The sequence below is a fragment of the Streptomyces sp. NPDC091209 genome (genome assembly GCF_044757755.1).
In the GTDB taxonomy this organism is placed as follows: domain Bacteria; phylum Actinomycetota; class Actinomycetes; order Streptomycetales; family Streptomycetaceae; genus Streptomyces.
In genome coordinates, this window is record NZ_JBIVVR010000021.1 from 1 (window position 1) to 56,689 (window position 56,689).

Consider the following 56,689-nt stretch of genomic DNA (forward strand, 5'->3'; position numbering starts at 1 on the left):
TGGCGTAACCGAACCCGAAAGCCTTGTCGAGGAAGGCCCACAGGAAGACGAACCCGGTCAGCAGACGCAGACCGGCGAGGGCGTACGAGCCGACCACCGTCACCGACGTGGTCACGGCCTCACCCGGCGCCTGTGCCGAACGGGTCCTGCGCAGCGACGGGAAGCGGAACCCTGCGGGACGGTGAGAGTGCTCGTGGACTGACACGGGGTGATCCCTTCGGAAGAAGGACGATGCCGGGCTGGTACCCGACACGAATCACTCTCCCGAACCGGCGCACGCCGTGCCGGATGCCGAAGGGCCGCGACTCTTGGGCTGAACGGCCCTTTCCTGCAACCCGGTTGGTCCATCGACCTCAGCACTGAGCACGAACGGGCAGCATGGCAACAGCGGCCGGAAGTGGCTGTTCTCGTAGGCGCCGATGCCCCGTCCGGCGATGAGGTCGGCCAGGACGGCGCCGACCGCCGAACAGCCGACGAGCACCGCGACATGCCACGGAGCGACGGCCACGACCGGGCAGGCGAAGGCGACGCCGAGCGCTGTACGGGCCGGCGCCCGTCGGGGGCGCCGGCGCCGCCGGCAACCCGGCGGCGCCGATCACCACAACCACCACGAATGACAGCCCAGCCCCAGTGCTCCGGGGCGAGCCGCTCCGCCATGCGGAGTGCCCGGGAGGGATCTACCGTTGAGGGGAGGCCCGGCGCTCGCGGATGCTCGATGCTCCGCCACCGTTGCTCACCCTGCGTCGGAAGCACACGGGAAGGCACCCGAACATGGCCACTGCGTCGGAAACCCCTGTCCTCGACACGCTCGCCGCGATGACGGTCGACTCCATCGAACGATGCGGGCTGGCCCCGGACATGCTGCTGCTCACACGGATCGCGGCCCTCGCCGCCTCGGACGCTCCGCCGATCTCCTATGTCGCGCACATCGACCCCGCTGTCGAAACAGGCGTCACCGCCGGGCAGTTGCAGGACGTCCTGGTGGCCATCGCCCCCATCGTGGGCACGGCCCGCGTCATGACGGCGGCGGGAAACATCGCCGCGGCGCTCGGCATCGCCATCGCCGTGGCCGACGCGGAGATCGAAGCCCAGGGCTGAGGACAGACGCCACCAGGAACGGACGAGCGGCGCGACCCGCAGACAGGGGGACCACGGCAGCGCTCAGGCTGTCGTGTCCCCGGGCGTCCGGGGACACGGGCCAGGCAGGAGAGCCGACGATGCCCAAGCACGCGACCACCGCGATGCGTACGTCACCCCACGCGACACCCGCGGAGCGCGTGGCGCTCGGCAAGGAGGCGCGGCGCCGCTCTCCACGGTCGGACCACGCGGTGTACAGACCCGGCCCGAAGAGACCGGACCCGCTGGCGATCCTGGAAGAGCAGTCCGCGGCCCGGGTACAGGAGTTGGTGCCGATCCGGTACAGCCGGATGACCGAGTCCCCGTTCCGCTTCTACCGGGGCGCCGCGGCGATCATGGCGTCCGACCTGGCCGGCAGTCCCGTCTCGGGAATCACCGCCCAGCTGTGCGGGGACGCCCATCTGCTCAACTTCCGGCTGCTGGCCTCGCCTGAGCGGAAGTTGATGTTCGACATCAACGACTTCGACGAGACCTTGCCCGGCCCCTGGGAGTGGGACGTCAAACGTCTGTCGGCGAGCTTCGTCATCGCCGCCCGGGCGAACGGCCTCGACGACGCCGAGCGCGCCCGCATCGTGAGCGGCACCGTGCGCTCGTACCGCGAAGCGATGATCCGCTTCGCCGGCATGAGCAACCTCGACGTCTGGTACGCGAAGATCGACGCCGACCGCCTCAGGGACCTCACGACGGACCAGCTCCGCAAGAGTGGGCAGAAGAAGCTGGACCGCGCCCTGACGAAGGCCCGCTCGCGCGACACCGTGCAGGTCTTCGACAAACTCACGCGCCAGGTCGACGGCCGGCCGAGGATCGCGCCGGACCCCCCGCTGCTGGTCCCCCTCACCGACCTGATGCCGGACACCGAACGCACCGCGCTGGAGCGCCAGTTCCGCGGACTCATCGAGCGGTACGGGGTCACGCTGCCGTCCGACCGGCGCTTCCTCCTGGAGGACTACCAACTCGCGGACGTCGCCCGCAAGGTGGTCGGGGTCGGCAGCGTCGGCACCCGGTGCTGGATCGTCCTGCTCCTCGGACGGGACGGCCGCGACCCGCTGTTCCTGCAGGCCAAGGAAGCCGACACCTCCGTCCTCGCCGACCACGTCGGGGCCAGCCAGTACCGCAACCAGGGCGAACGGGTCGTCGCGGGACAGCGGTTGATGCAGGCGGCGAGCGACATCTTCCTCGGCTGGGAACGGGTGGACGGCATGGACGGCAAGCGTCGCGACTTCTACATCCGTCAGTTGCGTGACTGGAAGGGCATCGCGATGCCGGAGACGATGTCGCCCGGTCAGTTGGAGACCTTCGGCGGCGTATGCGGCCTCACGCTCGCCCGCGCGCACGCACGGTCCGGCGACCGGATCGCGATCGCCTCCTACCTGGGAAAGAAGGACTCCTTCGACCGGGCCCTCGTGACCTTCGCGGAGGCGTACGCCGACCAGAACGAGCGCGACCATCAGGCGCTCGTCGACGCGGTACGGGCGGGACGGCTGCCCGCGGAGGACGTCACGGCCGGCTGACCGGTCTTCGGACGCCCCGGACGAGGTGCGCCGGGTCCGGTGTGCCTGGTCCGGTGTGCCGGGTCGTCCGGGAGTGCGGGCTGTCGGCCGTCCGGGAACCGGTCCGTTCGTCCGGTCGCTCCGCCCCGGGGCCATGTTCTCCGGCGCGAACAGGCCCGACCCGACCCTGCACGACACCGCGTCCGGCGACCATGCGGTCAAGGTCATGACCGCGGTCGCCCTCATCCTGCCCGTCGTCCTCCGTCACCAGGGCTGGACCCACGTCTTCCGCGAGCGGAGTCCTCCGACCACTCCCCCGCCGGGCCCGCCTGACTCGGCGCACGCGGCCGGGCCGGACCGACGACACCGGCTTCGGCCGAGGGTGCGGCTCGGCGGCGAGCGAGGGGGAACCGGTCGGATCTCGTGCGGCCGGCTGGGGACCGGCACGGTCACACCGACCCCTCCGCGAGAGCGTCGAGCTGCTCCTTCGACCACGAGAGCCTGCCGGCCCGCAGGTCTTCGACCACCGCGCGCACCCACTCCAGCTCCGCGGCCGTCACGGCCCGCAGGTACTCGGTCTCCAGACCCGTGATGCGCGGCAGCCCCTGATCCGCCTCCGCGGCCATGGCCGATTCCAGTCCGGCGAGCTTCTCCGCGAGGGCGTCGGCCCGCCGCGCGAGTACGTCCCCCATGTCCTGCGAAGTGAGCAGCAGCAGGTTCGACAGAGCGGCCGGGAACTCCGGGAACTCCTGCTTGGGCACGGAGAGCATCTCCTCCAGCCAGGCACGCGCGGTCGCGCGCCCCGCGTCGGTGACCTCGTAGACGGTCCGCTCCGGGTACTGCTGGTCACGCCCGGTCTCGCGGACCGCGATCAGCCCGTCGCCGTTCAGTCGCTCGATCGTGCGGTAGAGGCTCGCCCGCTGCTTGACGTTGACGACCTGCTCCTTGCCCCAGTCCTTGACCAGCCGCTGGATGCCGTACGGATGCAGCGGCTTGTAGTGCAGCAGGGCGAGGACGGTCAGGGCGAGGGGGGAGCTGCGGGGAGCGGAGGGGGTCATGACCTCGATACTAGCCCCACCATCACTAGTTGACGAGATACTAGTTGCAGTGCAACTATCGAGTGGTCAGCGCGACACCGCCCCGAGAGGAATCACCGAGATGTCCCTCACCGAGCGCATCCACTCCGACCACGACCTCGTCAAGCATCTGGGCAACTGGACCGAGGCCGGCCGCTTCGAGGTCAGGGCCCGGCAGGGCGCCGCCGTCCTCGACCTGCGGTCCCCCGACCTCCCCGACGACGTCGAGATCCACCTCGACATGGACCGGGCCATGGTCAAACTGCTCGTCGACGACGACGCCACCGTCGACCACTGGGACCTGAGCTGGACCGCCCGGGGCAAGATCAAGGGCTCCCGGTCGCCGGCCACCGGCGCCGGGACGGCCGGCCGCCGTGTCCACCTGTCCGGATCGGCGGCGAACAGCGAGATCCGCATCCACCGCGGCGGCATCGCGATCCTGTCGGCGATGTTCTCCCGCGCGTACGTCCAGGATGTGCGCCACGCCCACAAGACCGGCGGCGTACCCACGATCGACGACCCGGCAAGGAGCACGCGTCATGACCGCGACTGAGCAGGTCCGCACCGCACTGGTCATCGGCGGCGGTGTCGCCGGCCCGATCGCCGCGATGGCCCTGCGCAAGGCAGGAATCGAGGCCTCCGTCCACGAGGCCCACGACTCCACGGCCGACGGGGTCGGAGGCGGCATGACCATCGCTCCGAACGGCCAGGACGCCCTGGACGCGATCGGCGCGGGCGACCTCGTCCGCGCGATCGGCACACCGGTCACCGCCATGGGCCTGCGGAGCTGGACGGGCAAACCCCTCGCCCGGTTCGCCCCGCCCTCGCGCCTGCCGTCCCTGCAGTTCGTCTGGCGCGCCGACCTCTACCGCGCGATCTACGACGAGGCCGAGCGCCGCTCGGTCCCCGTCCACCACGGCAAGCGGCTGACCGGCACGACGGACACCGGCTCCGGCGTCACCGCGCACTTCGCGGACGGTACGCGGGCGAGCGCCGACATCGTCGTCGGCGCCGACGGCATCCGCTCCACCGTGCGCTCCCTGATCGACCCGGCCGCACCACAGCCGAACTACGCGGGCCTGGTCTGCTTCGGAGCACGGATGCGGCGGTCGGGGATGCCCTCCACCGACGGCGTCATGTACTTGTGCTTCGGCAAGCGCGCGTTCTTCGGCTACCAGGTCTTCGACGACTCCTCGGCGGTGTGGTTCGTGAACCTGCCGCACCAGGTCCCCATGACGGTCGCCGAGGCCCAGGCGATCGGCGCGGAGGCCTGGCTGCGCACCCTGCGGAGCGCCTTCGCCGACGACCGCACCCCGGCCCTCGAGATGATCGGCCGTACCGACCCCGGCCAACTCCTCATCACCGGCCCGATGGAGAACATGCAGGGGGTCACGACCTGGACCCGCGGCCGCATGACCCTGATCGGGGACGCGGCCCACGCCGCCTCGTCCAGCTCCGGGCAGGGCGCCTCCATCGCCGCCGAGAGCGCCGTCCAACTCGCGCGCTGCCTGCGGGACCTGCCCTACGATCAGGCCTTCGCGGCGTACGAACGACTGCGCCGCCCCCGTGTCGAACGCATCATCAAGCTCGGCGCCCGCACGAACAGCAACAAGACCGCCGGCCCGGTCGGCCGGGTCCTGCGCGACCTCGTGATGCCGGCGGCCATGAAACTGATCAACCCGGAGAAGATGGCCTGGCAGTTCGACCACCACATCGACTGGGACGCGAAGACAGCCCCGCCCGGGTGAACACGGCACGGCACGGCGGAATCGAGAACCTGAGAGCGAGCCGCGAAGGGTCCGGCGGGGCAACCCCGGCCGGGCCCTTCGTGTGCCCGGAACGGACGCTGAGCCCTGGGGCCGACACCCGTCCCCGGGTCAGGGGCTGAGCCCTGGCCGGCACTGGTCCCGGGGTCGGCGCGAACCCTGGGGACGAGGGCGGGCATCGGCCCACGGACGGCGGTGTCAGCGCGGATGCCAGGTGAGTTTGTCCCCGCCCACCCAGCGGACCACGTCGGGGTCGTCGAGATCGTGGACCGTGATGCCGTACGCCGCCGCGTACTCCAGTACGTCCGTGATCGCCTTCGCCTCGCCGACCATCTCACCGTCGATCTCCATGATCCGGAACGGCGGCGTGCCCGGCTGCACCCCGAGCACCATGATCCGTGGTTGGGAGATGTGGGGGCTCGCGCTTTCGGTCATAGCTAGAGCGTAAAGCGGCACCCGCTGTTCCCGCTGGTCAGCGGCGGCACGCCGGGAGTCGGCCGCCCGCGTCGCCGGGCGCGCCGCGGAACAGCGGACATCCGGGCGTTCACCCAGCCGGGTGAGGGACCGGTCCCGCCCGCCCGGAGACCCCGTACCGCCGGCGCGCCGGCGCATCCGCCGTGCGGTCCGGCCGCGGCTGGGCAACGCTGGACGGAGCGCGCGGCGGCCGACGCGACCGCAGGGAGGAGAGCCGATGGACCCCGTCGAGGCCCTGGACCGGATCGCGTTCCTGCTGGAGCGGAGACTGGCCCCCACTTATCGCGTCCGGGCCTTCCGTACCGCGCAGACCCTGCTCGCCGCGCTCCCCGCCGACGAGGTCCGCGAGCGCGCGGCGACCGGGGCACTGGAGTCGATCAAGGGCATCGGCCCGAAGACCGCGCAGGTGGTGCGGGAGGCGCTGGCCGGTGAGGTGCCCGCCTACCTGGAGAAGGTGGAGCGGGAGTCCGCGGGACCGCTCGCCGAGGGCGGTGAGGACCTGCGGGAGCTGCTGCGCGGGGACTGTCATCTGCACTCCGACTGGTCGGACGGCGGCAGCCCGATCGAGGAGATGGGGCGTACGGCGGCACGGCTCGGCCACGAGTGGGCGGTGCTCACCGACCACTCGCCCCGGCTGACCGTGGCGAGCGGCCTGTCACCGGAGCGGCTGCGCGAACAACTCGCGGTCGTCGCCGAGCTCAACGAACGCTGGGCCCCCTTCCGGCTGCTCACCGGCATCGAGTGCGACATCCTCGACGACGGATCGCTCGACCAGGAGCCGGAGTTGCTGGAACAACTGGACGTGGTGGTCGTGTCCGTCCACTCCAAGCTGCGCATGGACGCCCGGCCGATGACCCGCCGGATGGTGGCCGCCGTACGCAATCCGCTCTCGGACGTGCTCGGGCACTGCACCGGGCGGCTGATCGGGGAGCGCGGCCGGCCCGAGTCCGCGTTCGACGCGGACGCGGTCTTCGCGGCCTGCGCGGAGACCGGCACGGCTGTCGAGATCAACAGCCGCCCGGAGCGCCTCGACCCGCCGCGCCGGCTGCTGCGCAGGGCGGTCGACGCGGGCGTCCTGTTCTCCCTGGACACCGACGCGCACGCCCCCGGACAACTGGACTGGCAGATCTACGGCTGTGCGCGGGCCGAGGAGTGCGGGGTGCCCGCCGAGCGCGTGATCACCACCTGGACCCTGGACGAACTGCTCACCTGGGCCGGAACCCGGCAGACGCCGTGACGCACGTCACCGCCGACGGCGCCCTTCCTGGGAACACCCATAGGTAGTTACCCGTTGAACAAACCGTGGGTGCGGATGGGACAGTGTCCCCGGGCCTCATCTTTGCCCACAGGGACGATCGTCCGGCTGAAGCCCTGTGGAGCGTTTCGCCGAGAGGCGACCGCGATCGGTGCCCACCACAGTCGACCCCGACCGCGATTCCCCCGTCCGGTCGGGGTCTTTTCCTTGCCCTAAGCGAAGCGTGCCGCGCGGTGCCGAGCCGCGCGGTGTCGCGCCGCGCCGCTGCCGCAGGGAGCCGAAGCCGACGGGACCGGGCCGGGCCGGGCCGGTTCCTCGGACGGCCTTTCGCCCGCCGCAGCCGTGTCCGCTTGACTTCGAGTCCGCTCCAATTCGTAGCGTGCGGGGCATGAGCACTGCACAGCACAAGATCGGCTCGGGGTTCGGCGCCCGGAGCACCGCCGACGACGTCCTCGACGGAATCGACCTCTCCGGCAGGCTGGCGATCGTCACGGGCGGCTACTCGGGCCTGGGCCTGGAGACGACCCGGGCGCTGGCCAGGGCGGGCGCCCGGGTCGTGGTCCCCGCACGGCGCCCGGCGACCGCGCGCGAGGCGCTGGCGGACGTCGAAGGCGTCGAGACGGACGTGCTCGACCTCGGCGACCTGGAGAGCGTGCGCGCCTTCGCCGACCGGTTCCTGGCCTCGGGCAGGGGCGTCGACCTCGTCATCGACAGCGCCGGCATCATGGCCTGCCCGGAGACCCGGGTCGGCCCCGGCTGGGAGGCCCAGTTCGCGACCAATCACCTCGGTCACTTCGCGCTGGTCAACCGCCTCTGGCCGGCGATCGAGGCGGGCGGCGCGCGGGTCGTGTCCGTGTCCTCCGCCGGCCACCACTACTCCGGCATCCGCTGGGACGACGTGCACTGGCGGACCGGCTACGACAAGTGGGAGGCCTACGGGCAGGCCAAGACGGCGAACGCGCTGTTCGCCGTGGAGCTCGACCGGCGCGGCCGGGACTCGGGCGTACGGGCCTTCTCGCTGCACCCCGGCGGCATCCTCACGCCGCTCCAGCGGCACCTGCCCAGGCAGGAGATGGTCGACCGCGGCTGGATCGACGAGAACGGCACGCCGCTGAACCCCGAGGGCTTCAAGACGCCCGAGCAGGGCGCGGCCACCCAGGTGTGGGCCGCGACCTCGCCACAGCTCGTCGGCATAGGCGGGGTGTACTGCGAGGACTGCGACATCGCCGAGCCCGCTCCGGCGGACGGCACCCGGACCGGCGTACGCGACTACGCGACCGACCCCGAGCAGGCCGCCCGGCTGTGGGAACTGTCGGCGGAACTGACGGGAGTGAACGCCTTCGGGTGAGCGCCTCGCGGGCGTCGACCGCGTGAGCCGCGTCAGCCGGCTCAGGAACATCAGGAGCCTGACATGAACTCCCGCAGATCCGCGGTGAGTTGGTCGCGGTGCGTGGCGAACAGGCCGTGGCCCGCGTTCTCGTAGACCTTGAACGTGCTGTCGGGCAGCAGCTTCGCGGCCCGGCGGCCGGTCAGGTCCAGTGGTGCCGACGCGTCGTGCGTACCGTGCACGACCAGCGCGGGCAGGTCGGTCCTGGCCAGCTCGGGCGCGACGTTCAAGGTGGCGACGAGGTCGTTGAGGGCGGTTCCGGCGCGCGCGGTCGCGCCGTGGCAGCGGTCGATCATGGACCGTACGTACGCCTCGGAGAGGTCGTTGCCGGGGAGGCCGAGGGCGAAGAACGCGTGGGCGCCGTCCTCGAAGAACGCGGCCCGGTCGTCGCGGAACGCCGTGTTGCCCGCCTCGACGAGTGCCGGGTCGACGCCTTCGGGATGGTCCGCGGACCGCACGGGGCCCGGTGCCATACCGGCGACGAGCGCCACCCTCGACACCCGCTCGACGCCGTGCCGGGTCAGACAGCGGACGATCTCGGCGGTCCCGATGGAGTGCCCGACCAGGGTCACCTCCCGCAGATCGAGGTGCCGGAGCAGCCCGTCCACGTCGTCGGCGAGACTGTCGAGGTCGAAGCCTCCCCAGACGTCGTCGGACCGGCCGTGCCCGCGCCGGTCGAACCCGACGCACCGGTGGCCGGCGTCGGCGAGCGGCAGCATCTGGTACTCCCACATCTCCGTACCGAAGTACGAGCTGTTGACGAACACGACGACCTGGCCGGTGGCGGGGCCGTAGTCGACGAAGTGCAGTCGGGCGCCGTCGACGGGGCTCGCGAAATACGGCATGGGGTCCTCCCGGGATCCGGTGGTGCGACGGGCGGGTCGCTGTGCCCTTCATCGTTCCGGGAGGCCGTGACGGCGTCGATTACCCCAGAGGTCATGCGGAGGCGCGGGAGGGCATCCGGTGCGGGTCCGGTGCCGGGCCCGGTCGCGGGGTCCGATCGCGGGGTCCGATTGCCGGATGCGGTTGCCGGGTCCGGTGTCCGACCGGGTCAGTGCGGCGCCCGTTCCTCCAGGGCCGTGCGCCAGGCGGGTGACGGGCCCGTCGGTGCGGGTTCCTCGCGTCGGCCGCCGCGCGCGAAGAAGTCGGCCAGCGGCAGGATCGCGGCGCCGACCGTGACGGCGTCGGGACCGAGGCGGCCGAGGTCGATGGTGACCCGCTGGGCGGGATAGCGCAGGGCGTACGAGGAGGCGTACCGGCGGACGGCGGGCAGGAAGCGGGAGCCGAGCTGGAGACCGGCCCAGCCGCCGATGAGGATGCGCTCGGGCTGGAAGAGGTTGATCAGGTCGGAGAGGCCCGCGCCCAGGTACTCGGCGGTCTCCTCCAGGACGGCGAGCGCGACGAGGTCGGGCTCGGTGCCCTCGGGCGGGTAGGCCGCCGCGAGCATCGCGGTGAGCGCGGTCTCCTCGTCGGTGCCCTCGGGGGGACGTCCGCCCTCCTCCCGCCAGCGGTCGAGCAGCGCCTCCGCGCCCGCGTAGGCCTCGAGGCAGCCGAGGGCGCCGCAGCGGCACCGGCGGCCCCTGACACGTACGGTCAGATGCCCCCATTCGACGGAGCGGCCGTTCTCCACCTCCTCGGTGACGAGACAGGCGCCGACGCCGGAGCCGAAGAGGACGACCACCGCGTTGCGGGCGCCGCGTCCGGCACCGAACCACATCTCGGCCTGGCCGAGGGTGCGGGCGCCGTTGTCCGCGAAGTACGGGACGGTGTCGGGGAGTTCGCAGGCGGAACGGAGCAGGGACTCCAGCGGGACGGCGTCCCAGCCGATGGTCTGGCCGTGCACGACCGCGCCGCGCTCGGGGGTGCGGGCGACGATGCCGGGCACCCCGATGCCGACGCCCAGGAGCTGCCCGGGGGCGATGTCCGCCTCGGAGAGGACCTCGGCGATGCCGTCGCGGATGTGGCCGACGATGACGTCGACGTCGTACTCCTGGCGCCGCAGCGGCCGGTCCGCCTCGTATTCCTGGCGCTCCAACGGCCTTTCGGCGCGGGCGAGTTCGGTGAGGGTCAGGTCGAACAGCTCGATGCGGACCCGGGTTTCGCCGACGTCGACGCCGATCATGTGGCCGCTGCCGGGCACGACACGCAGCAGGGTGCGGGGACGGCCGCCGTCGGAGTCGACGCTGCCGGCCTCCTCGACGAGGCCGTCGGCGACCAGTTCGGCGACCACGTTGCTGATGGATCCGGAACTCAGCCCGGTCGCCGGGCCGAGCTCGTAGCGGCTCATCGGCCCGTCGAAATACAACCGTTGTAGTACGGCGGTGCGATTGCCCCGTCGCAGGTCACGCACTGTCCGTCCGTTCCGCCCCGCCATGTGATGTCCCTTCCGGCCTGCCCGAACTGCAAGATACCCCTGCGCGATCCCTTGACGCGACTTTCTTCCGGGTCTTAACTCACGTCCTAAATTAAGCCATGAGGGTCGTTCGGGAAGTGAACGCGGACGCCCTTCATGTCTCCCTCCGGGAAAGGGACATAAGCAGCCATGCGCAGAATCCGAGCCGCGGCCGCAGGTGCGGTCACCATCTCTCTGCTGACCGCCGCGACCGCCTGTGGCGGCGGCTCGTCGAGCGGCGGGTCCAACGCCTCGCCGAAGACGCTCACGTACTGGGCGTCCAACCAGGGCGCCAGCATCGAGATCGACAAGAAGGTCCTCGCGCCCGAGCTCGCCAAGTTCGAGAAGGACACCGGCATCAAGGTGAAGCTGGAGGTCGTTCCCTGGTCCGACCTGCTGAACCGGATCCTCACGGCCACCACCTCCGGTCAGGGCCCCGACGTCCTCAACATCGGCAACACCTGGAGCGCCTCCCTGCAGGCCACCGGCGCGCTGCTGCCGTGGGACGCGAAGAACTTCGCCAAGATCGGCGGCAAGGACCGCTTCGTCGACTCCGCGCTCGGCTCCACGGGCGCCGAGGGCAAGGACCCCGCCGCGGTCCCGCTGTACTCGATGGCGTACGCGCTCTACTACAACAAGAAGTCGTTCGCCGACGCCGGCATCGCGGGCCCGCCGGCCACCTGGGACGAGCTGATCGCCGACGGCAAGAAGCTCTCCAAGGGCGGCAAGTGGGGCCTCGGCGCGGAGGGTTCGAACGCATCGGAGAACATCCACCACGCCTTCGTCTTCGCCAAGCAGCACGGCGCCGACTTCTTCACCGCCGACGGCACGGCCGACTTCACCAACGACGGGGTCGTCGCCGCGGTCAAGCAGTACGTCGACCTGATGGCGAAGGACAAGATCATCGCCCCGGGCAACGCCGAGTACGCGCAGAACCAGTCCGTGAGCGACTTCGCCAAGGGCAAGAACGCGATGCTGCTGTGGCAGTCCGCGGCCGCCAACCTCAAGTCGCAGGGCATGGCCGACGACGCCTACGGCATCGCACCGGTGCCCGTGCAGTCGGGCACTCCGGGAACGGGCACGAACGTCAACTCGATGGTCGCGGGCATCAACCTCGCGGTGTTCAAGAACACCAAGAACCTCGACGGCGCCACGAAGTTCGTGAAGTTCCTGACCAGTGACGCCGAGCAGAAGATCCTCAACGGGGCGTACACCTCGATCCCGCCGGTCAAGACCGCCCAGACGGACACCGCGTTCAACTCCCCCTCGAACGCGGTTCTCAAGGACACCCTGGCCAAGAGTGCCGCGGCGCTGCCGCAGGTCGCCGACGAGTCCCAGTTCGAGACCGCGGTCGGTACGGCCGTCAAGGGCCTGTTCGCCGACGCCGCCGGAGGTCGCGCGGTGACCACCGCGTCGGTGAAGGCGGCGCTCGAGAAGGCCCAGCAGCAGATGCCGAAGAAGTGAGTGCGGACACCCCCATGACCACCACGACCGCCGCCTCCGCCGAATCCGGCGAGCGGACGGTGCGCGAGAACTCCCCCGGTGCGGCGCGCGGCCCGCGCCGCACCGGGCGGATCAAGCGCATCGGACTCCCCTACCTGCTGCTTCTGCCCGCGCTGGTGCTCGAACTCCTGGTCCACCTGGTGCCGATGGTGATCGGCATCGTGATGAGCTTCAAGGAGCTCACGCAGTTCTACATCCGCGACTGGGGCACGGCGCCCTGGGCCGGCTTCGACAACTACTCGGTGTCGGTGCACTTCGACGAACCCGTCGGCAAGGCGCTGCTGCACTCCTTCTTCGTCACCATCGCCTTCACCCTGCTCTCGGTCGGCCTGTGCTGGCTGATCGGCACGGCGGCCGCGGTCTACATGCAGGACAACTTCGTGGGGCGCGGTGTGCTGCGGGCCCTGTTCCTGGTGCCGTACGCGCTGCCGGTGTACGCGGCCGTCATCACCTGGGTGTTCATGTTCCAGCACGACAACGGCCTGGTGAACCACGTCCTGCACGACCAGCTGCACCTCACCGACAAGCCGTCCTTCTGGCTGATCGGCGACAACAGCTTCTACGCCCTGCTCACCGTGTCCGTGTGGAAGGGCTGGCCGTTCGCCTTCCTGATCGTCATGGCGGGCCTGCAGAACATCCCGGGCGAGCTCTACGAGGCCGCCGCGCTCGACGGGGCCGGCCTGTGGCAGCAGTTGCGCCGCATCACGCTGCCGTCGCTGCGGCCGGTCAACCAGGTCCTGGTGCTGGTGCTGTTCCTGTGGACGTTCAACGACTTCAACACGCCGTTCGTCCTGTTCGGCAAGACCGCCCCGGACGCGGCGGACCTCATCTCGGTCCACATCTACCAGGCGTCCTTCGTCACCTGGAACTTCGGCACCGGCTCGGCGATGTCCGTGCTGCTGCTGCTCTTCCTGCTGGTCGTGACCGGCGTCTACCTGCTGCTGACCTCCCGGGGAAGGAAGACGGCCGATGTCTAGCATCTCCACCACCACCCGCCCGGCCACCGCCCGGTCGGCCACCCCGCGCTCGCCGATGGCTCCGCCGCGGTCCTTCCTGTGGTCCCGGCGGATCTTCCTCACGCTGCTCACCGGCTTCGTCCTGGTGCCCGTGTACGTCATGGTCTCCAGCTCGCTGAAGCCGCTCGCGGACGTCTCGGGGAAGTTCCGCTGGGTGCCGAGCGGCCTGACACTGCGGCCGTACGTCGACATCTGGTCGACGGTGCCGCTGGCGCGTTACTTCGTGAACTCGCTGATCGTGGCGGGCGCGGCCACGGCCTGCTCGGTCGTGATCGCCGTCTTCTCGGCCTATGCCGTCAGCCGCTACGACTTCCGCGGCAAGCGCGTCTTCACGGTCACCGTGCTGTCGACCCAGATGTTCCCGGGCATCCTCTTCCTGCTGCCGCTCTTCCTGCTCTACGTCAATATCGGCAACGCCACCGGGATCGCGCTGTTCGGCTCGCGCGGCGGTCTGATCCTCACGTATCTCACCTTCTCGCTGCCGTTCTCGATCTGGATGCTGATCGGGTACTTCGACTCGGTGCCGCGCGATCTCGACGAGGCGGCCCTGGTGGACGGCTGCGGGCCGCTCGGCGCGCTCTTCCGTGTCGTCGTCCCGGCCGCGATCCCCGGCATCGTCGCGGTCGCCGTCTACGCCTTCATGACCGCCTGGGGAGAAGTGCTGTTCGCGTCGGTGATGACCAACGACGCCACCCGCACCCTCGCCGTCGGGCTGCAGGGCTACTCCACGCTCAACGACGTGTACTGGAACCAGATCATGGCCGCCTCGCTGGTCGTCAGCGTCCCCGTGGTGGCCGGCTTCCTGCTGCTCCAGCGCTATCTCGTCGCCGGTCTCACGGCGGGAGCCGTCAAGTGAGCCATGCCAACCCCATTGATGACGAAGGGACTTCAGTGACCATCGACCTTGCCGCCCTCCCCGAGGATTTCCTGTGGGGCACGGCCACGTCGGCCTACCAGATCGAGGGAGCCGTCGCCGAGGACGGCCGCTCCCCCTCCATCTGGGACACCTTCTCGCACACACCCGGCAAGATCGACAACGGCGACGACGGGGACGCCGCCTGCGATCACTACCACCGCTGGCGCGAGGACATCGGGATCATGCGCCGACTCGGCACCAACGCCTACCGGTTGTCCATCGCCTGGCCACGCGTCATGCCGGGCGGCGACGGCCCGGTCAACGCCAAGGGGCTCGACTTCTACGACGCGTTGATCGACGGCCTGCTGGAGGCGGGCATCACGCCCTCGGTGACGCTCTACCACTGGGACCTGCCGCAGGTGCTCCAGGACCGGGGCGGCTGGCCGGCCCGTGACACGGCGCACCACTTCGCCGCCTACGCGTCGGTCGTGGCGGAGCGGCTCGGTGACCGTGTCCAGCACTGGACCACCCTGAACGAGCCGCTGTGCTCGGCCTGGATCGGCCATCTGGAAGGGCGGATGGCCCCGGGCCTGACCGACCTCACGGCCGCGGTCCGTACCTCGTACCACCTCCTGCTCGGCCACGGGCTCGCCACCCAGGCGATCCGCGCCGCGGCGCCCGGGGCCCAGATCGGCATCGTCAACAACCTGTCCAGCATCGAGCCGAACACCGACCGTCCCGAGGACGTCGCGGCGGCCAGGCGACTGGACGGGCACACCAACCGCTGGTGGCTGGACCCGGTGCACGGCCGCGGTTTCCCCGCCGACATGGTCGAGGTCTACGGCGTCGAACTCCCTGAGGTCGCCGGTGACCTGGAGACGATGGCCGAACCGCTGGACTGGCTGGGACTCAACTACTACTTCCCGTCCAGCGTCGTCGACGACCCCACCGGTCCGGCCCCGCACGTGCGCACGGTCAGCCGGCCCGGCGTGCCCGTCACCGGCATGGACTGGGAGGTGGAGGCCGCCGGTATCGAGCGTCTGCTGCTCCGCCTGACGAACGAGTACGGCGCCCGCAAGCTGTACGTCACGGAGAACGGCTCCGCCTATCCCGACGTCGTACGCCCCGACGGCACCGTCGACGATCCGGAGCGGGTCGCGTATCTCGAACAGCACCTGGCCGCGTGCGCCTCGGCGGCCCGCAAGGGCGTGCCGCTGGCCGGCTACTTCGCCTGGTCGCTGCTGGACAACTTCGAGTGGGCGTACGGCTACGACAAGCGGTTCGGGCTGGTGCACGTCGACTACAAGACGCAGAAGCGGACGATCAAGGGCAGCGGTCACCGCTACGCGGAGATCGTCCGCGAGCACCGCGCGGGCGTACGCAACGCGGCCTGACGGGAGCGCCGAGGCGCCGGGCGCGAGGAGGGTTCGACCCACGGCCCGCGCCCGGCTCACGGCTCACGGCTCACGGCTCACGGCTCACGGCTCAGGCTTGTCGCCCGGCGTCCTTGTCGGCGGGTGCGGTCACGCTTTCGCTGATCTCGTCGAGGGCAGCCGTCAGTTGAGGGGCCACGGCCTCGCGCACCCACGCGACGCGTTCGTCGCCGGGTGCGCGGGGCACGGTCTCGACGAGCATGATCAGGTAGAGGTAACTGCGGTAGAGGGCCAGGCGCCGCCGGGTGGGCTCGTCGAACTCGACGAGCCCACGCATCTCTTGATAACCCGTCAGGAAATCCTCGTCCTGTCGGATGTCGCCGAGCAGGGCCAGGGAGACGAAGTCGGCGAGCGGGTCGCCCCAGAACATGCGTTCGCCGTCGATCAGGCCGCCGATCCTGGGGCCCGCCCCGGTGCGCTCGACCAGGATGTTCCCCCGCCACAGGTCGAAGTGGACGGCGCGGGGGACGGTGACCTCGTCCAGCGCGCCGAACGCGGCCCGCGCGAGGCCGGCCACCTCGTCCACGGGGTACGGCAGCCAGGCCCGGTAGCGGCGGGCGTCGTCGAGGATGGCGTCGTACATTCCGGTGAAGGCGCTCCGCCAGTCGGGGGCGAGCGGGCCGAGCGCCCCGGAGGGGTAGCCGAAACCGGGGCCGGTGGTCCCGTGCAGCCGGGCGACCATCCGCCCCAACTCCCGCCGGAGCGGCCCGCGTTCCCCGTCGGGCAGGTCTCCCCAGGGGTCTCCGGGACAGTGCGTCATCAGCAGATGGCCGTCGCCGAGGGCTCCGACCGTCCTGGGTGCCGGTACACCGACGCCGGCCGCCTGACGGCAGAACTCAGCCTCGGAGAGCAGGAGTCGGCGCTCGTACGCCAGAGCCGGGGCGGTGTCCGGGGGAGGGACCTTCAGGACGTAACGGCTCCCGTCGGCGAGCCGGAGCTCCTCGACGGCGTTGTACGTGCCGCCGGACAGCGCCCGGCACTCGACGAGACTCTCCGACGGCAGCCCCGCCCCGTCGAGAGCCCACCGCGCCCGCTCCCAACCGTCCACGCCGACCCCCCTGTCCGCACGGCCCGTGCATCCCACTCTGCCAGGTTGGGGACACGGGCCGCAGGCGGTCACGGCGCACCCCAGCGGGAGCGGGGCCCCGGCGGACGCGCCGGGTCGGGAGCCGGGAGGCCGAGCGACCGCGCCCGGCATGAGCGGTCGCGCAGGCGGCGTGCCCAGGGTGGCCCGGCAGACGCGCCCGGCACCAGCGGGCAGCGTGAGCCGGGGGTCGTCCCCCAACGCGCCCGACCGAGCGCCGAGGCAGCGCCCCGTAATGCCCAACGCGGAGCCCAACCCAGTCCCCAACTCGCGCTCCGCGCCTACGGGCTGGGCGCCGTGACACCCGGGGCCCGGTCTCCCGCCGCCGTGCCGGCGCCCTCCGGAGCGCCGAAGCGGGCGAGGCAGTGCCAGACCTTCTTCAGGTCCTGGGGGTCGTGGCGGCCGGTGCGGGCGGCGTCGCCGATGATCCGCGGGTCGAGGCGGCCGTCCTCGGCCACGCGGGCGCCCAGTTCGACGTATGCGGGGCCGCGGAACTCGGGGTGCAGGCGCAACTCCTCGACGGTGAGCCGGTATCCCCCGTGCCAGGCGATCGGGCAGGGCAGGTGCCTCGCCGCGGTCTCGACGGGCGTGCCCCGGTAGGAGGGGTCGAGGACCAGGGCCTCCATGTCCCGGGCCGTGACGACCCGTCCGTGCACCTGTGCCTCGATGTAGTCGTCGAGCGGGTCCCGGTCGTCCGCCTCGGCGGCCTCGATGAGGGACATCCCGGCCGCGACGCCGAAGGCGGACGGTTCGGCCGCGCTGTCGGGGTAGCAGAAGGTGGCGCGGGAGAGCGTGGCGCCGGTCAGCCTGAAGTGCGAGGAGCCGAACCGGGGTGCCGCTCCGACCTGTTGGCGGCGGAAGTCGAGCCCGCCGTAGACCGGGCGCTCAACGGCCGGTGCGGTGTCGTAGGCACCGCCGAAGATCCGGCTCTCCCAGCGCCACCGGTCGCCGCCGGGGTGCGCGGTCAGCCCGCCGTTGCTCGCGCCCGTGACGAACTGCGAGCGGTACACACCGTCCTGGGCCAGTGCCTCCAGGATCGGAATCCCGCGCACGACCCGGTCCGGATGGAAGTTCAGCGTCAGCCGCAGCGCGGGATCCAGTGCGGGGCCGGAGGAACGGCCCGCGACGTGACGTAAGGCCCGTTCCTGCGGCGTGTCCCGGTTCCACGGTGTCGGACCGGCACCGAAATCCATTGGTTCCCCTCTCATGAAGCTAGGTACCCTCGGTCAGAACCTAGTACCCCTAGGTTTTGGATCGTCGATACCCGGCACCCAGGAGGACTCCCATGAGATCACTCACCGAGCGGGACATCCGCGCCTCGTTCCTCAACTGCACCCGGGGCGAGGCCGAGCGGCTCGCGACGCCTCGTGATCTCGGCCAACGCCCGTGGGACGACCTGGACTTCCTGGGCTGGCGGGATCCCGGTGCGCCCGACCGCGGCTACCTCGTCACCGAGCGGGAAGAGGGCCTCGCCGGCATCACCCTGCGATGGCCGTCCTCCCGGCGCGGGCTCGCGCACCGCAGCATGTGCTCGCTCTGCCTGACCACGCACCCGGGTGGCGGGGTCTCCCTGATGACGGCCCGCAAGGCGGGTGCGGCGGGCCGCGAGGGCGATTCGGTCGGCGTGTACATCTGCGCCGACCTCGCCTGTTCCCTCTATGTCCGAGGGAAGAAGGCCCTCCCGCCGGGAAGCCGTTTCGAGGAGACCCTCACGACGGAGCAGCAGATCGCCAGGACGGTCGGCAATCTGTCCGCCTTCCTGGCGAAGCTGCACGACTGAGCCGCGGACCGGCCGGTGCCGCTCCGGCGCCGGTACCCGCGCCAGGGCCGCCGGCCGAACGACCGGCACCGGCCGCTCCCGCGCCGGTACCCCGTGGCAGTCCGCCGCCGGGCCTGCCGACGCTCCCGGCGGACCTGTGCCGCGGGCCCGGCGCCGGGGGCGGGTCAGGAACCGGCGGGGGTCCAGTGCGGGTCACGGCCCAGGAAGGCGAGCAGCGCCTCGGCGCGGCCGGTTCCCTCCGGCACCTCGCGCGCGGCGGCGAACACTCCGAACGACGCGCGGAGGTGATCGGCCAGCCGGTCCGCGGCGAGCCGGACGCCCTCGGCCAGATCGTCGTCGAGGGGAGACGCCTGGCCGGTCGCCACGGCGATGTCCCAGGCGTGCACGGCCGCGTCCATGGCGGCCGCGGCGGCGGCCACCCGGAAGGGCAGCGGCCCCAGCGGTGTCGCCACCTCCTCGGCGTCGGCGGGCAGCCCCGCGTAGATGTCGGCGACGCCGGCGAGGACCTTCTCGAGCTCCGGCGCGGCATCGCCCTCCAGACCGTCCACCGGGTGGAAGGGGTCCGCGTCGGGCCACCCGGTGCCGGTGACCGCCGCGCCGTATGCCTGCTGATCGAGCCGCGCGTGGTTGAGCACCTGGCGCGCCGTCCACTCGTCGCACGGCGTCGGCGCTCCCCAGGCGCCCTCCGGCACACCCGCCACGACCTCGCGCAGCCGGTCGTACGCCCGCGTCAGCAGTTCGATGCCCTCGATCTCACTCATTCCGGTGCCTCCTGATGCCGTCCGACCCAGCCGATGCCATCAATCTAGAACCCCTTGCGGACAGCTCTGGTCCGCAATCAGCACGTTCGGTACCCCTGTGAAACGGGAAGGCCCCAAGGATGCAAGAGGAGCGTGGGGAGTGGACGGCATCCGTCGCGAAGATCGTGGAGCGGCGCCGGGAACCGGTGGTCGTCCAGACGCTTCGCTCGACGGCCGCCGCGACGATCGCGTACGTGGTGGCCATTCATCTCAGTCCCGAGCCCGCGCCGCTGACCGCTCCCCTGACCGCGCTGCTGGTCGTCCAGGTCACCCTCTACTCCACGATCACCACCGCCGTCCGACGGGTGAACTCGGTGGTGGCGGGTGTCGTCATCGCCATCGGCTTCAGCAGTCTGGTGGGCCTGACCTGGTGGAGCCTGGGCCTGATCATCCTCGCCTCGCTGGCGGTGGGTCATCTGGTCCGGGTCAGCGAGTTCGTGCCCGAGGTGGCGATCAGCGCCATGCTGGTCCTCGGCGTCACCCGAGTGGGCGACACCGCGTGGGCCCGCGTGCTGGAGACGCTGATCGGCGCGGTCGTGGGCCTCGCCTGCAATCTCGTGCTCGCGCCACCCGTGTGGGTGGGCGTGGCCGGTGAGTCCATCGAGGATCTGGCTCGCCGGATGCGGCAGTTGATGCTGCGGATCGGCGAGCAGGCCGCCGGGCGCACGCCCTACCATGTGGCGGCCGAGCGGCTGCACGAGGCCCGTCGGCTCGACCACGACATCTCCGGGGTGGACGCGGCCCTGCGGCAGGCCGAGGACAGCCTGAAACTCAACCCGAGGGTGCGCGAGGGGCTGCTGCACCGGGTCGTGCTGCGCACCGGCCTGGACACCCTGGAGATCTGCACCGTGGTCCTGCGGGTGCTCGCGCGCAGTCTGACCGACCTCGCCAAGGAACGGGAGCCCCATCCCCTGTTCGAAGCGCAGGCGGGGGCCGTCCTTGAGGAGCTGCTGTCCGAGATCGCCGACGCGATCGTCAGTTTCGCGGTGCTGGTGACCACCGATGTCGCCCAGAACGCCGCGTCCGCCGAGGAGCGGCTCAGCGCGGAGCTCGGCACGGCCGCCGCGACGCGCGACAAACTGGCTCAGCTGTTCCTCGACGAGGTCCAGCGCGACGCGAGACAGTGGCAGCTGCACGGCTCGGTCCTGACCGAGGTCACCCGCATCATCGACGAGCTCGACACCGAGCACCGGACCCGCCGCCTCCTGGAGGAGCTGGACCGCTGTGCCACCGAGGAGCACGAGCGCCGCCCGCGCATCACGCGGCTGCGGCGCCGGATGCGCCTGCCGCGCCGAGGCCGGAACCGTTCCGCCGCCTCCGGTCGTTCTCAGTGACGAGTTCCGTGTGAGGAAGCGGCACGACGGCGTGGGCGGTGAGCGGCACGGCGTGGCCGGCAGCAGGGCGACGAGGGGGCGGGCGGATGACCGAGGACACCGTACGGATCGACGGGAACGCGTTGCGGCTGCCGGGCGGGGTGCAGGTGCGGTTCATCCGGACCCTGCGCCTGCCCGAGACGGGCACGCACGCGTTGCCGCCGGGGCTCGGCGAGTTCCCCGTCCGGCGCGTCGAGGACTACGGGGACAGGGTGCCGGCCGAGTGGCGGGCCCGTGGCGGTGTGATGCTGCCGGTGTATCTGCGCGAGGCCATGTGGCTGAGTTTCGCCGGGACGGCGGAGCCGGCCGCGCTGCAGGTCGGTGTGGGCAAGGTGTGCGCCGTCTCCGGCAAGCCGTGGAGTTCGCGGCTCGCCCGCGACCCGCAGAACTACGTCGTGCTCCCCCGCCAGCCCTGGCTCGACGGGATCAACTCCGGCAAGGGCACGGTCCGCCAGTTCGTGGCCGTACCGCTGGGTCTGGGGGCGACGGTCGAGGGCCAGGTCACCGGCGAGGAGGTCTGGGGCGGGGTCCAGCTCCAGTCGTTCCCGCTGAACGCCGGGGAGCTGGCGGCGTGGCGCGAGGCGGAGCGCCGCCGGGCGGAGGAGCGGCTGCGGATGCCTCCTTCGCTCGGTGCGTACGGCGGCGCCATGCCGATGGCGGCAGCCGCCCCGCCCGCACCGGGTGCCGCGCCCACCGCCGCCGGAGCCGCTCCGGTCCGTGCGCGCAGCGCCCCGGCGATGGGTCTGGGTGTCGGCGGTTCGATGCGCCAGGAGGTCTACCGGGACGACCGGCCGCTGAAGGCCTGGGCCGAGGAGCCGGCCGGGCGCGTGTTCGTCCATCTCGTGACGCCTCCGGAGTGGCGCCGCATCACCGGCGAGGCGGCGCCTCCGTCCCCGGTGGACCGTGCCGCGTACACCCGCGCGGGGCTTCCCTGGTTCGACTACTACGACCAGGACGCCACCGATCTGGCCCCCACGGAGGAGCTGGGGTCGGTGCAGCCGGTCGGCGACTGGCTGGGCGAGGACCACGAACCCTGGCAGCAGCCCTCACCGCATCAGGTGAAGCCGCTCGGCGACGCACCGGGCAAGCCGGTCGGGGACGGCGACTGGTAGGCCCGGCGTTGCATGTGGCGCAACGCGTATGGCCGTTCTTGCACTTCCGGGGTGTCGCACGCCAAGGTGGCTGTCACAGCCGAGGCAACCGACATCCCGGGGTACAGGCATGAGCAGTGGTGCGCAGCCGTCGCGAGGCGCGGGCGGTGCCTGGACCAGGCGCCGCTTCGTCGGCGCGCTGGCGGGGACCGCCGCGATCGCGACGGTCCCCGCACCGGCCGCTCCCCGGGCGGACCCGGCCGTGCCGACGCCTCTCCCGAAGGCGCCGGATGCCGGACCCGCCTCCTCGGCGGGTCCGTCGGCGTCCCCGTCACCGACGCCGCGCTCCGGCCCCCGCCCGCTGTTCCTCGGCACGTACACGTCGGGCGACGGCGCCGGCAAGGGGATCGGTCTCGCCACGTACGACCCGGCGACCGGCACGATCACCGGTGGCGGTGTCGTGACGGGCGTCGACAACCCGTCCTTCCTGGCGGCGCATCCCGACGGCCGCACGCTGTACGCCGTCGACGAGCAGGCCGCGGGCGCGGTGACGGCCGTACGCCTTCCGGGGAACGAGGTGATCGGCAGTCGCTCCACCGGCGGAGCGGGCCCCTGTCATCTGTCCGTGCATCCGAGCGGGCGCTGGCTGCTGAGCGCGAACTACGCCTCGGGGAGCGTCGCGGTGCATCCCATCGACGCGTCCGGCGCGCTCGGCGAGCGCACCGATCTGGTCACGCACTCGAGCCCGGCCCCCGGCCCGGGCCAACAGGGCCCGCACGCCCACCAGTTCGTCACCGGCCCGGACGGCGGGCATCAGCTCGCCGTCGACCTGGGCACCGACACCGTGTACACCTACCGCCTCGACGAGACGGGGGGCACCCTCACCGAGGTGTCCCGGGCGGGGACGAAGCCGGGTGCGGGCCCGCGCCATCTCACGTTCCACCCCGGCGGCCGGTACGCCTATCTCGCCAACGAGGTCGACAACACGGTGACGGTCTGCGGCTACGACCCGGCGACCGGTCGCCTCACGGTGGGCGAGCCGCAGTCCACGGGCACCGGAAGCGGCACGAGTTACCCGGCGGAGCTCCTGGTGACGTCGAACGGCTCGTACGCCTTTCTCGCCAACCGGGGCCACAACAGCCTGACGCGGTACGCGATCGAGGCGGACGGCGCCCGGCTGCGACTGCTGGACACGGTGCCGGTGGGCGGCGACTTCCCGCGCACCATCGCCTTCTCCCCTGACGGACGGCTGCTGTTCGCCGCGAACCAGCGGTCGAGCACGGTCACCGTCTTCCAGGTCGACGACACGACCGGTGAACTCCGGCGCGTGGGCGAGCCGTTCGCCTCACCCGTCGCGGTCTGTGCGCTGCCTCTGTAGGGGCCGGGGGCAGGCGGCGGCGTTCGCCTGCGTGAGCAACACGTGCATGCGCTCGGTGAGTTGCGAGACGTCGTCGGCGGGTGCGTGGAACGGCAGGCGTACGTCACCGTTGCCGCGCGTCCGCTCGATGCGCAGGGTGAGTCCGTGCCGGTCGACGGCGAGGGGCTGGACGCGCACCGCGCCGTGCAGACTCTCCGGTTCGACGAGGCGCGTGAGCCGCTCGACGGCGTCCGGGTGGGCGTCGGCGAGATGGGTGAGCAGCTGGGCCTCGGCGAGGGCGAGCGGGTCGGGCTCGGCGTCGGCCAGTTCGTCCAGGTCGACCACCACGGTCCCGCCGGGCCGGCGCAGCACCGCCCGGGTCGGGCGGAACGCCAGATGCCCGTCCTCGGGGACGAACCAGCCGGCGAGCCAGAGCCGCGCGCGGATCCGGTTCCGTACGGGAACGGGCGCGGCATCGGCGAACTCCAGGACGGCGGAGGGCTCTCCGCGCGGCGAGCAGATCGCGGCGGCGAGCAGCGCGCTCTCCTCCGGCACGTGCAGGAGCACCCGGCCGTCGGCGGCGACGGTGTGCGCGCCGACGAACTCCTCCCGGCCGCCCTCCGCGGTCACCGTGCAGGACCAGGCCGCGGCGAGCACCGAGCGGGCGTGCTGCGCCGCGGCGGGCGCGGCGGTCCAGGTGTGACGGTCACCCATCAGCTTCCTCCTTAGGTAAGGCTTGCCTAAGCTATCGAAGATCGGGGCGTACGCCAACCACATCTCCCGAACGAGAAGCCCTGACAAGGACCCGAACAGCGAGGCCCACCGCGGCTCACACCCGCCGGACAGGGAACCGCGGCCACCCGACGGACCGAATCTCAGGGCGGAGCGGATCTCAGGGCGTGATCGCGCCGAGCAGCGCCCGCGCGCACAGATCCCGCACCTGGTCGCGGGTCAGGTCCGCACCCCTGAGCCACTCCAGGCACACGGCCGTGGTGAAGGCCAGCCACCCCCGGACGGCGATACGCAGTTCGAGACGGTCCTCGGACGCCCGGCCGAGCTCGGGATCCGCCGCCAGGGCCCGAAGGATCTGCAGCTCCTGAGCGGCCAGCGCCTGCTGATAGACCCTGCGCACTGCCTGGTCACCGGCCGCGTCGGCGCGGTGGAAGGCACGGAACCCGTGCGCGTGCTCCTCCACGTACCCGAGGAAGGTGTCCAGGCCCGCACCGAGCTGCTCGCGCACCGGAACGCCGGGTACCGCCGCGGTCATCCGCAGCATCCGCCCGCTCTCCCGCTCGACCACGGCGGCGAAGAAGTCCCGCTTCGTCGGGAAGTAGTGGTACAGCAGTCCGCGCGAGACTCCGGCGATCTCGGCGACCTGCTCGATCCACACGTCGTCGTACGGGCTCTCCGAGAACAGACAGGCGCCGACCGACAGCAATTGCTCCCGGCGCTCCTCGGTGCTGAGCCGCCTGCGTGCGCGCTCCCCCTGCTTCCCGGTCATCCCCGCACCTTACTTGACGTCGGTTCAACAACGGGACCAGACTGAGGACCGCTATTGAACTCGCGTACAACAGAGTCAACCTGCCCGATACACAAGGGAGATGGCGTCATGGCGGAGACGGCGGAGGAGGCGCTGCCCAAGGGGTTCCGCAGCGCGGAACTGGGCTGGCCGGAGCTGCACCGCATTCCGCACCCGCCGCATCGCGTGCCGCTGGTCGGCGATGTGCTCGGCGCCAACGTCCGTTCGCCGTTGCAGGACTCCATGAAGTTCGGACGGCAGCTCGGGCCGATCTTCCGGCGCAGGGCCTTCCGCAACGAGATCGTCTTCGTCTGGGGCGCGGATCTCGCCGCCGAACTGGCCGACGAGTCGCGGTTCGCGAAGCACGTGGGACTGGGGGTCGCCAATCTCCGTCCGGTCGCCGGGGACGGACTGTTCACCGCCTACAACCACGAGCCCAACTGGCAGTTGGCGCACGACGTCCTCGCCCCCGGCTTCAGCCGCGAGGCCATGGAGGGTTACCACCCGATGATGCTCGCCGTGACCGAGCGGCTGACGGACCGCTGGGACCGGGAGCAGGCCGCGGGCCGCACGGTGGACGTGCCCGGCGACATGACGAAGCTGACGCTGGAGACGATCGCCAGGACGGGCTTCGGCCATGACTTCGCCTCCTTCGAACGCTCCCGGCCGCACCCGTTCGTGAACGCGATGGTGGGCACGCTGACCTACGCACAGCGCCTCAACGTCGTCCCGGTCCCGCTGGCCCCGTTCCTGCTGCGGAGTGCCTCGCGGCGCAACGCGGCGGACGTGGCCTACCTCAATCGCACGGTCGACGCGGTGGTCGCGTCCCGCCGGGCGGCCGGGGGCGAGGGCGACCTCCTCGACCGCATGCTGGAGACGGCGCATCCCGAGACCGGGGAGCGGCTCACCTCCGAGAACATCCGCCGCCAGGTCATCACCTTCCTGATCGCCGGCCACGAGACCACCTCTGGCGCCCTCTCCTTCGCCCTGCACTACCTCGCCCGGCACCCGGAGGCCGCCGACCGTGCCCGTGCCGAGGTCGACCGCGTCTGGGGCGGCGCGGAGCGGCCCGGCTACGAGCAGGTCGCCAAGCTCCGCTACGTCCGCCGGGTCCTCGACGAGTCGCTGCGCCTGTGGCCGACGGCACCGGCGTTCGCGCGCGAGGCCCGGCACGACACGCTGCTCGGCGGTGTCCACCCGATGCGACAGGGGGCCTGGGCGCTGGTCCTCACCGCGATGCTGCACCGGGACCCGGAGGTCTGGGGCGCCGACGCCGAGGTGTTCGACCCGGACCGCTTCGACGCGAAGGCGGTTCGGGCCCGGCCCGCGCACACCTTCAAGCCGTTCGGCACGGGTGCGCGCGCGTGCATCGGCCGCCAGTTCGCGCTGCACGAGGCGACGCTGGTCCTCGGACTGCTGCTGCGCCGCTACGACCTGCGGCCCGAGCCCGACTACCGGCTGCGGGTGGCCGAGCGGCTGACCCTGATGCCGGAGGGCCTGCGCCTGCGTCTCGACCGGCGTACGCCGGTCGTCCCGGGGCGGGAGACGGCCTTGGCCCGCGCGGTTGAATGAGGCCGGGCTCCCGGGACCGAGCACGGGCCGTGTTCCCGTGCCGTGGCCGGACCTCCAGCCCTCCAGGCACAAGCCCTGACCCGGCCCCGCGCACAGCCATGCCGCCGGCCCCGGCGAGTCCACGGCCGAGGAGGTAGCGCTCGGCCGCTCCCGGCTCGGGCGCGGCCTCGCCCTCAGCCCTGGGAGGTCCAGTGGGCGGGGCGGCCGACCGATTCCGGAATCCGGGTGGCGGCGCTGCCGCGGGCCGCGTTCAGTTGCGGCTGGGTGAGGAACACGGCTCCGGTCAGATCGGCGTCGGTGAGGTCGGTGTCCCTGAGGTCGGCGCCGATCAGATCGGCACCGCGCAGATCGGCCCCGGTGAGATCGGCGGCGATGAGACAGGCGCCGCGCAGACTCGCGCCCCGCAGGTCGGCACCCTTGAGGCGGGCGCCCATCAGATCGGCGCCGCGCCGGTCCTTCTTCCCGCCTCCGCCGACCCCGGCCCGCACGAGCTCGCTGGTCCGCAGCAGCAGCTCGCTGACCTCCTGCCGGTGCGCGTCCAGGTCCAACGCGCCCAGCTCATCGGGAGTCCGCCCCGCGAGGCGCTCCGTCGTGGCGAGCAGGCGCCGGACCTCGGCGTGCACCGGCCGCGCGGCGGGGAGCGTCAGTGCCTCGTTCAAGTACCAGAGCAGTTCGTGGAGATGGCGTACGACGGGGAACACGTCGAACATCTGCCGCGCGCGCTCCTTGGACCCCGAGCGCCAGTCCACGCCGCCGAAGGTCACCTGGGAGACCCGCTGCCCGGCGCCGAAGCAGTCGTAGACCGTGCAGCCCGTGAAGCCGGTCCGCCGCAGCCGGGTGTGGATGCCGCACCGGAAGTCGCTCTCCAGATTCGGGCAGGGTTCGCCCGCGCCCTTGTCGATCGCGAAGTCGGACGAACGGGCGAAGGGCAGGGCCACACAGCACAGGCCGAAACACTCACCGCAGTCGGCTCGCAGTTCGAGGCGTGGGTCCGGGTGCGTGCTGCCGTCTTCTTGCATGTCCCCAGCCTACTGAGCCCGGAACGCGCCCCTGAACTGCGCCGACCTGACGGCCCTGCCCCTTCGGGCGGTGATCCTCGCGCTCCCCGTCTGGATGTTTGACGGTGCACCGGGTATCGAGTCGGTCATGGATTCCACAGCGCTCCCCGGCCTCCCCTCTCCTCCCCCGCTGGGCGCGAGCGCCCTGCCGGCCGGGACGTACGACGGCTCGCTGGTGCTGGTCACCGGTGGCGGCACCGGCCTCGGGAGGGCGATAGCGGCGGAGTTCGCCCGGCTGGGGGCCGATCTGCTGATCGTCAGCCGACGTGAACGCCATCTCGCGCCCGCACGGGCGGAGTTGGCGAAGCTGGGCACCCGGGTGACGTCCGCCGTCTGTGACATCCGGGACCCGAAGCGCATATCCGAGGTGTTCGACGGGTGCGCGCTGCCCGATGTGCTGGTCAACAACGCGGCCGCCAACTTCCCCGTCCCCACCGAGGACATGTCCCCGAACGCCTGGCAGGCCGTCGTCGACATCACCCTGACGGGAACGTTTCTGATGAGCCGTGAGTTCGGGCGACGGCATCTGACGGCGGGCACACCGGGGTCCATCATCGATGTCGGCGCGTCCTACGCCTGGACGGGCGGCCCCGGGTTCGCGCACAGCGCGGCGGCCAAGGCGGGCGTCGAGAGCCTGGTGCGGACCCTCGCCGTCGAGTGGGGCCCGTACGGCATCCAGGTCAACGGTCTGGTGCCGGGGCTGATGCCGCACGAGGACATGACGGACGACATCCGCGGGAACCTGTCACGGGCCGCGGCCGACGGGGACGGCACGGAACATGGGGACGGCACGGACCACGGGGACGAGGAGAACGGCGGCGGGCGTGGCGCGCACGACCGGCGTCAGCCCGCCCTGCGGATCGGCGCGCCCCGCGAACTGGGCTGGGCCGCCACCTTCCTGGCGTCCCCCTACGCCCGTTTCATCACCGGCCACACCCTGGTCGTGGACGGCGCGAACTGGCAGCGCAGGGAGCTCGTCAGCCCGCCCGTCACGCCGGTGCGGGACCAGTTGGGGCGTGGCCCCTTCACCGGCTGACCGTCACTCGCCCGCCCTCTCCCCCGCGAGGTCGAGGCGGGCGAGCCGGTCCGGGTCGGCCAGGATGTGCATCGCGACGATCCTGCCGTCGACGACGGTGACGCCCATGACCGAGTGCGGCCGGCCGTCCACGAGCGCCACGACACCCGCCTCCCCGTTGACCTGGACGAGCCGGGAGGCCGCCCCGAACCGCGCGAAGGCGAGCGCCTGCCGGGCCACCGCGTCGGCACCGCGGACGAGCCGGGACACGGCCACGCCGCCGGCCTTCGGACCCGCGTCCGCGCGCAGCACGACATCGGGGTCGAGGACGGCGACGAGGGCCTCGAAATCCCCGCCGCGCGAGGCCGCGAGAAAGGCGTCGAGGACCTCCCGCTGCCGGGTGACGTCCCGCTCGGGCTCGGGGGCCGCTCCCTTGACGCGGCGGCGCGCCCGGCTGGCGAGCTGACGGGTGGCGGCCGGGGAGCGGCCCACGACCGGCGCGATGTCGTCGAACGGCACCGCGAACATGTCGTGCAGCACGAAGGCGAGCCGTTCGGCGGGCTCCAGCGTCTCCAGGACCACGAGCAGGGCGAGCCCGACCGAGTCGGCGAGCAGCACCTCATGCTCGGGGTCGATCCGGTCCAGGGGGCTGACGACGGGGTCGGGGACGAAGGCGTCGGAGGACTCCAGGAAATCCTCGCGGCGCGCGGCGCGCGAGCGCAGCATGTCCAGGCACACCCGGCCGGCCACGGTGGTCAGCCAGCCGCCCAGGTTCAGGATCTCGCCCGGGTCGGTGCGGCCGAGCTTCAGCCAGGTCTCCTGGACGGCGTCGTCCGCCTCGCTGAGCGATCCCAGCATCCGGTAGGCCACCGCACGCAGCCGGCCGCGGTGCTCCTCGAACCGGTCCGCGAGAAGTTCGCTGTCGTCCATCGGTCCCCCTGCTCGTCGTACGGAACAGTGACCGATCAAAACACGTCGGTCACTTTCCCTCGAAGCGTGGCGCGCGGCGGGCGCCCCTGGCCGCGTATCCCTCCGACGCGTCGTCGGAGGTCAGGGTGAGCGCGGCCGACAGGGCGGTCCGGTCCAGGGCCGCGGCGAGACCGGCGTCGGCGTACGCGTCGATGTCGTGCTTGACGCCCTGCACGGCGAGCGGCCCGTTCGCCGCGATCTCGGCGGCGACCGCTCGAGAGATCTCGTCCAATTCCTCTTTTTCCGCGCTGAGTTGGACGAGATGCAGGCGCTCGGCCGTCGGCGCGTCCAACCGCCTCCCGGTCAGCGCCAGGAACTTCGCCCACCCCGCGCCCGCCTCGCGCGCGATCCGCAGATCCCCGCCCGCGTCGACGGCGAGCCCCAACTGCGCCTCGGGCAGGGCGAACACGGCGTCGCGGGAGGCGATCCTGATGTCCGCCATCAGCGCCAGTTCGAACCCGAAGCCGAGGCAGTAGCCCTGGACGGCCGCGACGACGGGCTGTGGCAGCCGCGCGAAGGCCGCGAAGCGCTCGTGGGCCCAGCGGATGCCCTCGTAGTAGGCGCGAGCGCGCTCGGCACCCGAGCCGCCGGTGATCGCGCCACCCGGGGCGCTCACGTCGATCCCCGCGCAGAAGGCGCGGCCCTCGGCCCGCAGCAGCACCACTCGGATCGAGGCGTCGAAGCGGATCCGGTCGGCGAACAGACCGAGTTGGCGGGTGGACTCCCAGCTCCACGCGTTGAGCTTCGCCGGGCGGCACAGGGTGAGGACGCCGATTCCGCCCTCGACGTCGAGGCGCAGTCGCTCGTCGCCCTCCGGGATGTCCGTACGCGTGGTGTCGATCATCCGTACCCCCTCAGGTTTCTGATGGACCGTCAGAATACTGAGGGGGGCACCAAAGGTCCCGCCCGGCGAGGACGGCGGGCGTCTCAGACCTCGTCGCGGGTGAGCGCCAGCAGCCGGTCCAGGACGCGCGGCCCGCCGGCCCGCACCCCGTCGTGCTCGAACTCGTCGGTCACCCAGGTGCGCAGGCCCCGGACAGCACGCGCGGTGCGCAGGGAGTGCTCGGCGTCGACGTACATGTCGTCGTGGTAGACCGCCGCCGCGACCGGTACCTCGTTCGCGGCGAGGCGGGCCGGGTCGTACAGCGGCGCCCAGTCGGTACGGGCGGCCAGTTCCTCGGCGGTGTCCCGCAACGGGCGCAGCGCCGGGTCGTTCTCGAAGGTCCAGGGGTGCACGGACTCGCCGGTGAACAGCAGCGGCCCGTCGTCCGCGAGGGCCTTGGCCGCGTCGAACTGCGGGAACTCGGCGCGCACGCGCTCGGCGGACCAGGCCGTGGGGCGGTCGCCCTGGGCGTAGCAGGCCTCGTGGACCAGCGCGTACAGGGGATGACCCGCGTACGAGAGCAGCCCCTGGACGTCCTCCTGGAAGGCGTCGGAGAGCGCCGGACCCTGCGGGGTGCGGACGAAGGCGTCCTCCAGCAGATAGTGCAGGCGGTGGCTGCCCTCGCCGCCGCCGAGGAGGATGCCCAGCGACTGGAAGGCCTCGGCGGTCAGCCGGTAGCCGCCGCTCAGGACCGGTTCGTGCTGGAGCAGGTACTCGGCGATCCGGCGGGCGCGCTCGACGTCCTGCGGGTAGCGCGCGTAGTGCGCGGCGACCTTGCGCTCGATGCGCGGGTACGCGGCGCGGTAGACGTCGTCCGCGTGGGCGTCGAGGGAGGGCAGGCCGCCGGTGACGACGGCGGCGCTCAGCCCCTCGGGGGCGCTGGACAGGTAGTGCACGCCGCAGAAGCCGCCGAAGCTCTGGCCGAGGACCGTCCAGGGCGCTCCGCCGGTGAGTGCGGGCCGGATGGCCTCGCAGTCCCGGACGATGGAGTCGGCACGGAAGAGCACGAGGTAGTCGGCCTGCTCGCGGGGGCCGCCGCGCAGGGGGAGCGTCTGCCGGTTGGCGGGCGTGGACAGTCCGGTGCCGCGCTGGTCGAGCAGCAGGACACGGAAGTCCTTCAGAGCCCGGTCGAGCCAGGCCTGACGGCCTACGAAACGATTCGCCCCGAAGCCGGGGCCACCCTGCAGGTAGACCATCCAGGGCAGGGTCTGGTGCGCCTTGTCGCTCGCGACGACCTCGCGGGCGAACAGGTCGATGGTCTCGCCCGCCGGATGGTCGTGGTCGAGAGGCACGGTGAAGCGGTGGTCGGTGAGGACGACACCGGGCTGGCGGTAGCTGACGGTCAACAGGGCTCCCGAGACGTACGGATTCCAGGCTGCGTCCCAGTTGAGCACATGTGCCCCGGGCTCCGCGGCCCGGGGATCAAGAAAATGAACTGAACAGTGACTCAGCAGGGCCGCGGCCGGGAACTGAACCGCTGCTCAGCGCGCCGCCAGGCTGGAGTGGCGCACCACCAGCTCCGGCTGGAGAACGACCCTCCGGTGCTCGTGGGGCGTCGGCGCGGTCTCCGTGTCGATCTCCTCCAGGAGCAGCTCGGCCGCGAGGGCGCCCATGGTCACGGCGGGCTGGCGCACGGAGGTGAGCGGGACGGCCGCGGCGGCCGCGAACTCGATGTCGTCGTAGCCGACGATCGCGAGGTCGTCGGGCACGCCGACGCCGGCCGCGTACATGGCCTGCAGGACGCCGAGGGCGAGCAGGTCGTTGGCGCAGAAGACGGCGGTGGGCCGCTCGGCCAGGCCCAGCAGCCGGGCGCCGGCGTCGCGCCCGGCGGCCACGTCGAGGCGCTCGGTCGGCAGCTCGCGCAGATGCGCCGGGCCGAGGCCCGCCTCGGCCAGGGCGTTCAGCGCGCCCGTCCGGCGGTCCCTGACCTGGCTCAGGCCGGGTGGTCCGCTGACGTACGCGATCGAGCGGTGTCCGGCGTCCACGAGATGCCGGACGGCCAGCGCGCCGCCCGCCACGTCGTCGACCGAGACCGAGCACTCGGTGGTGCCCTCGGCGACCCGGTCGACCAGCACGAAGGGGATGCCGTTGCGGCGGAAGGCCTCGATGTTGCGCCCGCTCGCGTCCGTGGGCGTCAGCAGCACCCCGCGCACCCGCTGCTCGGCGAAGAGCGACAGATAGTCGGCCTCCTCGCTCGGGCTCTGCGCGCTGTTGCAGACCATCACCCCGAGCCCGGCGTCGCGTGCCGCGCGCTCGGCGCCGCGCGCCACGTCCACGAAGAAGGGGTTGCCCATGTCGAGGACGAGCAGCCCCATGATCCGGCTGCGCCCGGCCCGCAGTTGGCGGGCCGACTCGCTGCGAACATAGCCGAGCCGGTCGATGGCGGACAGAACGCGTGCCCTCGTCTCGGAGGCCACCGAGTCGGGGCGGTTGATCACGTTCGAGACCGTGCCGACGGAGACTCCGGCGGCACGGGCGACGTCCTTGATACCCACCGACTGGGCCATCAGGCGGGAACCTCCAGAAGAACGAGAAGCGGCGGGCAGGCCCTCACATTACCCGCGGGCGGGCCGGAAACAGTGGTCATGAGGGCAGCCGGAAGTCGATGACGTGCAGCGCCGACGGCGTGGTTCCGCTGGACTTCTCCTGGTACATCACGGACAGCGTTCCGTCCTGCGAGACGCGCGTCTCGTCGATCACGACCTCGCCGAACGCGTTCAGGCCACTGCCGTCGAACAGGAGCTTCCAGTCGGTGTGTCCGGAGGACTTCGAGGCGCCGGCGATCCGCCCGAACGGCATGATCGCGTAGGCGTTGTCGTACCGGTCGAGGACCAGCTTGGTGCGCTGGCTGGAGTTCAGGGCGATCGGGATCTCGGTCTTGGTCCAGCCGCCCGCGGAGTTCTTGCGCAGGTGGAAGGCCCGGCCGTTGGCCGTGCGGTCCGTGACGTAGTTGGTGGTGCACTGGCCGAAGCGTCCGGGCACATAGCTGATGATCGCGTGCGGCAGCCCCGCCGAGTCGGTGGCCTGGCTCTCCTGGTTCATCAGCGAGTGGTCGGGGTCGAGGGCGTCGACGACGAGTCCGGTGTCGGTGACGGCCACGGTGCCCGAGGTCCCGGTGGTGCCGACGACGGTACCCGCGTCGTTGCGCCAACTCCGACCCCGGTCGGTGGAGTAGACGTAGCCGGTGTCGTGGTTGGTGATGCCGCCGGCGTTGCACATCACGGCGGCGTTCTGCTCGCGCCAGGTGAAGAAGGAGTGCAGCCGGCCGTTCACGTCGTAGTCGATCCCGTGCAGATACATGTTGCGGGCCGTGCTCGACCCGTGCGCGCTGGTGTACGTCCCCGTGGAGGCGGACCACTCGCCGAGCGCGGTCCAGGACGAACCGTCGTACTCGGCAAGGGCGTTGCGCCCGTTCCCGGAGACACCGACGCGGTAGCTGAGCTGGAGTCCGCCGGACGGGGTCGCGACGAACTGCGGGTAGGTGAACTGCGTGGTGAGCGCGAGGCCGTCCAGGGAGGTCTGGACGGACCCGAGGACGGCGGAGGTCCAGGCTGTCGACGCGGCGTTGTCGAGCAGCCCGGCCACCGACTTGACGTAGAAGAAGCCGTCGCTGTGCGAGTCCATGTTCAGGTGCAGCCGGCCGTCGGCTCTGGAGACGCCCAGGGAGATGACGTTGTGGGAGTCGTCGCTCTTGAGCTTGTGGCCGAGCGTGATCTTGGACCAGGTGGTGGCGCCCAGCGCGCGGCGGGCGACGACCGCGCTGCGGTCCGAGGTGTACCAGGCCGCGTACTGGTAGCCGCCGTAGGTCAACAAGCCGTTCTTCTGGAACGAGTTGTTGTTGACCAGGCCGTCGTACGAGACGAAGTAGAGGGCCTGGGCGTCGAGTTGGGTGGTGCCGGACTGGGCGACGGAGGGGCCGGGAGTGGCGGCCCTGGCCGTCTGGGCGGTGAGTGCGGGGCCTGCCACGGCGCCCAGCAGGGCCGTCGTCAGCACGGTGCGTCGTCTCATGTACGGGCTCCTCGATCGGGCTGCGGGCGGGTGTGTCGGGCGGGCTGTTCGGACATGACGGACGGGCTGTTCGGGCGAGGCCGAACACCTCGGCCATTCAGACGAGGCGGAACACCTCGGCCGTTCACGCCAGGTGGAACACCTCGGTGAGGGGTTGCATGGCCTCGTCGGGTCTGGCGCCGTCCAGCGAGGTGAAGAACGGCGCCATCTCCGTCTGCCAGCGGGCATTGACGTCGGTGGCTTCCATGGCGGCCCGCGCGGCCGCGAAGTCCTCGGTCTCCAGGTAACCGACCAGCAGGCCGTCCTCGCGCAGGAAGAGCGAGTAGTTGTGCCAGCCGGTGGCCGAGAGCGCGTCGAGCATCTCGGGCCACACGGCGGCGTGCCGCTCGCGGTACTCGTCGAGGCGGTCCGCACGGACCTTCAGCAGAAAGCACACACGGTGCATCAATGACCCTCCGGGCCTGGGAGTCGGGCGGAATCCGGCCGACGAGACCGTCAGACCGTCAGAAGTTGAACTGGTCGATGTTCTTGGCGTCGAAGACGGTCGGCTTGCCGAGGCTGATCACGCCGTCCTTGCCGATGGTGAAGGAGCCCATGTCGCCGGCCTTGAAGGTCTCGCCCTCCTTGCCGGTGATCTGGCCCGAGGACAGCGCCACGGCCGTACGGGCCGCCAGCTCGCCGAGCTTCGCCGGGTCCCACAGCTCGAAGCCCTCGACGGTGCCGTTCTTGACGTACTTGCGCATGTCGTTGGGGGTGCCGAGGCCGGTCAGCTTGACCTTGCCCTTGTACTTGGAGCCGGACAGGTACTGCGCGGCCGCCTTGATGCCGACGGTGGTCGGGGAGATGATCCCGGCGAGCTTGGGGTGCTCCTGCAGCAGGCCCTGGGTCTGCTGGAAGGACTGCTGGGCGTCGTCGTTGCCGAAGGCGACCTTGACCAGCTTGACGTCCTTGTACTTGGGGTCCTTCAGCTCGGCCTTCATGAAGTCGATCCAGGTGTTCTGGTTCGTGGCGGTCTGCGCGGCCGACAGGATCGCGATCTCGCCCTTGTAGTTGATCTGCTTCGCGAGGAGCTGGACCTCGGTACGGCCCAGGTCCTCGGCGCTGGCCTGCGAGACGAAGGCGTTGCGGCAGTCGGCCTTGGTGTCGGAGTCGTAGGTGACGACCTTGATCTTGTTCGTCATGGCCTGCTTGAGCGCGGTGCACAGGGCGCCCGGGTCCTGCGCGGAGACGGCCATCGCGTCGACCTGCTGCTGGGTGAGCGTGTTGACGTAACTCACCTGGCCGCTGGTGTCGGTGGCGCTGGAGGGGCCGACCTCCTTGTACTTCGAGCCCAGTTCGGCGAGGGCCTTCTCGCCGCCCTTGTCGGCGGAGGTGAAGTACGGGTTGTTGACCTGCTTGGGCAGGAAGCCGACCGTCAGGCCCTTCTTGGTGGCCGCGTTCGGGTCGGCCTTGCCGCCGGCGGCGGCGTTGGAGGCACCGGAGTCCTTGACGTCGTTCTTGGTGGTGCCGCCGCAGGCGGTGACGGCCAGGGCGAGGGAGGTGACGGCGGCGAGCGCCGCGCAGGTGCGGCGGATCGAAGACTTGCGCATGACTGAGGGTTCCTTTACGAGGGTGAGCGGAGCGGGGTTACGAGATCGGAGTCGAGGCGGCTCTGCGGCCCGCCCTCGCTACGGAGATCTGCCGTGCGACCCGGGGGCCGAGCACGGAGACGACCAGCAGAACGCCGGTGACGACGATCTGCGACTGCGCGGAGACATTGAGGAGGCTCATCACGTTCTGCAGCGAGCCGAGCAGGAAGACTCCCGCAATCGCGCCGCCGAGCGTGCCCTTGCCGCCGTCGAAGTCGATACCGCCGAGCAGGACGGCGGCCACGACGGAGAGTTCGAGCCCGGTGGCGTTGTCGTAGCGGGCGCTGGCGTAGTGCAGGGCCCAGAACACACCGGTCAGGGAGGCCATGAAGCCGGTCGCGACGAACAGGAGCAGCTTCTGCCGCTTGACCCGGATGCCGGCGAACCGGGCGGCCTCCTCGTTGGCGCCGATCGCGAACGCGGACCGCCCGAAGGGGGTGGCGTGCAGCACGACCACGGCGACGGCGAGCAGCACCAGGAAGAGCGGGAGTGCCTGCGGGACGAACGTGTCCCCGATGCGTCCGGCCGCGAAGTCCTGGTACTGGGTGGGGAAGTCGGTGACCGCGTCGGAGCCGAGCACGATCTGCGCGATGCCCCGGTAGGCGGCGAGCGTGCCGATGGTGACGGCGAGGGACGGCAGTCCGAGCCGGGTCACCAGCAGGCCGTTGACGAGCCCGCACACCACGCCGAGCACCAGGCAGAGCGGGATGATCGTCTCGATCGCCATGCCCTGGTTCCACAGGACGCCCATCACCGAGCCGGAGAGCCCGGCCGTGGAGGCGACGGAGAGGTCGATCTCGCCGGACACCACGAGCAGGGTCATCGGCAGGGCGATCAGCGCGATCGGCAGGGTGTTGCCGATCAGGAACGACAGGTTGAGGGCGTTGCCGAAGCCGTCCACGAAGGAGAAGGAGAAGAGCAGCAGGACGATGAGGAGGGCGCCGACGACCGTGTCCCAGCGGACGGCGCGCGCGAGAGCGGAGTCAGCCATGGCGGGCGTTCCTCTTCTTCAGGGCGGCGGCCACGCGCAGCGCGACGATCCGGTCGACCGCGATGGCGAGGATGAGCAGGATGCCGTTGATGGCGAGCACCCAGACGGAGCTGACGCCGAGGGCGGGCAGGACGCTGTTGATGGAGGTGAGCAGCAGGGCGCCGAGCGCGGCCCCGTAGACGCTGCCGGATCCGCCGGTGAAGACGACGCCGCCGACCACGACCGCGCTGACGACGGTGAGTTCGTATCCGGTGCCGGTGCCTGAGTCGACGTTGCCGAACCGGGCGAGGTACAGGGCCCCGGCGAGTCCGGCGAGGCCGCCGCAGACGACGTAGGCGGTCAGGATGCGGTTGCGGACCGGGATGCCGGCCAGCCGCGCGGCCTCCGGGTTGGAGCCGAGCGCGTAGAGCTCGCGGCCGCTGCCGAAGTGCTTGAGGTAGTACGCGGCGACCACCAGGACGGCCACGGCGATCAGCGCGAGATACGGCACCGCCGAGAGGCCGCCGGAGCCGAAGTCGACGAATCCGCCGGGGAGATCGGCCGCCGTGATCTGACGGGAGCCGACCCAGATCGAGTCGATGCCCCGGATGATGTAGAGGGTGCCCAGGGTGACGACGAGCGCGGGTACCTGGCCGAGACTGACGAGCAGTCCGTTGACCAGTCCGCAGCCGATGCCGAGCAGCACCGCGAGGACGACGGCGACGACGGGGTTGCCGCCGCCCTGCAGATAGGTGCCCGCCGCGAAGGCGCTGATGCCGAGCGTCGAGCCGACCGACAGGTCGACGTTGCGGGTGATGACGACGAGGGACTGGCCGGTGGCGACCAGCACGAGGATGGTCGCGTTCAGCAGCAGGTCCTTGATGCCCTGCTCGGACAGGAACTCGCTGTTGCCCATCTGGGTGATGGCGATCATCACCAGGAAGACCGCCAGGATGGCGAGTTCGCGCATCTTGAAGACACGGTCCACCAGCCGGGTGCCGCTGGACCTGGGCACCTCGGTGGCGGGGGCGGGGGTGGGCGCGGTCACCGTCATGCGGCGGCCCTCCGGGGGATGATCGGGGTCATTCGGGCAGCCCTCTCGCTGGCTGTCATGCGGCGGCCCTCCCGGTGGCGGCGGCCATCACGGATTCCTCGGTGGCTTCGGAACGTGGGATCTCGGCGGTGAGCCGGCCCTCGTGCATGACGAGCACGCGGTCGGCCATGCCGAGGATCTCGGGCAGATCGGAGGAGATCATCAGGACGGCCACTCCGTCGGCGGCCAACTCGCTGAGCAGCCGGTGCACTTCGGCCTTGGTGCCGACGTCGATGCCCCGCGTGGGCTCGTCGACGATCAGCACCTTGGGGCCGGTGGCCAGCCATTTGGCGAGGACGACCTTCTGCTGGTTGCCACCGGAGAGCGTGGAGACGGAGTCGGCGATCCGGGCGTACTTCACCTGGAGCTTGACCGCCCAGTCGAGGGAGCGGCTGCGCTCGGCCCCGCGGTCCATCAGGCCCGCCCTGACCGTCTTACGCAGCCCGGTCAGGCCGATGTTGCGCTCGATGGACATGTTCATCACCAGGCCCTGGGCGCGCCGGTCCTCGGGGACGAGGGCGAGCCCGGCGGCCATGGCGGTGGAGGGGGCGCCGTTCGTCAGAGCCCTGCCGTCGACCTCCACCTCCCCGGCGTCCCAGCGGTCCACGCCGAACACGGACCGGGCGACCTCCGTGCGGCCGGCGCCGACGAGCCCGGCGAGTCCGACGATCTCGCCGCGCCGGACGTCGAAGGAGACATCGGTGAAGACGCCCTCCCGGGTCAATCGGCGCACGCTCAGGGCGACTTCGCCCGCGTCGACGTCCTGCTTGGGATAGAGCTCGTCGAGGTCGCGGCCGACCATCCGGCGGACCAGGTCGTCCTCCGTCATGCCGTCCAGCGGCTCGCTGGATATCAGGGCCCCGTCGCGCAGGGTCGTGACGCGCCCGCAGATCTGGAAGATCTCCTCCAGCCGGTGCGAGATGAACAGCACGGCCGAACCCTGCTCGCGCAGGGTGCGCACGACACCGAACAGCCGGGCCACCTCGCTGCCGGTGAGGGCCGCGGTCGGCTCGTCCATGATCAGGACGCGGGCGTCGAAGGACAGCGCCTTGGCGATCTCGACGATCTGCTGGTCGGCGATGGACAGACCGCGCGCCGGGCGTTCGGGGTCGAGTTCGACACCGAGGCGCTTCATCAGGGCGGCGGTCGCCGCGCGGGTCGCCTTGTGGTCGATACGGCCGAGCGCCCGCCGGGGCTGGCGGCCCATGAAGATGTTCTCGGCGATCGAGAGGTCGGGGAAGAGCGTGGGCTCCTGGTAGATCACCGCGATGCCCGCGTCCCGGGCGTCGGCGGGGCCGTGGAAGACGGTGGGTTCGCCGTCCAGCAATACCTGGCCGGCGTCCGGTCGGTGCACGCCGGCGAGCGTCTTGATGAGGGTCGACTTGCCCGCGCCGTTCTCTCCGGCGAGCGCGTGCACCTCGCCGGGGAACAGTTCCAGGGACACGTCCCGCAGGGCGCGTACGGCACCGAAGGACTTGGAGAGGTCCTTCAGCGCCAGCACCGGGGTCGGTCCCGTGTCGGACGGGTGGGTCATGAGGGGCTCCTCGACGACGCCGGCGGGACGGCCCCCACAGCGTCGTGAAAGGTTTCAATTGGATTGCCGGGACGTTAGACAGGTCACCCAGGTCGCGTCAATGGGTTCGTGTCGAAATTCTTCGACGGCCATGTGTCACAACAGGGTCACGGCGAACGGTCCACGCCGGAGGGGTTGACACTCCTTCGGAGGGCTCATAGCTTCACCTCCTGAATCGTTTCAGACCCTGTGTTCGGGAAGCCCTGCGAGCAGGACCGCGGGAAGCCCCTCGGGGAGTCCTTGGGGGAGCCCCTCGGGAAGCCCGTCGGCGCTTACCGCGGGAGGGGCCCGGCGCGGCCGTCGTGAAGCGGTTCAGGAAGCCGTCGAAGAAGCTGTTCCATTCGAAGTCGTAGGAGCCCCGAAGTGACCGAGTTCGCCGCGGTGAAGGCCGCGCTCAAGACCCAGGCCGTCGAGACGCCGTCGTGGGCGTACGGGAACTCGGGAACCCGTTTCAAGGTGTTCGCGCAACCGGGCGTGCCCCGGACCCCGCAGGAGAAGCTGGACGACGCGGCCAAGGTGCACGAGTTCACCGGCGCGGCCCCGACCGTCGCGCTGCACATCCCCTGGGACAAGGTCGACGACTACGCGGCGCTGGCGAAGCACGCCGAGGAGCGCGGCCTGAAGCTGGGCGCGATCAACTCCAACACCTTCCAGGACGACGACTACCGGCTCGGCTCCGTCTGCCACCCGGACGCGGCGGTGCGCCGCAAGGCCGTCGGCCACCTGCTCGAATGCGTCGACATCATGGACGCGACGGGTTCGAAGGACCTGAAACTGTGGTTCGCCGACGGGACGAACTATCCCGGCCAGGACGACCTGCGCGAGCGCCAGGACCGGCTGGCCGAGGCCCTCGCGCAGGTCTACGCGCGGCTCGGCGACCACCAGCGGATGCTGCTGGAGTACAAGTTCTTCGAGCCGGCCTTCTATGCGACGGACGTCCCCGACTGGGGCACGGCCTACGCGCACTGCCTCAAGCTCGGCCCCAAGGCGCAGGTCGTGGTCGACACCGGCCACCACGCCCCCGGCACCAACATCGAGTTCATCGTCGCCACGCTGCTGCGCGAGGACAAGCTCGGCGCCTTCGACTTCAACTCCCGCTTCTACGCCGACGACGACCTGATGGTGGGCGCGGCCGACCCCTTCCAGCTCTTCCGGATCATGTACGAGGTGATCCGCGGCGGCGGCTTCACCCCGGACGTGGCCTTCATGCTCGACCAGTGCCACAACATCGAGGCGAAGATCCCGGCGATCATCCGCTCGGTGATGAACGTGCAGGAGGCCACGGCGAAGGCGCTCCTCGTCGATCGCCCCGCGCTCGCCGAGGCCCAGCGGAGCGGGGACGTCCTCGCCGCCAACGCGGTCGTCATGGACGCGTACAACACGGACGTACGTCCGCTGCTCGCCGAGGTCCGTTCCGAGCTGGGGCTCGACCCCGACCCGGTGGCCGCGTACCGCCGGTCCGGTTATGCGGACCGGATCGCGGCGGAGCGGGTGGGTGGGCAGCAGGCCGGGTGGGGGGCCTAGCCCCGTACCCGGCACCTCTCCCCCAAGGGCCGGAGCCAGCTCCGGCCCTGGTGCCGCCCCTCCGCCACAAGGCGCGGGCCCTGACGGGCCGAAGCCCAGCCCTCCGTGTCGTGACTGCCCCACAAGGTGGGCCTGGGTCCAACCCGTACCGCGCCTGCCCCGCGAGGGGGCCGCCGGGCTGCGGGCCGTCGTGGGCCGGTCGCGCAGTTCCCCGCGCCCCTGAGGGGCGCTCCTCCTCGGGTTCGCTCCCCAGTGCACGTACACACTCTCCCTAAGGACCATGACCATGGCACCCCATCCCGAAGCCGCCGCTCTGCTGGCGCGGTCGCGCCGGCTCGGCGCCGATCCCCGCAACACCAACTACGCGGGTGGCAACACCTCCGCGAAGGGCACCGACACCGACCCCGTGACCGGCGGTGACGTGGAGCTGATGTGGGTGAAGGGGTCCGGCGGCGACCTGGGCACCCTCACCGAGGCCGGACTCGCGGTGCTGCGTCTCGACCGGCTCCGGGCGCTGACCGAGGTGTACCCGGGCGTCGACCGCGAGGACGAGATGGTCGCCGCCTTCGACTACTGCCTGCACGGCAAGGGCGGTGCAGCGCCGTCGATCGACACCGCGATGCACGGGCTCGTCGACGCCCCGCACGTCGACCATCTGCACCCCGACTCCGGGATCGCGCTCGCCTGCGCGGCCGACGGGGAGAAGCTGACCGCCGAGTGCTTCGGCGACAGCGTGGTCTGGGTGCCGTGGCGCCGGCCCGGATTCCAGCTCGGCCTGGACATCGCGGCGGTCAAGGAGGCCAACCCGGGGGCCATCGGCTGTGTCCTGGGCGGCCACGGCATCACCGCGTGGGGCGCGAGCGCCGAGGAGTGCGAGCGCAACTCGCTGCACATCATCCGCACCGCCGAGACCTTCCTCGCCGAGCGGGGGAAGGCGGAGCCCTTCGGACCCGTCGTCGAGGGCTACAAGGCGCTCGCCCCGGATGTGCGGCGCGAGCGGGCCGCCGCGCTCGCGCCGCACCTCCGGGCCATCGCCTCCCAGGACCGCCCGCAGGTCGGCCACTTCACCGACTCCGAGGAGGTGCTGGACTTCCTGGCCCGCGCCGAACACCCGCGGCTCGCGGCACTCGGTACCTCGTGCCCGGACCACTTCCTGCGCACCAAGGTCAGGCCGCTCGTCCTCGACCTGCCGCCGACCGCCTCCCTCGACGAAGCGCTCGCCCGGCTCGGGGAACTGCACGCCGAGTACCGCGTGGAGTACGCGGCCTACTACGAGCGGCACGCGCTGCCCGACTCCCCCGCGATGCGCGGCGCGGACCCGGCGATCGTGCTGGTCCCCGGAGTCGGCATGTTCTCCTTCGGCAAGGACAAGCAGACCGCGCGGGTGGCGGGCGAGTTCTACGTCAACGCGATCAACGTGATGCGCGGGGCCGAGGCCGTCTCCACGTACGCGCCGATCGAGGAGTCGGAGAAATTCCGCATCGAGTACTGGGCCCTGGAGGAGGCCAAGCTCCAGCGGATGCCGAAGCCCAAGCCGCTCGCCACCCGGGTCGCCCTGGTGACGGGCGCGGGCAGCGGGATCGGCCGGGCCATCGCCGAGCGGCTGGTGGCCGAGGGCGCGTGTGTCGTGGTCGCGGACCTGAACGCCGAGGGTGCCGAACGGGTGGCCGCCGAACTCGGCGGTCCCGACAAGGCCGTCGCCGTCGCCGTGGACGTCACGTCCGAGGAACAGATCGCCGGGGCCTTCGAGGCGGCGGTGCTGGCCTTCGGCGGGGTCGACCTGGTGGTCAACAACGCGGGCATCTCCATCTCCAAGCCGCTGCTGGAGACCACCGCGAAGGACTGGGACCTCCAGCACGACATCATGGCCCGCGGCTCCTTCCTCGTCTCGCGCGAGGCGGCCCGGGTGATGATCGCGCAGCGACTGGGCGGCGACATCGTCTACATCGCGTCCAAGAACGCGGTCTTCGCCGGCCCCAACAACATCGCCTACTCCGCCACCAAGGCCGACCAGGCCCACCAAGTACGGCTCCTCGCTGCCGAGTTGGGTGCCCACGGCATCCGGGTCAACGGCGTCAACCCGGACGGCGTGGTGCGCGGCTCGGGCATCTTCGCGGGCGGCTGGGGCGCGCAGCGGGCTGCGACGTACGGCATAGAGGAGGAGAAGCTCGGCGAGTTCTACGCCCAGCGGACCATCCTCAAGCGGGAGGTGCTCCCGGAGCATGTCGCGAACGCCGTCTTCGCCCTGACGGGCGGGGACCTGACGCACACCACGGGGCTGCACGTCCCGGTCGACGCCGGCGTCGCCGCCGCGTTCCTGCGATGACGTCGATGAACGCCCCGCACACCGTCGCGCAGCACACCGTCGCCCGGCACGCTCTCGCCCCGCGCACCCACTCCGCGCGCACCTACGCCGCCGTCGACCTCGGCGCGTCCAGCGGGCGGGTCATGGTCGGCCGCGTCGGCCCGGACACCCTCGCCCTGACCGAGGCGCACCGCTTCCCGAACCGGCCGGTCCGCGTCCCCGAGGGGCTGCGCTGGGACATCCTGGCGCTGTACGCGGGTGTTCTCGACGGACTGCGCGCGGCCGGGCAGGTCGACTCCGTCGGCCTCGACAGCTGGGCGGTGGACTACGGCCTGCTGGACGCCGACGGAGCACTGCTCGGCAATCCGGTGCACTACCGCGACGCCCGCACCGAGGGTGTCGCGGAGAAGGTGTGGGCGCGTGTGCCCGCCGCCGAACTGTACGCGGCGACGGGCTTGCAGTACGCGCCCTTCAACACCCTCTACCAGTTGACGGCCGCCCGCTCCTCCGCCCAACTCGCCTCGGCCAAGCGTCTGTTGCTCATCCCGGATCTGCTGACGTACTGGCTCACCGGCGAGCAGGGCACCGAACTCACCAATGCCTCCACCACGCAGTTGATCGATCCGGGGACGCGCGACTGGTCGTACGGTCTCGCGGAGCGACTCGGCATCGACCTCGGGCTGTTCGCGCCGCTGCGCCGTCCCGGCGACCCGGCCGGGACGCTGCTCCCGCGGGTGCTGGAGGAGACCGGGATGACCGGCCCGGTGCCGGTGACGACGGTCGGTTCGCACGACACCGCCTCGGCGGTGGCCGCCGTTCCCGCGACCGGTGAGCGGTTCGCGTACATCTGCACCGGAACCTGGTCGCTCGCGGGCCTGGAACTGGACGCTCCCGTCCTCACCGAGGCGAGCCGGGCCGCCAACTTCACCAATGAACTGGGCCTGGACGGCACGGTCCGCTACCTGCGCAACATCATGGGCCTGTGGCTGCTCCAGGAGTGCGTACGCGCATGGGGCCACCCCGATCTGGGCGAACTCCTCGCGGCCGCCGCCGAGGTGGCGCCGCTGCGTTCCGTCGTGGACGCGGGCGACGCGGCGTTCCTCGCGCCGGGCCGCATGCCGTCGCGGATCGCGGACGCCTGCCGGGACTCGGGGCAGCCGGTGCCCGAGTCCCGCGCCGAGATCACCCGCTGCATCCTCGACTCCCTCGCGCTCGCGCACCGCCGCGCGATCGAGCGGGCGCAGTCCCTCGCGGACCACCCGGTCGACGTCGTGCACATCGTGGGCGGCGGCACCCGCAACGAGCTGCTGTGCCGGCTCACCGCCGACGCCTGCGGTCTGCCGGTGGTGGCGGGCCCGGCGGAGGCCGCCGCGCTCGGCAACGTCCTCGTCCAGGCGCGGGCGCACGGGCTGGTGGGCGACCGCGCCGAGATGCGCGCGCTGGTGGCGCGCACCCAGTCGCTCCGCCGCTACGAGCCGCGGGGCGACACGGCGGCGTGGCGCGCGGCCGAGGCGAGGCTGGGCACATCGTGAGACGCACGGCGTGAAACCCACACCGCGGAACCCACACCGTGGAGCGCCCATCGTGCAACGCACACCGTGGAGCGCGCACCGTGACGTGGCCGTTGCGCGACGCGCCGTGCGGCCAAGCCTGCGATGCGCAGTGCCATGCGCCGTGCGAGACGCCGTGCGGCGCACCACAGATACGGCGGGCGCGCGCTGCCTCTCCGGCCGCGCGTCCGCCCCGTACCCTGCCCCCATCCGATGACCGAGACCGAGGAGCCGCGATGCGTGTCGCCCTGTTCCTGACCTGCGTCAACGACACGCTGTATCCGGAAACCGGCCGCGCCGTGGTGAAGCTGCTGACCAGACTGGGTGTCGACGTCGACTTCCCGATGGGGCAGACCTGTTGCGGCCAGGCGCACTACAACACCGGGTACCGCCACGAGGCCGAGCCGCTCGCCCGGCATTTCTCCGATGTCTTCCGGGAGTACGAGGCGATCGTGACGCCGTCCGGGTCGTGCGGGGCGATGGTGCGGGAGCTGTATCCGCGGATGGGTGAACGGGCCCGCGCGGAGGGGCGCGGGGACACCCTGGCCAGGGAGCTGGCGCCGGTCGTGCCGAAGACGTACGAGCTCACCGAGTTCCTCGTCGACGTCCTCGGTGTGACGGACGTCGGGGCGTACTACCCGCACACGGTCACCTATCACCCCACCTGCCACGGCCTGCGGAGCCTGGGGCTCGGCGACCGGCCGCGCCGACTGCTCCAGGCCGTCGAGGGACTTGAGCTGCGGGAGCTGCCCGGCGCCGAGGAGTGCTGCGGCTTCGGCGGCACGTTCGCCGTCAAGAACCCCGATGTCTCCGCCGCGATGGGCGCCGACAAGGTGCGCAACGCCGAATCGACGGGCGCCGAGGTGCTGTGCGCCGCGGACAACTCGTGCCTGATGCACATCGGCGGCACGATGGGCCGCCTCAGGACGGGCATGCGGCCCGTGCACATCGCGGAGATCCTGGCGAGCACGACGGCGGACACGCAAGCGGGAACGGAAGTGGGCGCGGGAGCAAGTACGGACGCGAGCACGGAAGAGGAGGCGGGCGCATGAGCGGAACCTTCGTCGGTATGCCGGCCTTCCCGAAGGCCGCGCACGACGCCGTGAACAACGCGACGCTGCGCGGCAATCTGCGGCACGCCACCCACACCATCCGCACCAAGCGCGCCAAGGCCGTCGCCGAGCTCTCCGACTGGGCGGAGCTGCGCGAGGCGGGCGAGCGGATCAAGGACCACACGCTTCGTCATCTCGACCGCTATCTCGTCCAGTTGGAGGAGTCGGTGACAGCGGCCGGTGGCGTCGTGCACTGGGCCGCCGACGCCGAGGAGGCCAACCGGATCGTCACGGCCCTGGTCAAGATGACCGGCGAGAGCGAGGTCGTCAAGGTCAAGTCGATGGCCACCCAGGAGATCGGGCTCAACGAAGCCCTGGAGGCCGCGGGCATCCACGCGTACGAGACCGATCTCGCCGAACTCATCGTGCAGTTGGGCAAGGACCGGCCGTCGCACATCCTCGTCCCGGCGATCCACCGCAACCGCGGCGAGATCCGGGACATCTTCGTCCGCGAGATGGGCGAGTGGGGCCGCCCGGCGCCCGAGGGACTCACCGACACGCCCGCCGAACTGGCCGAGGCTGCGCGTCTGCATCTGCGCGAGAAATTCCTGCGCGCCAAGGTCGGCATCTCCGGCGCCAACTTCATGGTCGCCGAGACCGGCACCCTCGTGGTCGTCGAGTCCGAGGGCAACGGCCGGATGTGCCTGACGCTCCCCGAGACCCTGATCTCGGTCGTCGGCATCGAGAAGATCGTGCCGAGCCCGCGGGACCTGGAAGTGTTCCTGCAGACGCTCCCCCGCTCCTCGACGGCCGAGCGCATGAACCCGTACACCTCGATGTGGACGGGCACGACGGACGGGGACGGCCCCCAGAACTTCCATCTGGTCCTGCTGGACAACGGCCGCACCGACACGCTCGCCGACGAGGTCGGACGCCAGGCGCTGCGCTGCATCCGCTGCTCGGCGTGTCTCAACGTCTGCCCGGTGTACGAGCGGGCGGGCGGCCACGCCTACGGCTCTGTCTACCCAGGCCCGATCGGCGCCATCCTCAGTCCGCAGCTCCGGGGCACCGCGAGCGAGATCGACGCCTCCCTGCCGTACGCCTCCTCGTTGTGCGGCGCCTGCTACGAGGTCTGCCCGGTCGCCATCGACATCCCGGAAGTCCTCGTCCACCTGCGGGAACGGATCGCGCAGGGCGGCCGGACGACACGGGAGGGCAACACGGTCGTGCTGAAACCGGCCAAGGGACACGCCGCCGAGCGGGCGGCGATGCGCGCGGCGCGCTGGGCGTTCAGCCACCCCGGCGCACTGGGCGCCGGGCAGCGGCTCGCGTCCCGGACCCGCCGGTTCCACCCGCGGACCCTGCCGGGCCCCGGCCGGGCGTGGAGCGCGACCCGTGACCTCCCCGCGGTCCCGGCCGAGTCGTTCCGCGACTGGTGGCAACGTACGCGGGGCGGAAAGGACACGACGAAGTGAGCAGCAGGGATCTGATCCTCGGCCGGGTGCGACGGGCCCTCACGGACGTGCCGCAGGACGACGACACGCCGTACGAGCAGGCCTTCGGCCGCAGCTATCTGCGCGAGCACGGTGCGCGGAGCGTCGCGGAGACGGTGGATCTGCTCGCGGAGAACCTCGCGGACTACCGGGCCCTGGTGCACCGCTGCGCGGTCGGCGACCTGGCGACGACGATCGCCCGGCTGCTCGCGGACCGGGGAGCGACGTCGGTCGTCGTACCGGCGGGTCTGGACGAGGCCTGGCTGGCGGAGAGCGACGTGACGCGTGTCGCGGACCTGGCCGCGGGAACCCCGCACGAACTGGACACGGTCGACAGCGTGGTCACCGCGTGCGCGGTGACCGTCGCCGAGACCGGCACGATCGTCCTGGACGGCGGCCCGGACCAGGGCCGTCGCCGGATCACCCTGGTCCCGGACCACCACATCTGCGTCGTCCGGGTTCCCGGCCAGGTGGTGGCCTCCGTACCGCAGGCCATGGAACGCCTGGACGCGGCGCGTCCACTGACCTGGATCTCCGGCCCCTCGGCCACCAGCGACATCGAGCTGGACCGCGTCGAGGGGGTGCACGGACCGCGCACCCTGGAGGTGGTGCTGGTGAGCGGAGCGTGACGCGACGGTTCCCCCGCTGATCGGCTGGAAGAAGGCAAGGATGCGCGCCGCCGAGCTGCTGGATCCGGTGGGCCCGGACCCCTCGACCTGTCCGCTGGGCCGTCGTCCCCCGACGCCGATGGGTTCTGCACGGCTGGGTCGGTGCCCGCGAACTCGGGGAGGGGGGCCGGGTCGGCGAACTCGCCCACCGGATGACCTCATGGCCGCCCGTGGGCGCCCCGCTGACGCAGGCCTTCGGCGTGCCGCTCCAGCCCGAGGCCGACTGGGTCGCCGTACTGGACGGAGCCTCCTTCCTCGGCGTCCTCACCCGGCCAAGCCGAACGAGGCCCTGCGGCGCTCGATGGAGCAGGTCTCTCGGTCTTCACCGACCGTTCAGGCCGCCTGGTGGTTGAACCGGGCCGCTGACACTACGGTTGGCGGCGTCCAGTGCGGACATACGGCACACGGCGCGGCTGACCCTCACGGGACCGGGACGGATGCCGGGCCTGGACTGGAAGTTGCCGTGTGGGGGTGAGATGTCGGGGGTGGTGTGACCCCCTCGGCGTCGGGGGTACGGGGGCTCGATGATCAGGTATGTCCACCATCAGCTGATGGGCGTCGCGATGGCGGTGTGCGCCTGCGTCGTCGGTGCGCCGGTGGCCTTCGGCGTGCGCGGGACACCTGCCGCGGTCGACGACGCGGTGTGGAAGGTCATCCTTCTCATGCTCGGGTGCAACGTGCTCCTCGGAACGCTCGAGGCTTCCCGGCTCAGGTGGGTCGGCGAGGTTCGCACCTTCGAGGAAGCGGTTCCGCTGGACGACCCCGAAATCCTCCGACCCGCCGACTACTCCCTGCGCCACAACCTCGTCAACAAGGGTTTCCTCCCCGTGCTGTTGGTACCGGCACTGGTCATGGGACTGACCTTGAGCCCCTGGCTGTCCCTGACCCCCCTGTGGCTGTCTCTGGACTGGCTGACGCGGGCCGGCATCGCGGCACGCTGGGAGAAGAGGAACGCCGTGCTGTTGTGGCGGGGGCACGTCCCGGCCAGGGCGTGGGAGCTCTCGTACTCCCCGGCCAGGCCGTCGCCACCGACGCGAACCGCCACCGACCCATCACCCGAGTGACCAACCCCCTTTCGGACTCCGGAAGTTCGGCTCGTGTTACGCGGCGTCCGCCATGTACGACGGCGACCGTCGTACGGAACAGGACCCGCCGTTCAGGCGGCCACCCGGACGAGTGACCGGCGTCCCTCTCTCACGTCCCGCCGGCGTCGGCGGGTGCGAAGGGTTGCCAGGATCGGTTCCGGGGCACATTCTCGACACCTACGGGTCGGCCGGGGTGCCCGGGTCGCGCCCGCCACGTCGAGCCGCGCGACCTCTCTTCGTATCACCGGGATCAGGGCGCCGACCAGGCATTTCGCCCGACCGTTCAGGTTGCGTTCAGGCTCGTCGCGGCCCCTGGCAAGTCCTGCTCCAGAAGCTCCCAAGCGATGGCAAAGACCTCTGTGGCAGAGGCCTTCGGACGTGTCATTGTGCGGGTCATGAGCACCGAGCACCTCACCCGTCACTCTCGAAGCATCCCGCCTGCCGCCGTCCTGGCGAGCAAGGTCCCGGAAGTCACGTTGTACTTCTGGGTGATCAAGGTGCTGACCACCGGAATGGGCGAGACGGCCTCCGACTTCCTGGCCCACTGGATCGGGCCCATCCCCGCCGTGGGCCTCGGCGGGCTGGCTCTCGTGGCCTCGCTGGCGCTCCAGTTCGCCGTGCGCCGCTATGTGGCCTGGATCTACTGGACCGCCATCGTCATGGTCAGCGTGTTCGGCACGATGGCCGCGGACGTGCTCCATGTCGGTCTCGGTGTCCCGTACGCGATCTCCACGCCGCTCTTCATGGTCGCGCTCGGCGCCGTGTTCGCCGTCTGGTACGCCAGCGAGCGCACACTCTCCATCCACAGCATCCGCACCCGCCGCCGCGAGGCCTTCTACTGGGCCACCGTGCTCGCCACCTTCGCGCTCGGCACCGCGGCCGGAGACCTCTCCGCCACCATCGGCCTCGGCTACCTGGGCTCGGCCGTCCTGTACGCCGTCGCCATCGCGGTCCCGGCCATCGCCCACCGCTGGGGTTCCCTGAACGCGGTCGCCGCCTTCTGGACCGCGTACGTCATCACCCGCCCGCTCGGCGCGTCGGTCGCCGACTGGATGGCGCTCAGCCACGCGCGCGGCGGTCTCGCGCTCGGCCTCGGCCCGGTCACCGCCTCCTGGACCGTCGCCATCGTCGGCTTCGTCGGCTACCTGGCCCTGTCCCGGCGCGACGTCCAGAACGACTTGGCCGGGACCGCCGAAACCGTCTGATCACACACGCGGGACGGCACCGCGCCCCTCGGTTCGACGCGAACCGAGGGGCGCGGTGCCGTCCGGCTCCTCCACTGCCGACGGAGCCCGGTCGCACCTCGCGGAGTACCTCACCGCGAGCTGCGACCGGGCTCCGTCGTACGACCCGGTGTGTTCCGGTCGGCGCACCCTGTCGAGCGGGCCGCTTCTGCCCGTGGCCGCTCAGCGGGCGCTCAGCCGCCGGTCACCAGTGCGCGACACCCTCCTCCGTGTTGAAGGCACGGTCGGGCAGGTGGCCGGGGGCCGCGGTGGCGAAGCGCACCACGGTTCGCGCACCCTCGTGAACCGTTCTCGTACCCGCGAAGTTGTTCATGTCGGTCGCGACGTATCCGGGAGAGACCGCGCAGACGGTGACGCCCGAATCCCTCAACTGGTCGGCGAGGAGCACCGAGGTCATGTTCAGGGCCACCTTGGACGCGCAGTAGGGAATGAGGTCCGGCCGCCCCGCCGGACCGCCTCCCGTGGCCCGGGCGAAGGTGGCCAGCGCGCTGGTCAGGTTCACCACCCGGCCCCTCGCCCTGCGCAGGGCGGGCAGCAACGCCTGTGTCAGCGCGAACGCTCCTACGAAGTTCGTCTCGAGCGTGCTCCTCAGCGTCTCCACGCTCACCTGGTCCAGAGGCGGGCGCTCCCCCCGGACCAGTCCGCTCACTCCCGCGTTGTTGACGAGGATGTCGAGACGGCCGAAGGTTCGGTCGACGAGCTCGGCGACCGAACGGATCGATTTCTCCTCGGTCACGTCCAGCCGTGCGCATCGGACGGCGGCGCCCTCGGCCTCTAGTTCGGCCGCGGCGGCCCTGCCCAGCTCCTCGTCCCGGGCGGTGAGCAGCACGTCCATCCCCAGCGCCGCGAGCTGTCGGCTGATCTCCTTGCCGAGCCCCCGGTTGGCACCGGTCACCAGCGCGGTGCGCCGTGGTTCCCGCGGCGCGGACTCCGTCATCCACGGCTCCGTTCCTCGGCGGCCGGCGACGCCGTCCCGGCCTTGGCGGCGCCGGCCGGCGGCTGCGACGGCGGGGTGAGGCGCAGCCAGAACAGACTGATGACCAGTGCCACGCCGACGGCGACGGTGGAGAAGACGAAGACGCCCTTGTACGCGTCGAGGTTCGAGCCGCCGCCCGCCGTGTGCCGCTGCATGATCACCGCCAGTGCGGCGATGCCCAGCGCGCCGCCGAACTGCCGGGCGGTGGTGTTCATACCGCTGGCCGCGGCGAACCGGGTGGGCGGAGCGCTCAGCGCCGCCGCGGCCGAGGTCCCCATCGTGACCGCCCCCATCGCGATGCCGGCCAGGCAGCCCGCGGGCAGCCAGAAGGTCAGGAACGAGGGGGTGCCGGTGAGCCCGAAGACGAGCCACAGGCCGCACGCCTCGAAAATCAGCAGCCCGGACAGCGTGACGGCCCGGGGTCCTCCCAGTCGCGGCGCGAGCCGGCTCATCGTCAGCGCGGCGACGGAGGCCGCGACCGCACCCGGCGTCATGGCGAAGCCCGCCTTGAGTTCGGAGTAGTGCCAGGCGCCGGTCAGGTAGAGCACGCTGACCAACAGCCACGGATACTGCGCCATGCCGTACAGAAGCGACACCACGTTCGTGACGGCGAAGGTGCGATTGCCCAGCAGGGAGATCTCCAGGGCAGGCACCGGATGCTTCCTGGAGCGCAGCACGGCGCCGACCGCGAGGGCGGCCCCGCCGACCAGACAGGCCAGGGTCCTGCCGTCCCACCAGCCCCAGGTGCCGCCCTCCGTGACTCCCAGCGTCATGACACCGACCGCGAGAGCGACCATGAGGGTGCCCAGCGGGTCCGGAATCCGCCTCTCCTGCGAACCGGCCGCGCGGGGCAGCAGCCGTACGGCGGCGAAGATCAGCAGGACGCCGAAGGGGAGGTTGACGTAGAACACCGAGCGCCAGCCGAACAGATCGACCAGCACCCCGCCGACGCTGGGGCCGACCGCCGCGGCGAACGCCGAGGCGGCGCTCCACACGCCGATCGACCTCACCCGTTGGTCCGTCGGCCCGTCGAGGAGCAGGATCGCCAGCGACGCCGGGATCATCGCGGCGGCGCCGGCGCCCTGCAGCGCGCGGGTCGCGATGAGGACCGGAAGACTGGGCGCGAGTCCGCACAGCAGCGAGGCCCCGGTGAAGATCCCGATGCCGAGCAGGAACAGTCGCCTGCGGCCCAGTACGTCCGCCAGCCGCCCGGCCGGCGCCAGGAGCGCGGCGAAGAACACGGCGTAGGCACTGATGACCCAGGAGAGGTCGGGTAACGAGGCGGTGGCGAAGTCCTTGGAGAGATCCGGCACTGCCAGGTTGGTGACCGTTGAGTCGAGCATCGCGAGGAAGGTGCCCCCGGACGCCGTCAGCGTCACCGCGAGGAAGCCCAGCCGCTTGCGCGCCGGTTCGGAAGTCGTCACTGCTGAGTGCTCCTGAGGAAACTGGATGGGGAAGGGCTGGATCAGGCCTGGGGGTATGAGGGATGCGCGGCGTCAGGCCTCGTCGCCGCCCCTTTGGATCACCTTCTCGACCTGCTCGATCCGGCTGCGGTCGAGATCGCTCGCGATCTTCTCGTCCTGCTCCATCAAGGACTCGACGTCGTGATGCTCGTAGCCGATGATTCCCATATCGGAGAAGGCATTCCGCATCTTCGGTCCGAAGAGTCCGATGTCCTTGAGCGTCGGCACGATCCGGGAGAAGAGATGGCTGCGGAAGGCGCGAAAATGCTCGGAGTTGCGCATGAACTCGATGCATTCATCCGAGTCGATGTCGAGATTGCGCCAGACCTCTTCCCCGACGAACCGCTCCTGCATCAGGTAGCACGCCTCGATGCAGAACTCCTCGCGCTCGTCCCGTTCCGCCTGGGTGAGTTCGGGATAGTAGTCACGCAGGGCGAGCCGGCCGAATGCGACATGGCGGGCCTCGTCCTGCATCACATAGGTGTTGAGCGCCTGCGCCAACGGCTCCGAGGCATTGTCCCGGATCAGTCCGAACGCGGCCAGCGCCAAACCCTCGATGAGAACCTGCATACCCAGATACGTCATGTCCCAACGCGCGTCGGATATGACGTCGTCGAGGATGGACTTGAGGCTGGGATTGATCGGGTAGGCGAGCCCCAGTTTCTCCCTGAGGTAGCGCGAGTAGACCTCGACGTGCCGGGCCTCGTCCATCACCTGGGTCGCCGCGTAGAACTTGGAATCGAGATCGGGCACCGTGTGCACGATTTTCGAGGAACAGATCAGCGCACCCTGTTCACCGTGCAGGAACTGCGAGAACTGCCAGGAGGCGAGGTGATGGCGTATGACGCCCTTGTCCTTCTGGCTGAGCTTGCTCCACACCTCGGACCCGTAGATGGCGATTGTCTGTTCCGGCACGCCCATGGGGTTGTCGAGGTCGATGTCGATCGACCAGTCGAGACGCTCGGCCGCGTCCCACTGTTTCTGCTTGCCTTTCTCGTACAGGCTCAGCAGCCGGTCCCGGCCCTCGTCGTATTCCCAGTCGAATACCGTCGTCCCACCACCGGGGACCTGCCACCGCGTCTGGTCGATCGGGAGTGCATAGATTCGCGTGCTCACGCGTTCCTCCAAACAGCGACGGCCCACACACTCGGACACAACAGGTGCACGGGACTCAGGAAGTACGCGCCAAGTCTGGCCTCTTCGAGGCTCCCCAGGCACTGGGGATAACCCTGGGCAGGGGGCAGGGCCGAACGGCCGGCCCGCGCCCCGATCAGCCCAAATCCCCTGTATCCGGGCGCCGGCCGCCCTTCGGAATGGCGCGTTCCACCGCTGGCGCGGGACGACACGGACAAGGCGCCGACAGTGGATCTACGGCCCAACCTTCACGAATCGGTCACTTATGCGACGATTTCCGGTCAACATCCACACCTTGGACTACATAAAGGGGTCACCAAGGACGGCACACGACCTAGAGGTTTCAGGAATGATCAGCAATCGGGGGTCACAGTGACGCCTGTTCGGCCACCCGTTCGTGCTGCTAACGTGCCGAGCGGAGTGTACGAAATCACGGGGGTGCGGTCCACACCGCCATGGAGTGCACCTTTCGGCATGACGGGGGGACGATGGCACGTACCGACCGCAATCCACGCCAGTCCACTATTTCACCTGGTTCCGAGGCGTGGGGCACCACGGAACCCGCACCCACGCCCACACAAACAGAGACGCTTTTCGGCCGGAAAGATGTCTTGAATTCGCTGAGCGGTGCCCTCCGTCAGACAGGGCCACGGCAGCCAGTAGCCCGGCTTGTCAAAATAACCGGAGATCCAGGCGTTGGCAAGACAGCGGTATTGGGAAGGTTCGCCGGTATCGCTCGCTCCGGAAACTCCCATGTATTCACCGGCAGAGTCGACGGACGCGACGATGAAGAACCGTTCAGTCTGTTTTCGGACGCGTTCGACGACCAGCACGATGTCGTGCGAGCGGCGGTGGAAAGACTGCCGCCCTGGCAGCGCGAGGAGTTGAACACAACCCTCCGGCTGACCATGGGATCCGACCGAGCAGGTGTGGCCGACGCCGTGAAGTGCATGGCGCAGACCGGCTTCCGCTCCGTGCGCGGTTTCCTGGAACAGCTCGCGGTACCCAGGCTGGTCCTCGTCCTTGACGATTGCCATGTCACCGATCCGGCGTCCGTCGAACTCCTGGCGAGCCTGCTGCGCAGACCACCACAGGCTCCGGTGCTGTTCGTGCTCGCCTATCGGAATCGGCAGGCGACCCCACGGCTGCAGGCCGCCCTGCGCGGCCGGTCCGAGCAGATGGTCGTCGACCATATACACCTGGAACCGCTTCCGGAAGAGGAAGCGGAAGAAATGCTGGCCGGTGAGGCCACGGCATTCAACCGACGGCACCTGTACCGGGAGAGCGAGGGGAACCCGGGATATCTGAAGGCGCTCATTTCCGAACAACCGGTCTTCACCGCACGCGACGATCTGTCCCGGCTGCACCACACACCGCGCTTCGGCAACTACGCCCGGTACACCGAGGAACTGGCCTCCCTGCGGCCCGAGATGAGGGAGGTCGCGGATGCCGCCGCAATCATCGGCCACGAGTTCGAAGCCGGCCTGCTCACCCAGATGCTGGGCCGGAAGGAGACCGAAGTACTGGGCACCATCGGCGAGTTGATCCGGCGGGACCTGGTCCACCCGGTGGTGCGCGGCCAGTACTTCGCCTTCCGCCACCCGGTGGTCCACCGGGCCATCTACAACCACAGTGAACTGAGCTGGCGTGTGGACATGCACCTCCGCGCCGACGAGGTCCTGTGCTCACGTGGCGCCTCGGCCTGCGAACGCGCCCCGCACGTGGAGCAGTGGATCAGACACGGGGATCTCGCCGCCGTCGGCATACTCGACGAAGCGGCCCGCGCCATGGCCTTCACCGATCCCGGCAAGGCGTCGGCCTGGCTCACCACCGCTCTGCGCGCCCTCCCGCAGCAGCCCCGCTTCGAGGCCCAACGGGCCGGGATGATGATCCTGCTCGCGGAGGCCCGAGGGGCGACGGGCCAACTGCGGGAGTGTCGCGACCTGATGCACGAGGCACTGAGCATCCTGCCCAGGGATCCGGTCGCCCAGCACGCCGAAGCCGTGGCGTTCGTCGCGATGGTGCAACGGCTGCTCGGGGGCCGCGAGGAGACCGATGCCATGCTGCGCCTGGAACTCGGCGCTCTCGGCTGCGAGGACGCCCTGGTCCGCGCATCACTGAAGTTCGAGATCGCCGCCGGACAGCTCCACAGCGGTGACCCGCTGGGCTGTTACCAGTGGGCGCAGGAGGCGCTGGCCGTCGTCGAGCGGCACGGGCACCGCCCCTTGCAGGCGTCGTGCCTCGGCCTGATGGCGATGGCGAACACCGCCAACGGGCGCACGGAACTCGCCTACGAGCTGCTCCGACAGGCGACCACGATCCTGGACGGGATGCTGGACAGCGAGCTCGCGCAGAGCCTGGACGCGGTGATGTGGATCGGCTGGAGCGAGGTGCTGCTCGAACGCTGGGACGAAGCACTCCGGCACTTCGAAAAAGGGGTCGGCTTCGCCATGCGCAGCGGATACCGGCTGTTCCTGCCGCATCTGCTGGCCGGCAAGGCGTTCGTCCTGCGCGACCGGGGCAAGCTCACCGAGGCACACGTCGCCGTCGAGCACGCGGTCTACCTCGCCGAGCGCACGGACAGCCCGGAAGAACTCGTCAACGCCTACGCGGTGCGGGGCTACGTGGACATCGCTC

Annotated in this window: 48 protein-coding genes and 1 pseudogene (1 of these 49 cut by a window edge); 26 read left to right on the plus strand and 23 right to left on the minus strand. The window is 71.0% G+C overall.

What is annotated here, in order from left to right; all coding sequences use genetic code 11:
* The first annotated feature begins 771 nt into the window (after nt 1–771).
* Together ACIQRL_RS38315 and ACIQRL_RS38320 are read left to right on the plus strand one after the other, a co-directional pair.
* On the plus strand, nt 772–1,098 hold the full coding sequence (locus ACIQRL_RS38315; protein WP_401340454.1) for a carboxymuconolactone decarboxylase family protein: 327 nt from the start codon (nt 772–774) through the stop codon (nt 1,096–1,098).
* Nucleotides 1,099–1,217: 119 nt separating this feature from the next.
* Complete coding sequence (locus ACIQRL_RS38320; protein ID WP_401340456.1) at nt 1,218–2,648, plus strand: DUF2252 domain-containing protein; 1,431 nt, start codon at nt 1,218–1,220, stop codon at nt 2,646–2,648.
* A gap of 428 nt (nt 2,649–3,076) precedes the next feature.
* On the opposite strand, the gene ACIQRL_RS38325 is transcribed toward ACIQRL_RS38320, so the two are convergent.
* The gene (locus tag ACIQRL_RS38325) at nt 3,077–3,685 is read right to left on the minus strand and encodes a PadR family transcriptional regulator (RefSeq protein WP_401340459.1); all 609 of its coding nucleotides are present in this window, start codon (nt 3,683–3,685) and stop codon (nt 3,077–3,079) included.
* Nucleotides 3,686–3,785: 100 nt separating this feature from the next.
* On the opposite strand from ACIQRL_RS38325, the gene ACIQRL_RS38330 reads away from it, so the two are divergent.
* Together ACIQRL_RS38330 and ACIQRL_RS38335 are read left to right on the plus strand one after the other, a co-directional pair.
* Nucleotides 3,786–4,256, plus strand: coding sequence for a hypothetical protein (locus tag ACIQRL_RS38330; protein WP_401340461.1), 471 nt, complete (start codon nt 3,786–3,788; stop codon nt 4,254–4,256).
* Nucleotides 4,243–5,451, plus strand: a complete 1,209-nt coding sequence (locus tag ACIQRL_RS38335; protein WP_401340463.1) for an FAD-dependent oxidoreductase — start codon at nt 4,243–4,245, stop codon at nt 5,449–5,451. Before ACIQRL_RS38330 ends, ACIQRL_RS38335 begins: the two co-directional genes overlap by 14 nt.
* Before the next feature lie 216 nt (nt 5,452–5,667).
* Here the strand turns inward: ACIQRL_RS38335 and ACIQRL_RS38340 are convergent, their stop codons facing one another.
* Nucleotides 5,668–5,904, minus strand: coding sequence for a hypothetical protein (locus ACIQRL_RS38340; protein ID WP_401340464.1), 237 nt, complete (start codon nt 5,902–5,904; stop codon nt 5,668–5,670).
* 256 nt (nt 5,905–6,160) lie between these two features.
* Between ACIQRL_RS38340 and ACIQRL_RS38345 the strand changes: the two genes are divergently transcribed.
* Both ACIQRL_RS38345 and ACIQRL_RS38350 read left to right on the plus strand, forming a co-directional pair.
* Nucleotides 6,161–7,180 (plus strand): PHP domain-containing protein, encoded by a 1,020-nt coding sequence (locus tag ACIQRL_RS38345; RefSeq protein WP_401340465.1) that lies wholly within the window; start codon nt 6,161–6,163, stop codon nt 7,178–7,180.
* 406 nt (nt 7,181–7,586) lie between these two features.
* Nucleotides 7,587–8,546 carry an SDR family NAD(P)-dependent oxidoreductase gene (locus ACIQRL_RS38350; RefSeq protein WP_401340467.1) on the plus strand — a complete coding sequence of 320 codons (960 nt, stop codon included), beginning with the start codon at nt 7,587–7,589 and terminating at the stop codon, nt 8,544–8,546.
* A gap of 50 nt (nt 8,547–8,596) precedes the next feature.
* Here ACIQRL_RS38350 and ACIQRL_RS38355 read toward each other — a convergent pair whose 3' ends face one another.
* Together ACIQRL_RS38355 and ACIQRL_RS38360 are read right to left on the minus strand one after the other, a co-directional pair.
* The gene (locus tag ACIQRL_RS38355; protein ID WP_401340469.1) at nt 8,597–9,430 is read right to left on the minus strand and encodes an alpha/beta fold hydrolase; all 834 of its coding nucleotides are present in this window, start codon (nt 9,428–9,430) and stop codon (nt 8,597–8,599) included.
* Nucleotides 9,431–9,636: 206 nt separating this feature from the next.
* Nucleotides 9,637–10,959 (minus strand): ROK family protein, encoded by a 1,323-nt coding sequence (locus ACIQRL_RS38360; RefSeq protein WP_401340471.1) that lies wholly within the window; start codon nt 10,957–10,959, stop codon nt 9,637–9,639.
* A gap of 168 nt (nt 10,960–11,127) precedes the next feature.
* Here ACIQRL_RS38360 and ACIQRL_RS38365 point away from each other — a divergent pair, with 168 nt between their 5' ends.
* From ACIQRL_RS38365 to ACIQRL_RS38380, 4 genes are read left to right on the plus strand one after another with little or no spacing between them, the layout of a single operon-like run.
* Nucleotides 11,128–12,441, plus strand: coding sequence for an ABC transporter substrate-binding protein (locus tag ACIQRL_RS38365; RefSeq protein ID WP_401340473.1), 1,314 nt, complete (start codon nt 11,128–11,130; stop codon nt 12,439–12,441).
* Between the two features lie 14 nt (nt 12,442–12,455).
* Complete coding sequence (locus ACIQRL_RS38370; protein ID WP_401340476.1) at nt 12,456–13,457, plus strand: carbohydrate ABC transporter permease; 1,002 nt, start codon at nt 12,456–12,458, stop codon at nt 13,455–13,457.
* On the plus strand, nt 13,450–14,352 hold the full coding sequence (locus ACIQRL_RS38375) for a carbohydrate ABC transporter permease (RefSeq protein ID WP_401340478.1): 903 nt from the start codon (nt 13,450–13,452) through the stop codon (nt 14,350–14,352). Before ACIQRL_RS38370 ends, ACIQRL_RS38375 begins: the two co-directional genes overlap by 8 nt.
* A gap of 35 nt (nt 14,353–14,387) precedes the next feature.
* The gene (locus ACIQRL_RS38380; protein WP_401340480.1) at nt 14,388–15,746 is read left to right on the plus strand and encodes a GH1 family beta-glucosidase; all 1,359 of its coding nucleotides are present in this window, start codon (nt 14,388–14,390) and stop codon (nt 15,744–15,746) included.
* A gap of 91 nt (nt 15,747–15,837) precedes the next feature.
* Here the strand turns inward: ACIQRL_RS38380 and ACIQRL_RS38385 are convergent, their stop codons facing one another.
* Both ACIQRL_RS38385 and ACIQRL_RS38390 read right to left on the minus strand, forming a co-directional pair.
* Entirely contained in the window at nt 15,838–16,833 is a 996-nt protein-coding gene (locus tag ACIQRL_RS38385) for a phosphotransferase family protein (RefSeq protein WP_401340482.1), read from the minus strand.
* Between the two features lie 317 nt (nt 16,834–17,150).
* Nucleotides 17,151–18,062, minus strand: coding sequence for a DUF3626 domain-containing protein (locus tag ACIQRL_RS38390; RefSeq protein ID WP_401340484.1), 912 nt, complete (start codon nt 18,060–18,062; stop codon nt 17,151–17,153).
* A 92-nt stretch (nt 18,063–18,154) separates the two neighbouring features.
* Here ACIQRL_RS38390 and ACIQRL_RS38395 point away from each other — a divergent pair, with 92 nt between their 5' ends.
* Complete coding sequence (locus tag ACIQRL_RS38395) at nt 18,155–18,649, plus strand: FBP domain-containing protein (RefSeq protein ID WP_401340486.1); 495 nt, start codon at nt 18,155–18,157, stop codon at nt 18,647–18,649.
* Nucleotides 18,650–18,813: 164 nt separating this feature from the next.
* Here the strand turns inward: ACIQRL_RS38395 and ACIQRL_RS38400 are convergent, their stop codons facing one another.
* A complete protein-coding gene (locus ACIQRL_RS38400) occupies nt 18,814–19,410 on the minus strand; it encodes a TIGR03086 family metal-binding protein (RefSeq protein ID WP_401340488.1) in 597 nt (198 codons plus the stop codon).
* Between the two features lie 119 nt (nt 19,411–19,529).
* Here ACIQRL_RS38400 and ACIQRL_RS38405 point away from each other — a divergent pair, with 119 nt between their 5' ends.
* The 3 genes from ACIQRL_RS38405 (at nt 19,530) to ACIQRL_RS38415 (ending at nt 23,291) form a co-directional block, all read left to right on the plus strand.
* On the plus strand, nt 19,530–20,783 hold the full coding sequence (locus ACIQRL_RS38405) for an aromatic acid exporter family protein (RefSeq protein ID WP_401340490.1): 1,254 nt from the start codon (nt 19,530–19,532) through the stop codon (nt 20,781–20,783).
* A gap of 86 nt (nt 20,784–20,869) precedes the next feature.
* Nucleotides 20,870–21,934, plus strand: a complete 1,065-nt coding sequence (locus tag ACIQRL_RS38410) for a hypothetical protein (protein WP_401340492.1) — start codon at nt 20,870–20,872, stop codon at nt 21,932–21,934.
* Between the two features lie 109 nt (nt 21,935–22,043).
* A complete protein-coding gene (locus ACIQRL_RS38415) occupies nt 22,044–23,291 on the plus strand; it encodes a lactonase family protein (protein WP_401340494.1) in 1,248 nt (415 codons plus the stop codon).
* Here ACIQRL_RS38415 and ACIQRL_RS38420 read toward each other — a convergent pair.
* Nucleotides 23,259–23,984, minus strand: coding sequence for a DUF2470 domain-containing protein (locus tag ACIQRL_RS38420; RefSeq protein WP_401340496.1), 726 nt, complete (start codon nt 23,982–23,984; stop codon nt 23,259–23,261). The genes ACIQRL_RS38415 and ACIQRL_RS38420 overlap by 33 nt on opposite strands.
* Nucleotides 23,985–24,162: 178 nt before the next feature.
* Nucleotides 24,163–24,771 (minus strand): TetR/AcrR family transcriptional regulator, encoded by a 609-nt coding sequence (locus ACIQRL_RS38425; RefSeq protein ID WP_401340498.1) that lies wholly within the window; start codon nt 24,769–24,771, stop codon nt 24,163–24,165.
* A 108-nt stretch (nt 24,772–24,879) separates the two neighbouring features.
* Here ACIQRL_RS38425 and ACIQRL_RS38430 point away from each other — a divergent pair, with 108 nt between their 5' ends.
* Nucleotides 24,880–26,361: a cytochrome P450 gene (locus ACIQRL_RS38430; RefSeq protein WP_401340500.1), complete on the plus strand. Its 1,482-nt coding sequence runs from the start codon at nt 24,880–24,882 to the stop codon at nt 26,359–26,361.
* Nucleotides 26,362–26,534: 173 nt separating this feature from the next.
* Here the strand turns inward: ACIQRL_RS38430 and ACIQRL_RS38435 are convergent, their stop codons facing one another.
* Nucleotides 26,535–27,380 carry a pentapeptide repeat-containing protein gene (locus ACIQRL_RS38435; RefSeq protein WP_401340503.1) on the minus strand — a complete coding sequence of 282 codons (846 nt, stop codon included), beginning with the start codon at nt 27,378–27,380 and terminating at the stop codon, nt 26,535–26,537.
* A 127-nt stretch (nt 27,381–27,507) separates the two neighbouring features.
* Between ACIQRL_RS38435 and ACIQRL_RS38440 the strand changes: the two genes are divergently transcribed.
* Complete coding sequence (locus ACIQRL_RS38440; protein ID WP_401340506.1) at nt 27,508–28,455, plus strand: SDR family oxidoreductase; 948 nt, start codon at nt 27,508–27,510, stop codon at nt 28,453–28,455.
* Between the two features lie 3 nt (nt 28,456–28,458).
* Here the strand turns inward: ACIQRL_RS38440 and sigJ are convergent, their stop codons facing one another.
* From sigJ to ACIQRL_RS38490, 10 genes are all read right to left on the minus strand, one after another.
* Nucleotides 28,459–29,364, minus strand: coding sequence for an RNA polymerase sigma factor SigJ (sigJ, locus tag ACIQRL_RS38445; protein WP_401340508.1), 906 nt, complete (start codon nt 29,362–29,364; stop codon nt 28,459–28,461).
* Between the two features lie 49 nt (nt 29,365–29,413).
* Nucleotides 29,414–30,247 (minus strand): enoyl-CoA hydratase/isomerase family protein, encoded by an 834-nt coding sequence (locus ACIQRL_RS38450; protein ID WP_401340511.1) that lies wholly within the window; start codon nt 30,245–30,247, stop codon nt 29,414–29,416.
* Between the two features lie 83 nt (nt 30,248–30,330).
* Entirely contained in the window at nt 30,331–31,632 is a 1,302-nt protein-coding gene (locus tag ACIQRL_RS38455; RefSeq protein WP_401340674.1) for an alpha/beta fold hydrolase, read from the minus strand.
* A gap of 135 nt (nt 31,633–31,767) precedes the next feature.
* Nucleotides 31,768–32,793: a LacI family DNA-binding transcriptional regulator gene (locus ACIQRL_RS38460; RefSeq protein WP_401340514.1), complete on the minus strand. Its 1,026-nt coding sequence runs from the start codon at nt 32,791–32,793 to the stop codon at nt 31,768–31,770.
* A gap of 76 nt (nt 32,794–32,869) precedes the next feature.
* Nucleotides 32,870–34,294, minus strand: coding sequence for a BNR repeat-containing protein (locus ACIQRL_RS38465; protein WP_401340517.1), 1,425 nt, complete (start codon nt 34,292–34,294; stop codon nt 32,870–32,872).
* A 124-nt stretch (nt 34,295–34,418) separates the two neighbouring features.
* Complete coding sequence (locus ACIQRL_RS38470; RefSeq protein WP_401340520.1) at nt 34,419–34,739, minus strand: L-rhamnose mutarotase; 321 nt, start codon at nt 34,737–34,739, stop codon at nt 34,419–34,421.
* 58 nt (nt 34,740–34,797) lie between these two features.
* Nucleotides 34,798–35,883: a rhamnose ABC transporter substrate-binding protein gene (rhaS, locus tag ACIQRL_RS38475; protein WP_401340522.1), complete on the minus strand. Its 1,086-nt coding sequence runs from the start codon at nt 35,881–35,883 to the stop codon at nt 34,798–34,800.
* A gap of 37 nt (nt 35,884–35,920) precedes the next feature.
* A complete protein-coding gene (locus ACIQRL_RS38480; protein WP_401340524.1) occupies nt 35,921–36,913 on the minus strand; it encodes an ABC transporter permease in 993 nt (330 codons plus the stop codon).
* The gene (locus ACIQRL_RS38485; protein WP_401340526.1) at nt 36,906–37,946 is read right to left on the minus strand and encodes an ABC transporter permease; all 1,041 of its coding nucleotides are present in this window, start codon (nt 37,944–37,946) and stop codon (nt 36,906–36,908) included. The genes ACIQRL_RS38480 and ACIQRL_RS38485 overlap by 8 nt, the downstream gene beginning before the upstream one ends.
* A gap of 55 nt (nt 37,947–38,001) precedes the next feature.
* Nucleotides 38,002–39,519, minus strand: a complete 1,518-nt coding sequence (locus tag ACIQRL_RS38490) for a sugar ABC transporter ATP-binding protein (RefSeq protein WP_401340528.1) — start codon at nt 39,517–39,519, stop codon at nt 38,002–38,004.
* Between the two features lie 402 nt (nt 39,520–39,921).
* On the opposite strand from ACIQRL_RS38490, the gene rhaI reads away from it, so the two are divergent.
* The 9 genes and pseudogenes from rhaI (at nt 39,922) to ACIQRL_RS38535 (ending at nt 50,440) form a co-directional block, all read left to right on the plus strand.
* A complete protein-coding gene (gene rhaI / locus ACIQRL_RS38495; RefSeq protein ID WP_401340531.1) occupies nt 39,922–41,082 on the plus strand; it encodes an L-rhamnose isomerase in 1,161 nt (386 codons plus the stop codon).
* Between the two features lie 286 nt (nt 41,083–41,368).
* Nucleotides 41,369–43,408, plus strand: coding sequence for a bifunctional aldolase/short-chain dehydrogenase (locus ACIQRL_RS38500; protein WP_401340533.1), 2,040 nt, complete (start codon nt 41,369–41,371; stop codon nt 43,406–43,408).
* 122 nt (nt 43,409–43,530) lie between these two features.
* Nucleotides 43,531–44,919, plus strand: a complete 1,389-nt coding sequence (locus ACIQRL_RS38505; RefSeq protein ID WP_401340677.1) for a rhamnulokinase family protein — start codon at nt 43,531–43,533, stop codon at nt 44,917–44,919.
* A 254-nt stretch (nt 44,920–45,173) separates the two neighbouring features.
* Nucleotides 45,174–45,989: a (Fe-S)-binding protein gene (locus ACIQRL_RS38510; RefSeq protein WP_401340535.1), complete on the plus strand. Its 816-nt coding sequence runs from the start codon at nt 45,174–45,176 to the stop codon at nt 45,987–45,989.
* Nucleotides 45,986–47,464: a LutB/LldF family L-lactate oxidation iron-sulfur protein gene (locus tag ACIQRL_RS38515; protein ID WP_401340537.1), complete on the plus strand. Its 1,479-nt coding sequence runs from the start codon at nt 45,986–45,988 to the stop codon at nt 47,462–47,464. The genes ACIQRL_RS38510 and ACIQRL_RS38515 overlap by 4 nt, the downstream gene beginning before the upstream one ends.
* Nucleotides 47,461–48,111: a lactate utilization protein C gene (locus tag ACIQRL_RS38520; protein WP_401340539.1), complete on the plus strand. Its 651-nt coding sequence runs from the start codon at nt 47,461–47,463 to the stop codon at nt 48,109–48,111. Before ACIQRL_RS38515 ends, ACIQRL_RS38520 begins: the two co-directional genes overlap by 4 nt.
* 92 nt (nt 48,112–48,203) lie before the next feature.
* A pseudogene (locus tag ACIQRL_RS38525) lies at nt 48,204–48,457 on the plus strand (ABC transporter ATP-binding protein); the annotation flags it as partial.
* Nucleotides 48,458–48,674: 217 nt separating this feature from the next.
* Entirely contained in the window at nt 48,675–49,214 is a 540-nt protein-coding gene (locus tag ACIQRL_RS38530) for a hypothetical protein (protein WP_401340542.1), read from the plus strand.
* Between the two features lie 416 nt (nt 49,215–49,630).
* Nucleotides 49,631–50,440: a hypothetical protein gene (locus ACIQRL_RS38535; RefSeq protein WP_401340543.1), complete on the plus strand. Its 810-nt coding sequence runs from the start codon at nt 49,631–49,633 to the stop codon at nt 50,438–50,440.
* Between the two features lie 223 nt (nt 50,441–50,663).
* On the opposite strand, the gene ACIQRL_RS38540 is transcribed toward ACIQRL_RS38535, so the two are convergent.
* The 3 genes from ACIQRL_RS38540 to ACIQRL_RS38550 form a co-directional block, all read right to left on the minus strand.
* A complete protein-coding gene (locus tag ACIQRL_RS38540; protein ID WP_401340545.1) occupies nt 50,664–51,416 on the minus strand; it encodes an SDR family NAD(P)-dependent oxidoreductase in 753 nt (250 codons plus the stop codon).
* Nucleotides 51,413–52,879, minus strand: a complete 1,467-nt coding sequence (locus ACIQRL_RS38545) for a DHA2 family efflux MFS transporter permease subunit (RefSeq protein WP_401340548.1) — start codon at nt 52,877–52,879, stop codon at nt 51,413–51,415. The genes ACIQRL_RS38540 and ACIQRL_RS38545 overlap by 4 nt, the downstream gene beginning before the upstream one ends.
* A 72-nt stretch (nt 52,880–52,951) precedes the next feature.
* A complete protein-coding gene (locus ACIQRL_RS38550) occupies nt 52,952–54,034 on the minus strand; it encodes a ferritin-like domain-containing protein (RefSeq protein WP_401340550.1) in 1,083 nt (360 codons plus the stop codon).
* A gap of 506 nt (nt 54,035–54,540) precedes the next feature.
* On the opposite strand from ACIQRL_RS38550, the gene ACIQRL_RS38555 reads away from it, so the two are divergent.
* Nucleotides 54,541–56,689, plus strand: the 5' portion of a protein-coding gene (locus ACIQRL_RS38555) for an ATP-binding protein (protein WP_401340552.1). Its footprint extends 863 nt past the window's final position; only the first 2,149 of its 3,012 coding nucleotides appear in the window; it begins with the start codon at nt 54,541–54,543; its stop codon lies off the right edge, out of view.

Coding starts and splice junctions, on each gene's coding strand:
- ACIQRL_RS38500 (WP_401340533.1), top strand. CDS start 41,369: ATGGCACCCCATCCCGAAGCCGCCGCTCTGCTGGCGCGGTCGCGCCGG.
- ACIQRL_RS38490 (WP_401340528.1), bottom strand. CDS start 39,519: ATGACCCACCCGTCCGACACGGGACCGACCCCGGTGCTGGCGCTGAAG.
- ACIQRL_RS38435 (WP_401340503.1), bottom strand. CDS start 27,380: ATGCAAGAAGACGGCAGCACGCACCCGGACCCACGCCTCGAACTGCGA.
- ACIQRL_RS38370 (WP_401340476.1), top strand. CDS start 12,456: ATGACCACCACGACCGCCGCCTCCGCCGAATCCGGCGAGCGGACGGTG.
- ACIQRL_RS38415 (WP_401340494.1), top strand. CDS start 22,044: ATGAGCAGTGGTGCGCAGCCGTCGCGAGGCGCGGGCGGTGCCTGGACC.
- ACIQRL_RS38335 (WP_401340463.1), top strand. CDS start 4,243: ATGACCGCGACTGAGCAGGTCCGCACCGCACTGGTCATCGGCGGCGGT.
- ACIQRL_RS38420 (WP_401340496.1), bottom strand. CDS start 23,984: ATGGGTGACCGTCACACCTGGACCGCCGCGCCCGCCGCGGCGCAGCAC.
- ACIQRL_RS38465 (WP_401340517.1), bottom strand. CDS start 34,294: ATGAGACGACGCACCGTGCTGACGACGGCCCTGCTGGGCGCCGTGGCA.
- ACIQRL_RS38510 (WP_401340535.1), top strand. CDS start 45,174: ATGCGTGTCGCCCTGTTCCTGACCTGCGTCAACGACACGCTGTATCCG.
- ACIQRL_RS38405 (WP_401340490.1), top strand. CDS start 19,530: ATGCAAGAGGAGCGTGGGGAGTGGACGGCATCCGTCGCGAAGATCGTG.
- ACIQRL_RS38375 (WP_401340478.1), top strand. CDS start 13,450: ATGTCTAGCATCTCCACCACCACCCGCCCGGCCACCGCCCGGTCGGCC.
- ACIQRL_RS38530 (WP_401340542.1), top strand. CDS start 48,675: ATGATCAGGTATGTCCACCATCAGCTGATGGGCGTCGCGATGGCGGTG.
- ACIQRL_RS38410 (WP_401340492.1), top strand. CDS start 20,870: ATGACCGAGGACACCGTACGGATCGACGGGAACGCGTTGCGGCTGCCG.
- ACIQRL_RS38315 (WP_401340454.1), top strand. CDS start 772: ATGGCCACTGCGTCGGAAACCCCTGTCCTCGACACGCTCGCCGCGATG.
- ACIQRL_RS38345 (WP_401340465.1), top strand. CDS start 6,161: ATGGACCCCGTCGAGGCCCTGGACCGGATCGCGTTCCTGCTGGAGCGG.
- ACIQRL_RS38365 (WP_401340473.1), top strand. CDS start 11,128: ATGCGCAGAATCCGAGCCGCGGCCGCAGGTGCGGTCACCATCTCTCTG.
- ACIQRL_RS38425 (WP_401340498.1), bottom strand. CDS start 24,771: ATGACCGGGAAGCAGGGGGAGCGCGCACGCAGGCGGCTCAGCACCGAG.
- ACIQRL_RS38485 (WP_401340526.1), bottom strand. CDS start 37,946: ATGACGGTGACCGCGCCCACCCCCGCCCCCGCCACCGAGGTGCCCAGG.
- ACIQRL_RS38535 (WP_401340543.1), top strand. CDS start 49,631: ATGAGCACCGAGCACCTCACCCGTCACTCTCGAAGCATCCCGCCTGCC.
- ACIQRL_RS38470 (WP_401340520.1), bottom strand. CDS start 34,739: ATGCACCGTGTGTGCTTTCTGCTGAAGGTCCGTGCGGACCGCCTCGAC.
- ACIQRL_RS38430 (WP_401340500.1), top strand. CDS start 24,880: ATGGCGGAGACGGCGGAGGAGGCGCTGCCCAAGGGGTTCCGCAGCGCG.
- ACIQRL_RS38325 (WP_401340459.1), bottom strand. CDS start 3,685: ATGACCCCCTCCGCTCCCCGCAGCTCCCCCCTCGCCCTGACCGTCCTC.
- sigJ (WP_401340508.1), bottom strand. CDS start 29,364: ATGGACGACAGCGAACTTCTCGCGGACCGGTTCGAGGAGCACCGCGGC.
- ACIQRL_RS38350 (WP_401340467.1), top strand. CDS start 7,587: ATGAGCACTGCACAGCACAAGATCGGCTCGGGGTTCGGCGCCCGGAGC.
- ACIQRL_RS38390 (WP_401340484.1), bottom strand. CDS start 18,062: ATGGATTTCGGTGCCGGTCCGACACCGTGGAACCGGGACACGCCGCAG.
- ACIQRL_RS38460 (WP_401340514.1), bottom strand. CDS start 32,793: ATGGCCCAGTCGGTGGGTATCAAGGACGTCGCCCGTGCCGCCGGAGTC.
- ACIQRL_RS38515 (WP_401340537.1), top strand. CDS start 45,986: ATGAGCGGAACCTTCGTCGGTATGCCGGCCTTCCCGAAGGCCGCGCAC.
- ACIQRL_RS38320 (WP_401340456.1), top strand. CDS start 1,218: ATGCCCAAGCACGCGACCACCGCGATGCGTACGTCACCCCACGCGACA.
- ACIQRL_RS38330 (WP_401340461.1), top strand. CDS start 3,786: ATGTCCCTCACCGAGCGCATCCACTCCGACCACGACCTCGTCAAGCAT.
- ACIQRL_RS38355 (WP_401340469.1), bottom strand. CDS start 9,430: ATGCCGTATTTCGCGAGCCCCGTCGACGGCGCCCGACTGCACTTCGTC.
- ACIQRL_RS38480 (WP_401340524.1), bottom strand. CDS start 36,913: ATGGCTGACTCCGCTCTCGCGCGCGCCGTCCGCTGGGACACGGTCGTC.
- rhaS (WP_401340522.1), bottom strand. CDS start 35,883: ATGCGCAAGTCTTCGATCCGCCGCACCTGCGCGGCGCTCGCCGCCGTC.
- ACIQRL_RS38540 (WP_401340545.1), bottom strand. CDS start 51,416: ATGACGGAGTCCGCGCCGCGGGAACCACGGCGCACCGCGCTGGTGACC.
- ACIQRL_RS38360 (WP_401340471.1), bottom strand. CDS start 10,959: ATGGCGGGGCGGAACGGACGGACAGTGCGTGACCTGCGACGGGGCAAT.
- ACIQRL_RS38400 (WP_401340488.1), bottom strand. CDS start 19,410: ATGAGTGAGATCGAGGGCATCGAACTGCTGACGCGGGCGTACGACCGG.
- ACIQRL_RS38450 (WP_401340511.1), bottom strand. CDS start 30,247: ATGATCGACACCACGCGTACGGACATCCCGGAGGGCGACGAGCGACTG.
- ACIQRL_RS38440 (WP_401340506.1), top strand. CDS start 27,508: ATGGATTCCACAGCGCTCCCCGGCCTCCCCTCTCCTCCCCCGCTGGGC.
- ACIQRL_RS38505 (WP_401340677.1), top strand. CDS start 43,531: ATGGTCGGCCGCGTCGGCCCGGACACCCTCGCCCTGACCGAGGCGCAC.
- ACIQRL_RS38395 (WP_401340486.1), top strand. CDS start 18,155: ATGAGATCACTCACCGAGCGGGACATCCGCGCCTCGTTCCTCAACTGC.
- ACIQRL_RS38340 (WP_401340464.1), bottom strand. CDS start 5,904: ATGACCGAAAGCGCGAGCCCCCACATCTCCCAACCACGGATCATGGTG.